The 57671-nt window shown below is 51.8% G+C and carries 52 protein-coding genes (2 of these 52 cut by a window edge); 38 read left to right on the top strand and 14 right to left on the bottom strand.

Annotation, left to right across the window (positions count from 1 at the left end):
- The 17 genes from dnaE to ACQ0MK_RS07895 all read left to right on the top strand — a co-directional run.
- On the top strand, positions 1 to 3127 hold the 3' portion of the coding sequence (dnaE, locus tag ACQ0MK_RS07975) for a DNA polymerase III subunit alpha (RefSeq protein WP_430475562.1). Its footprint begins 359 nt before the window's first position; 3127 of the gene's 3486 nt are visible here — the last part of the coding sequence; its start codon lies beyond the left edge, outside the window; it ends in the stop codon at positions 3125 to 3127.
- A gap of 231 nt (positions 3128 to 3358) precedes the next feature.
- Positions 3359 to 4141: a 30S ribosomal protein S2 gene (gene rpsB, locus ACQ0MK_RS07970; protein ID WP_430475561.1), complete on the top strand. Its 783-nt coding sequence runs from the start codon at positions 3359 to 3361 to the stop codon at positions 4139 to 4141.
- An 86-nt stretch (positions 4142 to 4227) separates the two neighbouring features.
- Positions 4228 to 5151: a translation elongation factor Ts gene (gene tsf, locus ACQ0MK_RS07965; RefSeq protein ID WP_430475560.1), complete on the top strand. Its 924-nt coding sequence runs from the start codon at positions 4228 to 4230 to the stop codon at positions 5149 to 5151.
- A 165-nt stretch (positions 5152 to 5316) separates the two neighbouring features.
- Positions 5317 to 6048, top strand: coding sequence for a UMP kinase (pyrH, locus tag ACQ0MK_RS07960; RefSeq protein ID WP_350045979.1), 732 nt, complete (start codon positions 5317 to 5319; stop codon positions 6046 to 6048).
- Positions 6049 to 6050: 2 nt separating this feature from the next.
- Positions 6051 to 6614, top strand: coding sequence for a ribosome recycling factor (gene frr / locus ACQ0MK_RS07955; RefSeq protein WP_350044215.1), 564 nt, complete (start codon positions 6051 to 6053; stop codon positions 6612 to 6614).
- Between the two features lie 2 nt (positions 6615 to 6616).
- The gene (locus ACQ0MK_RS07950; protein WP_430475559.1) at positions 6617 to 7357 is read left to right on the top strand and encodes an isoprenyl transferase; all 741 of its coding nucleotides are present in this window, start codon (positions 6617 to 6619) and stop codon (positions 7355 to 7357) included.
- Positions 7344 to 8162, top strand: a complete 819-nt coding sequence (locus tag ACQ0MK_RS07945) for a phosphatidate cytidylyltransferase (protein WP_430475558.1) — start codon at positions 7344 to 7346, stop codon at positions 8160 to 8162. The genes ACQ0MK_RS07950 and ACQ0MK_RS07945 overlap by 14 nt, the downstream gene beginning before the upstream one ends.
- A 38-nt stretch (positions 8163 to 8200) precedes the next feature.
- Positions 8201 to 9361, top strand: a complete 1161-nt coding sequence (locus ACQ0MK_RS07940; RefSeq protein ID WP_430475557.1) for a 1-deoxy-D-xylulose-5-phosphate reductoisomerase — start codon at positions 8201 to 8203, stop codon at positions 9359 to 9361.
- Between the two features lie 38 nt (positions 9362 to 9399).
- Positions 9400 to 10503, top strand: a complete 1104-nt coding sequence (rseP, locus tag ACQ0MK_RS07935) for an RIP metalloprotease RseP (protein WP_430475556.1) — start codon at positions 9400 to 9402, stop codon at positions 10501 to 10503.
- 26 nt (positions 10504 to 10529) lie between these two features.
- On the top strand, positions 10530 to 12830 hold the full coding sequence (gene bamA, locus ACQ0MK_RS07930) for an outer membrane protein assembly factor BamA (protein WP_430475555.1): 2301 nt from the start codon (positions 10530 to 10532) through the stop codon (positions 12828 to 12830).
- Positions 12831 to 13412: an OmpH family outer membrane protein gene (locus ACQ0MK_RS07925; protein ID WP_430475554.1), complete on the top strand. Its 582-nt coding sequence runs from the start codon at positions 12831 to 12833 to the stop codon at positions 13410 to 13412. It abuts the gene before it with no gap.
- The gene (gene lpxD, locus ACQ0MK_RS07920) at positions 13412 to 14431 is read left to right on the top strand and encodes a UDP-3-O-(3-hydroxymyristoyl)glucosamine N-acyltransferase (RefSeq protein ID WP_430475553.1); all 1020 of its coding nucleotides are present in this window, start codon (positions 13412 to 13414) and stop codon (positions 14429 to 14431) included. Before ACQ0MK_RS07925 ends, lpxD begins: the two co-directional genes overlap by 1 nt.
- Positions 14432 to 14442: 11 nt before the next feature.
- Positions 14443 to 14892 (top strand): 3-hydroxyacyl-ACP dehydratase FabZ, encoded by a 450-nt coding sequence (fabZ, locus tag ACQ0MK_RS07915; protein ID WP_350043935.1) that lies wholly within the window; start codon positions 14443 to 14445, stop codon positions 14890 to 14892.
- A gap of 2 nt (positions 14893 to 14894) precedes the next feature.
- The gene (gene lpxA, locus ACQ0MK_RS07910) at positions 14895 to 15698 is read left to right on the top strand and encodes an acyl-ACP--UDP-N-acetylglucosamine O-acyltransferase (RefSeq protein ID WP_430475552.1); all 804 of its coding nucleotides are present in this window, start codon (positions 14895 to 14897) and stop codon (positions 15696 to 15698) included.
- On the top strand, positions 15679 to 16536 hold the full coding sequence (locus ACQ0MK_RS07905; RefSeq protein WP_430475551.1) for an LpxI family protein: 858 nt from the start codon (positions 15679 to 15681) through the stop codon (positions 16534 to 16536). Before lpxA ends, ACQ0MK_RS07905 begins: the two co-directional genes overlap by 20 nt.
- Entirely contained in the window at positions 16533 to 17699 is a 1167-nt protein-coding gene (lpxB, locus tag ACQ0MK_RS07900) for a lipid-A-disaccharide synthase (RefSeq protein WP_430475550.1), read from the top strand. Before ACQ0MK_RS07905 ends, lpxB begins: the two co-directional genes overlap by 4 nt.
- A 75-nt stretch (positions 17700 to 17774) precedes the next feature.
- Positions 17775 to 18215 (top strand): VOC family protein, encoded by a 441-nt coding sequence (locus ACQ0MK_RS07895; protein ID WP_430475549.1) that lies wholly within the window; start codon positions 17775 to 17777, stop codon positions 18213 to 18215.
- A 135-nt stretch (positions 18216 to 18350) separates the two neighbouring features.
- On the opposite strand, the gene ACQ0MK_RS07890 is transcribed toward ACQ0MK_RS07895, so the two are convergent.
- Together ACQ0MK_RS07890 and gltX are read right to left on the bottom strand one after the other, a co-directional pair.
- Positions 18351 to 19658 (bottom strand): citrate synthase, encoded by a 1308-nt coding sequence (locus ACQ0MK_RS07890; protein WP_350045970.1) that lies wholly within the window; start codon positions 19656 to 19658, stop codon positions 18351 to 18353.
- Between the two features lie 111 nt (positions 19659 to 19769).
- On the bottom strand, positions 19770 to 21176 hold the full coding sequence (gene gltX, locus ACQ0MK_RS07885) for a glutamate--tRNA ligase (RefSeq protein ID WP_430475548.1): 1407 nt from the start codon (positions 21174 to 21176) through the stop codon (positions 19770 to 19772).
- A gap of 234 nt (positions 21177 to 21410) precedes the next feature.
- Between gltX and ACQ0MK_RS07880 the strand changes: the two genes are divergently transcribed.
- Positions 21411 to 23459 carry a ComEC/Rec2 family competence protein gene (locus ACQ0MK_RS07880; RefSeq protein ID WP_430475547.1) on the top strand — a complete coding sequence of 683 codons (2049 nt, stop codon included), beginning with the start codon at positions 21411 to 21413 and terminating at the stop codon, positions 23457 to 23459.
- Between the two features lie 96 nt (positions 23460 to 23555).
- Here the strand turns inward: ACQ0MK_RS07880 and lexA are convergent, their stop codons facing one another.
- The 5 genes from lexA to ACQ0MK_RS07855 all read right to left on the bottom strand — a co-directional run bounded on the left by lexA (position 23556) and on the right by ACQ0MK_RS07855 (position 27357).
- Positions 23556 to 24263: a transcriptional repressor LexA gene (gene lexA / locus ACQ0MK_RS07875; RefSeq protein ID WP_430475546.1), complete on the bottom strand. Its 708-nt coding sequence runs from the start codon at positions 24261 to 24263 to the stop codon at positions 23556 to 23558.
- 161 nt (positions 24264 to 24424) lie between these two features.
- A complete protein-coding gene (moaC, locus tag ACQ0MK_RS07870) occupies positions 24425 to 24904 on the bottom strand; it encodes a cyclic pyranopterin monophosphate synthase MoaC (RefSeq protein WP_430475545.1) in 480 nt (159 codons plus the stop codon).
- Between the two features lie 18 nt (positions 24905 to 24922).
- Positions 24923 to 25720, bottom strand: coding sequence for an indole-3-glycerol phosphate synthase TrpC (gene trpC, locus ACQ0MK_RS07865; RefSeq protein WP_430475544.1), 798 nt, complete (start codon positions 25718 to 25720; stop codon positions 24923 to 24925).
- A complete protein-coding gene (trpD, locus tag ACQ0MK_RS07860; RefSeq protein ID WP_430475543.1) occupies positions 25717 to 26751 on the bottom strand; it encodes an anthranilate phosphoribosyltransferase in 1035 nt (344 codons plus the stop codon). Before trpD ends, trpC begins: the two co-directional genes overlap by 4 nt.
- A 33-nt stretch (positions 26752 to 26784) precedes the next feature.
- Positions 26785 to 27357 (bottom strand): anthranilate synthase component II, encoded by a 573-nt coding sequence (locus ACQ0MK_RS07855; protein WP_430475542.1) that lies wholly within the window; start codon positions 27355 to 27357, stop codon positions 26785 to 26787.
- A 526-nt stretch (positions 27358 to 27883) separates the two neighbouring features.
- Between ACQ0MK_RS07855 and ACQ0MK_RS07850 the strand changes: the two genes are divergently transcribed.
- Positions 27884 to 29104, top strand: coding sequence for a divergent polysaccharide deacetylase family protein (locus ACQ0MK_RS07850; RefSeq protein ID WP_430475541.1), 1221 nt, complete (start codon positions 27884 to 27886; stop codon positions 29102 to 29104).
- An 87-nt stretch (positions 29105 to 29191) separates the two neighbouring features.
- Positions 29192 to 29974, top strand: coding sequence for an SDR family NAD(P)-dependent oxidoreductase (locus ACQ0MK_RS07845; protein WP_430475540.1), 783 nt, complete (start codon positions 29192 to 29194; stop codon positions 29972 to 29974).
- A gap of 19 nt (positions 29975 to 29993) precedes the next feature.
- On the opposite strand, the gene trpE is transcribed toward ACQ0MK_RS07845, so the two are convergent.
- Together trpE and ACQ0MK_RS07835 are read right to left on the bottom strand one after the other, a co-directional pair.
- On the bottom strand, positions 29994 to 31490 hold the full coding sequence (gene trpE, locus ACQ0MK_RS07840) for an anthranilate synthase component I (RefSeq protein ID WP_430475539.1): 1497 nt from the start codon (positions 31488 to 31490) through the stop codon (positions 29994 to 29996).
- A gap of 87 nt (positions 31491 to 31577) precedes the next feature.
- Positions 31578 to 33470: a SurA N-terminal domain-containing protein gene (locus ACQ0MK_RS07835; protein ID WP_430475538.1), complete on the bottom strand. Its 1893-nt coding sequence runs from the start codon at positions 33468 to 33470 to the stop codon at positions 31578 to 31580.
- Between the two features lie 333 nt (positions 33471 to 33803).
- Between ACQ0MK_RS07835 and tpiA the strand changes: the two genes are divergently transcribed.
- The 12 genes from tpiA (at position 33804) to ACQ0MK_RS07775 (ending at position 47411) form a co-directional block, all read left to right on the top strand.
- The gene (tpiA, locus tag ACQ0MK_RS07830) at positions 33804 to 34559 is read left to right on the top strand and encodes a triose-phosphate isomerase (protein ID WP_430475537.1); all 756 of its coding nucleotides are present in this window, start codon (positions 33804 to 33806) and stop codon (positions 34557 to 34559) included.
- Positions 34560 to 34657: 98 nt separating this feature from the next.
- The gene (gene secG / locus ACQ0MK_RS07825; protein ID WP_350044508.1) at positions 34658 to 34999 is read left to right on the top strand and encodes a preprotein translocase subunit SecG; all 342 of its coding nucleotides are present in this window, start codon (positions 34658 to 34660) and stop codon (positions 34997 to 34999) included.
- Between the two features lie 125 nt (positions 35000 to 35124).
- On the top strand, positions 35125 to 36753 hold the full coding sequence (locus tag ACQ0MK_RS07820) for a CTP synthase (RefSeq protein WP_350044509.1): 1629 nt from the start codon (positions 35125 to 35127) through the stop codon (positions 36751 to 36753).
- A gap of 55 nt (positions 36754 to 36808) precedes the next feature.
- Positions 36809 to 37666, top strand: a complete 858-nt coding sequence (gene kdsA, locus ACQ0MK_RS07815) for a 3-deoxy-8-phosphooctulonate synthase (protein WP_430475536.1) — start codon at positions 36809 to 36811, stop codon at positions 37664 to 37666.
- 103 nt (positions 37667 to 37769) lie between these two features.
- Positions 37770 to 39041 (top strand): phosphopyruvate hydratase, encoded by a 1272-nt coding sequence (gene eno, locus ACQ0MK_RS07810; RefSeq protein ID WP_430475535.1) that lies wholly within the window; start codon positions 37770 to 37772, stop codon positions 39039 to 39041.
- A 357-nt stretch (positions 39042 to 39398) separates the two neighbouring features.
- Positions 39399 to 39752, top strand: a complete 354-nt coding sequence (locus ACQ0MK_RS07805; RefSeq protein WP_430475534.1) for an FtsB family cell division protein — start codon at positions 39399 to 39401, stop codon at positions 39750 to 39752.
- A 644-nt stretch (positions 39753 to 40396) separates the two neighbouring features.
- Positions 40397 to 41407 carry a pyruvate dehydrogenase (acetyl-transferring) E1 component subunit alpha gene (gene pdhA / locus ACQ0MK_RS07800; protein ID WP_350044513.1) on the top strand — a complete coding sequence of 337 codons (1011 nt, stop codon included), beginning with the start codon at positions 40397 to 40399 and terminating at the stop codon, positions 41405 to 41407.
- A 54-nt stretch (positions 41408 to 41461) separates the two neighbouring features.
- Positions 41462 to 42907: a pyruvate dehydrogenase complex E1 component subunit beta gene (locus ACQ0MK_RS07795; protein WP_350045955.1), complete on the top strand. Its 1446-nt coding sequence runs from the start codon at positions 41462 to 41464 to the stop codon at positions 42905 to 42907.
- Between the two features lie 64 nt (positions 42908 to 42971).
- Complete coding sequence (locus ACQ0MK_RS07790) at positions 42972 to 44300, top strand: pyruvate dehydrogenase complex dihydrolipoamide acetyltransferase (protein WP_350162700.1); 1329 nt, start codon at positions 42972 to 42974, stop codon at positions 44298 to 44300.
- Positions 44301 to 44395: 95 nt separating this feature from the next.
- The gene (lpdA, locus tag ACQ0MK_RS07785; RefSeq protein WP_430475533.1) at positions 44396 to 45793 is read left to right on the top strand and encodes a dihydrolipoyl dehydrogenase; all 1398 of its coding nucleotides are present in this window, start codon (positions 44396 to 44398) and stop codon (positions 45791 to 45793) included.
- A 118-nt stretch (positions 45794 to 45911) separates the two neighbouring features.
- Positions 45912 to 46910: a lipoyl synthase gene (lipA, locus tag ACQ0MK_RS07780; RefSeq protein ID WP_430475532.1), complete on the top strand. Its 999-nt coding sequence runs from the start codon at positions 45912 to 45914 to the stop codon at positions 46908 to 46910.
- 42 nt (positions 46911 to 46952) lie between these two features.
- Positions 46953 to 47411 (top strand): type II toxin-antitoxin system RatA family toxin, encoded by a 459-nt coding sequence (locus ACQ0MK_RS07775; RefSeq protein ID WP_430475531.1) that lies wholly within the window; start codon positions 46953 to 46955, stop codon positions 47409 to 47411.
- A gap of 59 nt (positions 47412 to 47470) precedes the next feature.
- Here the strand turns inward: ACQ0MK_RS07775 and ACQ0MK_RS07770 are convergent, their stop codons facing one another.
- On the bottom strand, positions 47471 to 47971 hold the full coding sequence (locus ACQ0MK_RS07770; protein ID WP_430475530.1) for a CinA family protein: 501 nt from the start codon (positions 47969 to 47971) through the stop codon (positions 47471 to 47473).
- A gap of 5 nt (positions 47972 to 47976) precedes the next feature.
- Positions 47977 to 48459: a phosphatidylglycerophosphatase A family protein gene (locus ACQ0MK_RS07765; protein WP_430475529.1), complete on the bottom strand. Its 483-nt coding sequence runs from the start codon at positions 48457 to 48459 to the stop codon at positions 47977 to 47979.
- Between the two features lie 227 nt (positions 48460 to 48686).
- Here ACQ0MK_RS07765 and ACQ0MK_RS07760 point away from each other — a divergent pair, with 227 nt between their 5' ends.
- Together ACQ0MK_RS07760 and ACQ0MK_RS07755 are read left to right on the top strand one after the other, a co-directional pair.
- Positions 48687 to 50012: a peptidoglycan DD-metalloendopeptidase family protein gene (locus ACQ0MK_RS07760; RefSeq protein ID WP_430475528.1), complete on the top strand. Its 1326-nt coding sequence runs from the start codon at positions 48687 to 48689 to the stop codon at positions 50010 to 50012.
- Complete coding sequence (locus ACQ0MK_RS07755) at positions 49972 to 50427, top strand: bactofilin family protein (RefSeq protein WP_350041897.1); 456 nt, start codon at positions 49972 to 49974, stop codon at positions 50425 to 50427. The genes ACQ0MK_RS07760 and ACQ0MK_RS07755 overlap by 41 nt, the downstream gene beginning before the upstream one ends.
- Before the next feature lie 141 nt (positions 50428 to 50568).
- Here the strand turns inward: ACQ0MK_RS07755 and ACQ0MK_RS07750 are convergent, their stop codons facing one another.
- Positions 50569 to 51267: a haloacid dehalogenase type II gene (locus ACQ0MK_RS07750; protein WP_430475527.1), complete on the bottom strand. Its 699-nt coding sequence runs from the start codon at positions 51265 to 51267 to the stop codon at positions 50569 to 50571.
- 80 nt (positions 51268 to 51347) lie between these two features.
- Entirely contained in the window at positions 51348 to 53381 is a 2034-nt protein-coding gene (locus ACQ0MK_RS07745) for a lytic transglycosylase domain-containing protein (RefSeq protein WP_430475526.1), read from the bottom strand.
- 209 nt (positions 53382 to 53590) lie between these two features.
- Between ACQ0MK_RS07745 and dapA the strand changes: the two genes are divergently transcribed.
- The 4 genes from dapA (at position 53591) to ACQ0MK_RS07725 (ending at position 56350) form a co-directional block, all read left to right on the top strand.
- On the top strand, positions 53591 to 54472 hold the full coding sequence (gene dapA / locus ACQ0MK_RS07740; RefSeq protein WP_430475525.1) for a 4-hydroxy-tetrahydrodipicolinate synthase: 882 nt from the start codon (positions 53591 to 53593) through the stop codon (positions 54470 to 54472).
- A 17-nt stretch (positions 54473 to 54489) separates the two neighbouring features.
- On the top strand, positions 54490 to 54966 hold the full coding sequence (gene smpB, locus ACQ0MK_RS07735; RefSeq protein ID WP_350041893.1) for an SsrA-binding protein SmpB: 477 nt from the start codon (positions 54490 to 54492) through the stop codon (positions 54964 to 54966).
- A 135-nt stretch (positions 54967 to 55101) separates the two neighbouring features.
- A complete protein-coding gene (locus ACQ0MK_RS07730; protein WP_430475524.1) occupies positions 55102 to 55761 on the top strand; it encodes a sulfite oxidase-like oxidoreductase in 660 nt (219 codons plus the stop codon).
- An 88-nt stretch (positions 55762 to 55849) separates the two neighbouring features.
- Complete coding sequence (locus ACQ0MK_RS07725; RefSeq protein WP_430475523.1) at positions 55850 to 56350, top strand: glutathione peroxidase; 501 nt, start codon at positions 55850 to 55852, stop codon at positions 56348 to 56350.
- A gap of 42 nt (positions 56351 to 56392) precedes the next feature.
- Here ACQ0MK_RS07725 and recQ read toward each other — a convergent pair whose 3' ends face one another.
- A protein-coding gene (gene recQ / locus ACQ0MK_RS07720) for a DNA helicase RecQ (RefSeq protein ID WP_430475522.1) crosses the window boundary here: on the bottom strand, positions 56393 to 57671 show its 3' portion. Its footprint extends 554 nt past the window's final position; only the last 1279 of its 1833 coding nucleotides appear in the window; its start codon lies off the right edge, out of view; its stop codon occupies positions 56393 to 56395.

The following is a 57671-nucleotide window of genomic DNA, read 5'->3' as shown; positions in this document are numbered from 1 at the left end:
TGAGCCAAAGGCGCTTTATGAACATATCCGCACCTATGCCGATCATGTCATTTGCCTGACAGGTGGTCCGACCGGGCCGCTTGCGCGGTTACTCGCCGAAGAGCAGCTTGATAAGGCAGAAGGCTGCCTGGCCCAGCTAAAAGACATTTTTGGTGACCGGCTTTATATTGAATTGCAGCGTCACGGGGCAGAACTTGAAGATCAGGTTGAACCGGGGCTGATCAAGCTTGCCTATGATCATAATGTGCCGCTGGTGGCGACCAATAACTGTTATTTCCCGTCCGTTGATATGTATGAAGCCCATGATGTTTTCATCTGCATCGGGCAGGGGGCGGTTGTTGGTCAGGATGAACGCTGGAAACTGACACCGGACCATCGGTTTAAGACGTCTGCTGAAATGCGCGATCTGTTCGCAGACATTCCGGAAGCCTGCGACAACACAATCGCAATTGCCAAACGCTGCTCCTGGCATGTCGAGAAAATTGACCCGATCCTGCCGCCCTTTGATTGTGGCGAAGGCCGAACCGAGGTGGACGAACTGCGCCATATGTCGGAAGAAGGCCTGAAACATCGTCTGGAAAAGTATGTCTATACCGAAGACATGTCCGATGCCGATAAGGAAGAGACCGCCAAACCGTATCGGGAACGGCTGGACTATGAACTTGGCATCATTAATCAGATGGGTTTTCCGGGTTACTTCCTGATCGTTGCGGATTTCATCCAATGGGCAAAGGATCATGAAATTCCGGTCGGTCCGGGCCGTGGTTCCGGTGCGGGGTCGCTTGTTGCCTATGCGCTTTTGATTACCGACCTTGATCCGTTGCGCTTTTCGCTTCTGTTCGAACGTTTCCTTAATCCGGAACGTGTGTCCATGCCTGACTTTGACGTCGATTTCTGTCAGGATCGGCGCGGTGAAGTGATTGAGTATGTGCAGAAAAAATACGGTCACGACCGTGTCGCACAGATCATCACATTCGGTAAGCTACAGGCAAAGGCCGCTGTGCGTGATGTTGGCCGTGTTCTCAGCATCCCGTATGGTTATGTCGATAAAATCTGTAAAATGATTCCGGGCGATCCGGCCAAACCGATCCCGCTTAAAGAAGCGATCGACATGGAACCGGACCTGCGCCGGATTGCACGCGAAGATCCCGATATCGACCGCTTGCTGTCGATCGCCATGCAGATCGAAGGTCTTTATCGTAACTCGTCGACCCACGCGGCCGGTGTGGTGATCGGGGACCGTGATCTCGATGAGCTGGTCCCGATTTATCGCGATCCGCGTTCGGATATGCCAGTCACGCAGTTCAACATGAAATATGTTGAGAATGCCGGCCTGGTGAAGTTTGACTTCCTTGGTCTTAAAACGCTGACGGTGATTATCGAGGCCATCAAGTTGATGCGTCAGCGCAAAGACGTTCCGCAAGACTTTGATATTAGCGCGATTGAACTTGATGACAGGCCATCCTTCAAGCTGTTGTCGGCTGCAGAAACAGTCGGAGTGTTTCAGCTTGAATCCCAAGGGATGCAGGATGTGCTGCGCGGTCTGAAACCCGATACGTTAGAAGATATTATCGCTGTCGTGGCGCTGTATCGTCCGGGGCCGATGGATAATATTCCGCATTACATCGCGCGTAAGCATGGTCAGGAAGAACCTGACTACATGCACCCGATGCTGCAGCCGATCCTCGAAGAAACCTATGGCATCATGATCTATCAGGAACAGGTCATGGAGCTGGCCCAGATCATGGCTGGCTATTCACTTGGTGGTGCAGATTTGCTGCGTCGTGCCATGGGTAAGAAAATCGCCGAGGAGATGGAAAAACAGCGTGGGCTGTTTGTTGACGGTTCTGCAAAAAACGGTGTGGAGCGCGGACAGGCATCTGACATCTTTGATCAGGTTGCAAAGTTCGCATCCTACGGCTTTAACAAATCGCACGCAGCGGCCTATGCGCTGGTGGCGTATCAAACGGCGTTTCTGAAGGCCAACTACCCGGTCGAATTCATGGCCGCCTTGATGACGCTTGATATGCACAACACTGAAAAACTTGCGGTGTTCAAGCAGGAAGTCGAACGGCTTGAGATCGAAATACTGCCGCCCTGCATTAACAACTCGCAAGTGACGTTCTCGGTTGAAAACCACGATGGTGTAGGCAAAATTCGCTATGCCTTGGCGGCAATCCGCAATGTTGGCGATGCGGCAATGGAAAGTCTGGTGGCGGAACGCGAAGCAAACGGACCGTTTCGCGATATTACGGATTTTGCATCGCGGATCGATAGCCGTGCGGTCAATAAACGGCTTCTGGAAAATCTAGTGCGGGCAGGAGGACTTGATTGTCTTACTTCGAACCGCAAAGTCATGTTTGAAAATGTCGATAAAGTCATCGGCGTTGCCCAGCGCGAAATGCAGGCACGCAACGACGATCAGATTTCGATGTTTGGCGAAAGCAGCGGTTTTGGCAAAGACAAGATCCGCCTGCCCGAAGACCGTGACTGGGTGCCGATGGAAAAACTGACCGAAGAATTCTCGGCAATCGGTTTTTATCTTTCGGCCCATCCCCTTGATACCTTTGGCAAAAGCATCCAGCGCATCGGGATTGCCCCGATCAAAGAATTGCCGGCCCGTATGAGGGCACAAAACAAAGGTGCAATTCGTCTTGCCGGAACATTGATCAATGCGCGTGAAATGATTTCCAAAAAGAACGGATCAAAGTTCGCCTTTGTGATGTTCTCTGACCCGACGGGAAGCTTTGAAGTTGCCTTTTGGGCCGAAGCCTGGGCCGCGTATAAGGAAATCATCAATGCGGGCCGCCCGGTTCTGTTGGTTGTTGCGGCTGAAATGCGCGAAGGGCAGCTGCGTATTCAAGGTCAGCGGGTTGAAGACCTTGAACAAGCCGTTACCGGTGCCGCCGAAGGTATTCGTATTCGGCTGAATAAACCCGATCCGGTGGCGGAAATCCGCCAGTTGCTTGAAAGTGCAGGCAAGGGACGGGGGCTTGTGACGCTGTCATCTATGTGTGATGACGGCCGAATGGCTGAAATCGAACTTGAAGATAACTACAAAGTCGGCCCATCTCTTATCGGGGCGATTGGCGCTATTCCCGGTGTGGAATTTGCCGAAGAAATCTGATGATTTCATCTGCTTGGCAGGTTTGTGAAGGCCAAAGGTTCACAAACCGCGCATTTGTAGATACTTTAAGGCTTGCATTCTTTGCGGGACGGGATTAAAAACCGCCCCGAACATCGCACGCGAAAGAGCGGCGACTGCCGTCATATGGCAACTCGTCCATCCGGTGTTTCATGCATGAGGCATGAAATTCCCTTTCGCGGAGGTATTAACCGGAAAAAGGTAGGAATTATCATGGCTTTGCCAACCTTTACCATGCGCCAGCTCATGGAAGCTGGTGTCCACTTTGGTCACCACACCCGCCGTTGGAATCCGAAGATGAAACAGTACATCTTCGGTGCACGTAACGACATCCACATCCTGAACCTGCAGGAAACCGTCCCGATGCTGCATCGTGCGATGCAAGCTGTTCGCGACGTAACTGCTTCGGGTGGTCGTGTCCTCTTTGTCGGTACCAAGCGTCAAGCTTCGCCGATCATTGCTGAAGCAGCAAAACGTTGCGGCCAGTATTACGTGAACCATCGTTGGCTCGGCGGTATGCTGACCAACTGGAACACTGTTTCCAACTCGATCAAACGCCTCAAAGAGCAGGAAGAAATCCTGTCCAATGGTGCTGAAGGTCTGACCAAAAAAGAAATCCTGAATCTGACCCGTTCGCGCGATAAACTTGAGCGCGCGCTTGGCGGTATTAAGGACATGGGTGGTCTGCCGGACATTATTGTCGTGGTTGACACCAACAAAGAAGCACTTGCTATTCAAGATGCAAAAAACCTGAAGATTCCGGTCGTTGCGATCCTCGACACCAACTCTGATCCGGCACACGTTCAGTTCCCGATTCCGGGCAACGATGACGCGATCCGTGCGATCCAGCTTTATTGCGATCTGTTCGTTGGTTCTGTTCTGGACGGTATCCAGGAAGAAATGACCGCATCTGGCGCAGATCTCGGTGAAGCGGAAGAAGTTCCGGCTGAAGCGAGCGCGACTGAAGAAGCAGCTGCAGAAGCAGCTTCCGCATAACTTTCATTTTGTACCCGATTAAACGGCGGCTAGCATGCCGCCGTTTTCTTAGGTGTTAACTTGATTGCGTAATAGGGGCTTAAAAAATGGCTATTACCGCTGCTCTCGTGAAAGAGCTTCGCGAAACCACCGGCGCTGGCATGATGGATTGCAAAAAGGCGCTGTCTGAAACCGATGGTAATGTTGATGCAGCTGTTGATTGGCTGCGTACCAAAGGTCTGGCAAATGCAGCCAAGAAAGCAGGCCGTGTTGCTGCTGAAGGTCTGGTTGCTGTTGCCGTTAACGGTACCAAAGGTGCAGTTGTCGAGCTGAACGCTGAAACCGATTTTGTTTCGCGTAATGAAGACTTCCAGAAATTCGTTCGTGAAATTGCAGTTCAGGCTGTCGGTGTAAACGGCGATGTCGACGCACTGAAAGCTGCTGCTTTCCCGGGTACGCCCCGTAACGTCGAAGAACAGGTCACGCACATGATCGCCACCATCGGCGAAAACATGTCCCTGCGTCGTTCGACTGGTTTGTCGGTCGAAAAAGGTGTTGTTGCTTCTTACATCCACTCCGCTGTTGCGACCGATCTCGGTAAAATTGGCGTTCTGGTGGCTCTGGAATCCGAAGCAGACGCTGCTGTTCTTGACGGTCTTGGTAAACAGATCGCTATGCACATTGCAGCAACCAACCCGGCTTCGGCAACGGTTGACGATCTGGACCCGGAATTGGTCGAGCGTGAAAAAGCAGTTCTGACCGATCAGGCTAAAGAATCAGGCCGTCCGGTAGAGATCATCGAAAAAATGATCGAAGGCCGTATCCGTAAATATTACGAGCAGGTTGTTCTGGTTGAACAGACCTTCGTTATTGACGGTGAAAACAAAGTCAAAACCGTGATCGAAAACACTGCCAAAGAAGCTGGCAAGCCGATTACCCTTAAAGGTTTTGTACGCTTCGAACTCGGTGAAGGCATCGAGAAAGAAGAAAAAGACTTTGCGGCAGAAGTTGCTGAGCAGCTGAGCAAATAAACATCTGTTCGGAATGGTGCTTTGATCACCATTTCGTGTATGATCCAGACCGGCGAGGTCGGCAGTGCAAGTCCGCCCTGTTACTCGCCGGTCTTTTTATATCTGAATTTTGCATTTCCCGTGTTTGGGCAATGCGCTACATCGGCATTTAAGAGGCATTAAGACATGGCAGAAAACGACCAACTGAAATTTCGCCGCGTCCTTCTTAAGCTCTCGGGTGAGGGGCTTTTAGGAAAACAGCAATATGGTATTGATCCTGAAACGGTTGACCGGATTGCCAGCGAAATCAAAGTCGTTCATGACATGGGTGCTGAAGTTTGCATGGTTATTGGCGGCGGGAACATCTTCCGCGGCGTCAAAGGTGCTTCTCAGGGGATGGAACGCGCCACAGCCGACTATATGGGCATGCTGGCAACCATTATGAATGCGCTGGCGGTTCAAAACGCGCTTGAGCGCCACGGGATTCAAACCCGTGTGCAGTCTGCCATCCCGATGTCTTCTGTTTGCGAACCCTATATTCGCCGTCGTGCTGTACGCCACATGGAAAAAGGTCGCGTTGTGATCTTTGCGGCGGGGACGGGTAATCCGTTCTTTACCACGGATACTGCTGCTGCTTTGCGCGCGGTTGAAATGGGCTGTGATGCGTTGCTTAAGGGGACTCAGGTTGACGGCGTTTATACGGCTGATCCGAAAACCGACCCGACAGCGAAACGTTATGATTCCCTGACTTATATGGATGTTTTGTCCAAAGATTTGCGTGTTATGGATGCATCGGCTATTTCTTTGGCACGCGAAAATGATATTCCGGTTATTGTGTTTTCTTTGCATAATCCGGGTGCCTTTGCAGACGTTGTCTCTGCGAAGGGGACGTTTACGATTATTTCGAATGGAGACTGACCGTGTCTGACGTTGCTGGCCTAAAAAAGGACCTGTCCCGCCGTATGGAAGGGGCTGTAGAAGTGTTGCACAAGGAATTTACCGGTCTGCGTACCGGTCGCGCCAGTGTGAGCCTTCTTGAGCCGGTCATGGTTGAAGCTTATGGCGTTCCGACCCCGCTTAATCAGGTGGCATCAGTTAGTGTTCCAGAGGCACGTATGCTTTCGGTTCAGGTCTGGGATAAAACCATGGTCAAGTCGGTTGAAAAGGCCATCCGCGATGCGGGTCTTGGTCTGAACCCGGCTGCTGATGGAACCCTTGTTCGCGTGCCGATTCCGGCATTGAACGAAGAACGTCGCGCGGAACTGTCCAAAGTCGCTGGTAAATATGCCGAACAGGCTAAAATTTCCGTGCGTAACGTCCGCCGCGATGGCATGGATCAGTTGAAGAAATGGGAAAAAGACAGCGACATTTCCAAAGACGAAATGCATGACGAAGAAAAAGAGATTCAGAAGCTGACCGATAAGGTCATCGGCGAGATCGACGAGTCGCTATCGCATAAAGAACAGGAAATCATGCAAGTCTGATTATGGCTGTACTTTCTTCTCAATCTCATCCGTCAGAACCGCTATCTGTTCCGCGTCACGTTGCCATCATCATGGATGGCAACGGACGCTGGGCACGTGGTCGTGGACGCCCGCGTACGATGGGACATCGTGCGGGCGTGGAGGCTGTGCGCCGAACGATCGAAGCATCTGTTGAACTTGGTATCGAGTATCTCACGCTTTACGGGTTTTCGACGGAAAACTGGAAGCGCCCGGAAAGCGAAGTCAATGATTTGATGGGGCTTTTACGGTTGTTCCTAAAGCGTGAGCTGGCCAATTTGCATAAAAACGGCATAAAGATCCGGATTATTGGCGACCGTTCGCGGTTCGCCGAGGACATCCGCGAACTTTTGAGCAAAGCCGAACAACAAACGTCTGAAAATACCCGTCTTAATCTGACGATTGCGCTGAGTTACGGGGCGCGCGCCGAAATCACCGATGCCATGCGCGAAATTGCGAAAAAGGTGGCGTCTGGTGAACTTTCGGTCGATGCGGTGACGGAAGATTTGATCGAACAGAATTTGTCGACCGTGGGTATTCCTGATCCGGATCTTTTGATCAGAACTAGTGGAGAACAACGGATTAGCAACTTCTTGCTGTGGCAGTCGGCCTATACTGAGTTCGTCTTTGAGGATGTTCTGTGGCCTGATTTTGATCGTAGCCATCTGGAAAAAGCCATTGACAACTTTGCCGGACGGGAGCGGCGTTTTGGTGCAGTCATCTGAAGCCGAACGTCAAAAAGATAACAATTCCGGACTGATGCCGCGCGTTCTTTCTGCGCTGGTTATGACACCTGTCGCAATAGCAGCGGTCTGGTTCGGCTCTCCCTATTTTGATGTTCTTCTATTCTTGTTTTCCGCTGGAATGATGTGGGAATGGTCGCGAATGTGCGCACCGGGGCACTATAACGGTGTTTCTGTTGTTGCGGCTGTCGCACTTGGCGTTGCCATGCTGATGCAAGTAACCGGGCAGGAAGAATATATTGTCATGCCGATTGCTATTAGCGTGATCATTGCAGCAGCGCGCTCAGGACGAAACTGGCTGATCGCAGGCTTTGGGGTGCTTTATGTCTCGCTTGCGGGATTGACGGCCTTGTGGCTTCGCAGTCAGGATGGTGATGGTCTATTGATCATTATGTGGTTGTTCTTCCTTGTTTGGGCTACCGATACAGGTGGCTATGCCTTTGGCAAGGCGATTGGCGGACCCAAGCTTGCCCCACGTTTCAGCCCAAAGAAAACCTGGGCAGGGCTGGTTGGCGGGATGGTCTGCGCTGGCCTGATCGGCGGACTTGTGACTTACTTCAGTGCCGATGCTATAAACTGGACGATTGTTGTTGTGAGTATGGCTTTGGCGATCGTAGCGCAGATCGGTGATCTTGGTGAATCCGCGCTCAAACGTCATTTCAAGGTGAAAGACAGCAGCAACCTGATCCCGGGGCATGGTGGATTACTTGATCGCGCTGACGGGATGTTGTCGGTGTTTCCGATTGCATTTGTTATGATCTGTTTCGCAGGGCTGGCTCTGCGATAAGGCGGTCATGTAACCGACCGTTTGCACACAGGTGTTTAATGACTTTGAAGAAATCGGTCAGTGTTTTTGGTGTTACCGGGTCGATTGGGACCAGTACGGTCGATATTCTTAAAACCCACGCTGACAAATACAGCGTTGATGCCGTTACGGCACATAGCAATGTCGACGCGTTGGCCGCTATTGCCAAAGATGTCGGTGCAAAATGCGCGGTAATTGGCGACCCTGCTTATTTTAATCAGCTTCGCGACGCATTGGCGGGCACGGACATTGAAGTTGGTGCAGGTGAAAGTGCGTTGATTGAGGCGGCTGAACGCCCGTCTGATATTGTCATCGCGGCAATCGTCGGTGCAGCGGGGTTAAAGCCAACATTGGCAGCCATTCGCCGTGGAGCGCGTGTCGGGCTTGCCAATAAAGAAACCTTGGTGTGTGCCGGTGCGCTGATGACAGCCGAAGTCGTGAAGCACAATGCGACCCTTATCCCGGTTGATTCTGAACATAGTGCAATTTTTCAGGTTCTCGAAGATCGGCCAGAAGACCGGGTTGACCGGATATTGTTAACGGCTTCGGGTGGTCCATTTCGGGAATGGTCGTTGGCAGATATGAAGTCTGTGACCCGTGTACAGGCATTGGCTCACCCGAATTGGGAAATGGGCGCAAAAATTTCAATCGATTCGGCGACAATGATGAATAAGGGCCTTGAGCTTATCGAAGCTTGGCACTTATTTCCTGTATCCGAAGAGCGCATTGAAATTGTTGTTCATCCACAATCCGTCGTGCATAGCATGGTTGAATATTCTGATGGTTCTGTGCTGGCGCAGCTTGGTTCGCCTGATATGCGAACCCCCATTGCCTATGCGCTTTCATGGCCTGATCGGATCCGGGTCGATGTGAAGCGTCTTGATTTTGCCACGATCGGCAGCTTGAACTTCCAGAGACCAGATACAAAACGCTTCCCGGCACTTCGGTTGGCACGAGAAGCCTTGCAGGAAGGTGGGACACTGCCTACTGTCCTGAACGGTGCGAATGAAGTCGCTGTCGACGCCTTTTTGAAAGACAAAATCGGTTTCCTTGAGATTGCCGGGATTGTCGAAGAGGTTATGGGTAAGGTCGGCAGTGAGAAGCTGACGAATCTGGATCAGGTATTTGAAACAGATGCGCGGGTACGCCGTGAAACCGCTGCGATGATTGCAGCTGTTTGAGTTAAAATCTCCGGTCTGACCGGACAAGGGACGTCTTGATGGAAACCTTACTTGCCTTTCTTTTTGTGCTGTCTGTTCTCGTATTCGTTCATGAATATGGACACTATTGGGTTGCGATCAAAAACGGCGTCAAAGTCGAAGCATTTTCAATTGGTTTTGGGCCTGAACTGTTTGGCTGGCAGGATAAAAAAGGCACCCGCTGGAAAGTTAGCCTTATCCCGCTTGGCGGCTATGTGAAGATGTTTGGCGACATGAACCCCGCCAGTGCCGGGCACCGTGATGACATCGACGCGGAAGAAGCAAAATACGCATTCCATCACAAAGGGGTTGGTGCGCGGGCGGCGATTGTCTTTGCGGGTCCACTTGCAAACTTCATTTTTGCCATTGTGGTTTTTACCGTCTTGTTCGCAGCCGTTGGTCAACAGCGTGCATTGCCGGTTGTTGGCAAGGTGCTTGTAAACAGCCCGGCCGCTGCTGCGGGTCTTATGACCGATGACCGTATCACCGGGATTGATGGCCAAACCGTCGAATGGTTCTCTGAACTTTCTGAAATCGTTCGGGCACATCCGGCGGAAGTGCTTGCACTATCTGTTTTGCGTGAAGGTGACACTCTTGCGCTTTCAGTCACGCCTGAGGCCGTTGAGGCAGAAGAGGGCGGTAGCAATCAAACATTTGGGCGCCTTGGCATAACAGCCGGCGCATTTGAAACCAGCCGTGATGGCGTTATTGATTCCGTAAGGCGGGCGTTTGAAACATCCTATACGCTGACCAGTCAGACCTTCGCTGCAATTGGCGAAATGATCAGTGGCGATCGTGACAGTTCCGAGTTGGGTGGTCCGATCCGGATTGCACAAATGTCTGGTGAGGTTGCCGAAGGCGGATTGGGGCCGCTATTGTTCTTCATGGGCTATTTGTCCATCAGCTTGGGTTTGATCAATCTGATGCCTGTTCCGGTTCTGGATGGGGGACATCTTGTGTTTTACGCGGTTGAGGCAATTCGCGGTAAGCCATTGGGGGCAAAAGCACAAGAATATGGTTTCCGTATTGGCGCGGGTTTGGTATTCAGCTTAATAATTTTTGCAACGTGGAACGATTTGACGCAATTGGGTGTCTTTAGTTTCCTCAAAGGACTTGCTGGCTAATGCGTGACAGCAACAGGGGGGTTAACTTGCTGCGTAAGGTAAAAGCGGTTGCAGTTCTTGCAGCCTTGCTTGGCGTAATTGCGCCAACGATTGTTCCAGTGGCAGCATATGCCCAACAGAGTTCCGGGCTGATCCGTGATATACGGGTGGAAGGCAATAACCGCATTGAAAGTGGTACCGTCAACGCATATCTGACGGTGGCACCGGGCGATACTTACGACGCGCAAAAGGTCAACGAATCCCTCAAGGCATTGTTTTCCACTGGTTTGTTTGCCGATGTGTCCTTTTCCTTCAATCAGGGCGTCTTGCAGGTCAATGTCGTCGAAAACCCGATCATCAACCGTATTGCGTTTGAAGGTAACCAACGTTTGAAGGACGATGCGCTGAGCTCCGAGCTGCAGCTTCGTCCGCGCGTTGTTTATACCAGAACGAAAGTTCAGGCAGACGTTCAGCGCGTGCTTGAGCTTTATCGCCGGAGTGGCCGCTTTGCTGCGACCGTTGATCCCAAAGTCATCCAACTTGAACAAAACCGTGTCGATCTTGTTTTTGAGATTGATGAGGGCGAAGCGACCGGCATCCGCAAGATCAATTTCGTTGGGAATAAGGCGTTTGATGACGGTGAACTTTCAGAGGTTGTTCGCACCACCGAAAGTGCTTGGTGGAAGATTCTGACGTCAGATGACAATTACGATCCGGATCGCGTCACATTTGACCGCGAACTTCTTCGCCGGTTTTACCTTGCTGCTGGTTATGCGGATTTCCAGGTTCTTTCATCTGTTGCAGAGTTAACGCCAGATCGGTCTGATTTTTTCATCACCTACACCGTAAGTGAAGGAAAACGCTATCAGTTTGGGGATATCAAGGTTGTTTCTCAGATCGACAAGATTGATCCGAATGCCTTGATGCCTTTGATCGAAATCGAAACGGGTGAATGGTATAACGCAAATTTGGTGGATGACGCCGTTGAGGCGTTGACCACCAGCGTTGGCGATCAAGGGTACGCGTTTATCGATATTCGACCGAATGTGCAGCGTAATCGCGATGCAAGTACGATTGATTTGACCTTTACGATTGCCGAAGGGCCCAAGGTTTATGTCGAGCGTATCAATGTCGTGGGGAACGTCCGGACACTTGATGACGTTATCCGTCGTGAATTCCGTTTGGTTGAAGGGGATGCGTTTAGCAGCTCCAAGATGAAGCGATCCAAGCAGCGTATTGAAAACTTGAACTTCTTTAAATCAGTCGACGTTAAAACGCTGCCGGGGCAATCGCCGGATCAAACCGTTATTGAAGTTGATGTTGAAGAAAAATCCACGGGTGAGTTTTCAATCGGTGCTGGCTACGGAACAGATGACGGTGCCTTTGGTCAACTTGGTATCCGTGAACGTAACCTGCTTGGCAAAGGCCAGGATCTTCGATTGAACTTCACGCTGGGATCTTCAGATCAACAGATTGATCTGTCCTTTACCGAGCCATACTTCCTGGACCGTGAGATTGCCGCCGGGTTTGATTTGTATCGTCGTGAAGAAGACAATCAGGATGAAAGTTCTTATGACGAAGAACAAACTGGTGGTCGTCTGCGCGCCGGGTTCAAATATAGCGAAGAACTGTCGCATTCCTTGCGCTACACGCTTGAGCAGAACAGTTATTCGAATATTGATGACGATGATGCGTCCCGCCTTTTGTTGGCTGAGGAGACAGAATTTGTTGAATCAGTTGTCGGTCATACGCTTACCTATGACAAGCGGGATAGTTCGATTTCACCAACTGAGGGGTACTTTGCCCGTCTGTCGAATGATTTGGCCGGTTTAGGGGGCGACGAGAGCTATTTGCGTACTCGGGTTGAAGGCGGTTATTATTATCCGCTGGACCGTGAACATGAGTGGATCCTTTCGACACGCGGTACAACGGGTTATATCTTTGGGATCGGCGAGGATACCCGTATTTCTCAACGTTTCCTTGTGGGCGGTTCGAACCTTCGTGGTTTTGAGTCCGCTGGTGTTGGTCCGCGTGATATCGCAACTGGCGATGCATTGGGTGGCAAAACGTTCTATACCGGATCTGTGCAAATGGACTTCCCGCTTGGGCTGCCATCAGAATTTGCTTTGACGGGACGTGTATTTAGTGACTTTGGTTCGTCACAAGGTGTCGACGGTGCTCGTGCAGGCGAAATCTATGACACCGGATCTATACGTAGTTCTGTTGGTGTCGGGGTAGGTTGGGAGTCTCCGTTTGGCCCGATTGGTGTTGACCTGTCGCAGGCCATCTTGAAAGAAGATCACGATAAAGAGGAAGTGTTCCGACTTAACTTCGGAACCAGATTCTAAATGAGTATGATGAAATCTATACGCAAATTGATCGTTGCTTCTGCATTAGTCTGCGGTGTCGCAGTGATGCCGCAGGCCTATGCCCAAGATGCCCCGGATCCGGAAACTGTAGCATCTGTCATGATCGTTGATTATGCTGGAATTATGCGTGAAGCATCCGCAATGCAGGATGCCAAAAAACAGATCCGCGAACGCCAGGTCGCATATCAACAGGATATTGAAACCAGACAGCAAGGCTTGCGCGAAGAGGAAAAGAAACTTGCGCAGCAACGTACTTTGCTGGCAGCAGACGTGTTTCAGGAAAAACAAAAAGAATTTCAGCAAAAAGTTGCTGAATTCCAGAAGTTTGCCCAAGGTCGTAGCCGTGTTCTGGACCAGGCACTCGCTGAAGTACAAGCAGAGTTCACCAAGTCGCTTAATGACGTGATTGCGCAGCTTGCAGAAGAACGTCGGGCAACGCTGGTTCTTCATCAGGCACAGGTAATTATTTTTGCCAATGCTATGAACGTCACCAAGGAAGTTTTCGACCGGATCAACAAGAAAGTTCCGACGGTCAAGGTTGAATTCAAGGAAGGCGCCTAATGGCCGATACGCGTTTCTTTAAGCGGAAAGGACCGTTCAGCGTCGCAGAAATTGCGAAGATGACGGGTGCTGATTTGCAAAATGCGCCCGATGAAACGCGGGTTTTTGAAGATGTCTCGCCACTGCAGAATGCGGATGGCACGATCCTGAGCTTTTTTGATAATCGCAAATATATTGATGCCTTTATCAACAGCAAGGCAGGTGCGTGTTTCGTCCGCCCTGAATTTGCAGATCGCGCGCCGGGTGGCATGGTTCTTTTCACCACGGATGATCCTTATCGCGCATATGCGAAGGCAGCGACGGCCTTTTACCCGTTTGAAACGGGAAATGGGACTGTTTCTGAGCATGCCGCAATCGATCCAAGTGCGAAACTTGGCAACGGTGTCCAGGTTGATGCTGGTGCTGTGATCGGTGCCAATTGTGAAATTGGTGATGGAACGATCATTGCGTCGAACGCGGTTATTGGTGAAGGCGTCGTGATCGGTGCAGGCTGTAAGGTCGGCGCCAACGCATCGATCAGCCATAGTCTGATCGGCAATCTGTGCCTGATCTATCCGGGGGCTCGTATCGGGCAGGATGGATTTGGGTTTGCCATGGGCCCGCAGGGACATGCAAAGGTCCCGCAACTTGGTCGTGTTGTTATCGGCAACGATGTTGAAGTTGGGTCAAACAGCACAATTGACCGCGGGGCAGGGCCAGATACCGTTATTGGCAATGGTTGCCGTATCGACAATCTGGTGCAAATCGGCCATAACGTCGAACTTGGTATGGGCTGCGTTATTGTCTCGCAAGTCGGGATATCCGGATCTACCAAACTTGGCAATTTTGTCGTTCTTGCCGGACAAGTAGGGGTTACAGGGCATCTTGAAATTGGTGATGGCGCGAAAGTCGCCGCCCAGTCAGGTGTGATGAAAAATATTGGACCGGGGCAAACTGTGGGCGGAAGCCCTGCGGTGCCGGTTATGGAATATCATAAACAGACGGTGGCCTTGTCCCGTCTGATACGAAAAAAGAAATAAGGGCTATACACATGACCGAACTGGTAAGTGTTGATATTCAGCGCATTCTCGAAATGATTCCGCATCGTTATCCGTTTTTGTTGATCGACAAAGTCGTTGATATCGCGACGGGTGAATCTGCTACTGGCATCAAAAATGTTACGATGAATGAGCCGCAATTTACCGGCCATTTCCCGCAGCAGCCAATCATGCCGGGCGTTCTGATCATTGAAAGTATGGCGCAGACTGCCGCGATTTTGGTTGTGCACACCTTGGGCGGGGACGCCGAAGGTAAACTGGTCTACTTCATGAGCATCGATAATGCCCGTTTCCGTAAACCGGTCGTCCCGGGTGATGTCATGCATATCCATGTGGTCAAAAAACAAAGCCGCGGACCGGTCTGGAAGTTTGAAAGCCAAGTCAAAGTGGACGGCCAGGTTGTTGCCGAAGCCACGATTGCCGCGATGATCCGGGATAACTGATAATGTCAAAAGTGCATCCAACCGCCGTTGTCGAAGATGGCGCGCAGATTGGTCAGGATGTCGAAATCGGCCCCTACAGCGTTGTAGGGCCGAATGTTGTTTTGGGTGATCGTGTGAAACTGCACAGCCACGTTGCTGTTGCAGGCCACACGACGCTTGGCTATGAATGCGAAGTTTATCCCTTTGCCTCTGTTGGCCATGCACCACAGGATCTGAAATTCAAGGGCGAAGAAAGCCGTTTGATTGTTGGTAAACGTACCAAGATCCGCGAAGGCGCCACCCTTAATCCCGGCACTGAAGGTGGCGGGATGGAAACAACCATTGGCGATGATTGCCTTTTGATGACCGGGGCCCATGTCGGCCATGATTGTCATGTCGGAAACCATTGTATTCTGGTCAATAATGGCACTTTGGCTGGGCACGTTCTGGTCGAAGATTTCGCAATTGTTGGCGGGTTGTCGGCCGTTCATCAGTTCGTGCGTATCGGCAAGCACGCCATGATTGGCGGCATGACCGGTGTGGAAAGCGATGTGATCCCTTACGGTTCTGTCATTGGTAACCGCGCATATCTGTCGGGGTTGAACATTGTTGGTCTGAAACGTCGTGGTTTTGATCGCGAAACCATTCATTCCCTGCGTAAGGCGTATCGCCTGTTATTCGCACAGGAAGGAACCCTTGCCGAACGCGTTGCAGAAGTCGCCAAAGATTTCGAAGACGTTGGACCGGTCATGGAAATTATCAATTTCCTCAAAGCGGAAAGCATGCGTTCCGTATGTACGCCAAGATATGACAGCTCCGCAGGATAATCCGCAGCCTAAATTGGGGATTATTGCTGGGGGTGGTGAACTTCCCGCCCGCTTGGCGTCTGCTGCGCAGATGGCTGGGCGGGCTGTTTTCGTTGTAAAGCTTGATGGCCATGCCAACGATGCAGAACTTGACCAATATCCGCACGTTGTCTTGCGATTGGGTGCTGCGGCCAAAATCCTTGATGCCATGAAGGCAAACGCATGTCAGGACGTGGTTCTGGCAGGTAAAGTCGCCCGGCCAAGTTTTTCCGCCATGCGTCCAGATTGGCGTGCAGCCAAACTTCTGATGAAGGTTGGCATGAAAGCCCTTGGCGATGACGGTTTGCTGCGTCTGGTTGGCCAAGAGCTTGAACGCGAAGGGTTTCGGCTTGTCGGTGCGCACGATATCCTGACCGACCTGACCGTAACCGAAGGCGCTTTGGGGGCCATCACACCCGACGATCAAGCAATGAGCGATGCCATGCACGGTCTTCGTGTGGCGAGGATCCTCGGTCAAGCCGATGTCGGGCAGGGCTGTGTCGTCCAGCAAGGACTTGTTCTTGCACTTGAGGCGATTGAAGGGACCGATGAAATGGTCCGCCGTTCGGCTCTTTATTGCCGAGAAGGCGTTGGCGGTGTATTGGTCAAATCCTCCAAACCGCAGCAAGACAAGCGTCTTGATTTGCCTGCGATTGGTTTAACAACCATCGAAGAAGCCCACAAAGCCGGTTTGCGCGGTATCGCTTTATTGGCCGGGGGCACAATGATCATTGACCGTAAGGCTGTTATAGCCCGGTCTGATGCGCTTGGCATGTTTCTGGTTGGGTTGCCTGATCAAGACGAAGGCCGCCTGTCATGACGTCTGAAAACCTGCCTAACGGCCCGAAAATCATGCTGGTTGCCGGCGAAGCATCGGGAGATCAGCTTGGCGGACGTCTGATGGCGGCGATTAAGGTACAGGAACCTAACGCGCAGTTCATCGGTGTTGGTGGCCCGCGCATGGAGCGTGAAGGCCTAAAAAGCCTGTTTCCGATGAACGAAATGTCGGTGATGGGCCTGACCGAAGTCATTCCACACATCCCGCATTTGTTAAAGCGCATTTCCCAGGCTGCGGATTTTGCAAAGAAGCAAAAACCAGATGCCGTTGTTACGATTGATGCGCCTGATTTCAGCTTTCGGGTTGGCAAGAAGCTTAAGGGCAAGGGGATCCCCCTGATCCACTTTGTTGCGCCGTCTGTTTGGGCATGGCGTGAAGGGCGGGCAAAGAAAATCGCCGGCTTTCTGGATCATCTTCTGGCGCTGCTGCCGTTTGAGCCGCCATATTTCGAAAAAGAAGGCCTTCCAACCACCTTTATTGGCCACTCAGCCGTCGAAGAACGTCATGATGGGGACGGACAAAGGTTTCGTGCCCAACACGGCCTGGGCGACGATCAAAAGCTTCTGGCGGTATTGCCCGGAAGCCGAAACTCTGAAGTCAAACGCTTGTTGCCGGTGTTTCGTCAGGTGATTGACGCCCTTGCGGCAAAATATCCCGATGCCCGCATTGTTGTCCCGACTGTGAGCAAAGTTGCTGATACGGTAGCTACAGCAATGAAAGACTGGCCGTTGGACCCCATCGTGGTCGCGACGGATCAGGAACGTCACGATGCCTTTGCGGCAGCGAACTGTGCCTTGGCCGCATCGGGGACTGTATCGCTGGAACTTGCAATCGCAGGTGTCCCGCACGTGATTGCCTATCAGGTCAATGCCGTGACAGGCTGGATTGCCAAACGTCTGATCAAGATTGATACGGTCACGATTGTTAATCTGGTTCTGGGACGAAAACTGATCCCGGAATTCCTGCAGGAAAACTGTCAGGCAAAAAATATTATCCCGGTTCTTGATGGATTGCTTGGCGATGAACCTGCACGGGCTGAGCAGGAAGCCGGGTTTGACGAAGCATGTTCAATGCTTGGCTTTGGTGATCGTGCACCAAGCGAAAAAGCCGCTGAACAAATTTTAAAGATCATCACCAAAAAATAACCGTCAACGGGTGGCGTTAAGTCCGGAATGCATTTAGTTTCAGCTCATTGATCAATTCATGACGGAGACAGTGTTATGCGCTATCTGCACACGATGGTTCGTGTCGAAAATGTTGATGAGTCGCTGAAATTCTATTGCGACTTGCTTGGCATGTCAGAAACACGCCGCATCGAGAGCGAGCAGGGCCGCTTTACCCTGATTTATCTTGCACCAGCGAAAGATGTTGAAAGTGCCAAATCGACCAAGGCGCCGGAACTTGAACTGACTTATAACTGGGATCCGGAAAGCTATGACGGTGGTCGTAACTTTGGCCACCTGGCATATGAAGTCGATGATATTTATGCGACCTGTCAGAAGCTGATGGATGCCGGTGTCACCATCAACCGTCCGCCGCGTGATGGCCGCATGGCATTTGTGCGTTCACCTGACGGGATCTCCATCGAGTTTCTGCAAAAGGGTGCCAACCTTCAATCTGCCGAACCATGGGCAAGCATGGAAAATACTGGCAGCTGGTAATAAGTTACTGCTTCAGAGTTCAGTGTGCCGTCCTAAAACCGTCAACGTATTTCAGGACGAGACACAGATACAAGAAAGGCCCGGAATTTTCCGGGCCTTTCTTTTTACTCAGATCGTTTAGTGCCGCGTGACAAATTAACGTTTGTCGACCGGAACGAATGAACGTTCTGCGACGCCGGTAAACAGCTGACGCGGACGACCGATTTTCTGCGACGGATCTTCGATCATTTCTTTCCACTGGGCGATCCAGCCGACGGTACGTGCAACAGCGAACAGCACGGTAAACATGCTGACCGGGATGCCCATCGCCTTGAAGATGATGCCCGAATAGAAATCGACGTTCGGATAGAGTTTCTTCTCGATGAAGTACTCGTCTTCACGTGCAATGCGTTCAAGTTCCTGCGCAACGTCAAGCAGGGGATCGCTGACATTCAGTTCCTTGAGAACTTCGTGGCAGGTTTCCTGCATCACTTTGGCGCGCGGATCGTAGTTTTTGTAAACGCGATGACCAAAGCCCATCAGACGGAACGGATCGTTCTTGTCTTTTGCTTTTGCAACGAATTCCGGAATGTTTTTCACATCGCCGATTTCATTGAGCATGTTCAGAACGGCTTCGTTTGCCCCACCATGTGCCGGACCCCAAAGGGATGCGATACCAGCAGCAATACATGCAAACGGATTTGCACCCGAAGAACCGGCAAGACGAACGGTCGAGGTCGATGCGTTCTGTTCGTGGTCAGCATGCAAGATCAAGATGCGGTCCATTGCCTTGGCCAGAACCGGATTGACAACATAATCTTCGCACGGGTTGCCAAACATCATCTGCAGGAAGTTTTCTGCATAACCGAGTTTGTTGTTCGGATAGCGGAACGGCTGACCGATCGAATATTTGTATGCCATAGCAGCGATGGTCGGCATTTTGGCGATCAGGCGATAAGCCGAAATCAGGCGCTGCTGCGGATCGTTGATGTCTGTGCTGTCATGATAGAAAGCGGACATTGCACCAACGACACCACACATGATGGCCATCGGATGCGCGTCACGGCGGAAACCGTTATAGAAATTGCGCATCTGCTCATGAACCATGGTGTGCAGAGTAATGTCGTTTTCAAATTTGGCTTTATCAGCTGCATTTGGCAGCTCGCCGTAAATCAGCAGGTAGCAAACTTCGAGGAAGTCTGAACTTTCTGCAAGATCGTCAATAGCATAACCACGGTGACGCAGGATGCCCACATCGCCATCAATATAGGTTAGCTCGGACTGGCAGGAGCCGGTCGACGTAAAGCCCGGATCATATGTGAAGAATCCAGTTTCAGCATAAAGCTTGCGAATGTCGATGACAGACGGGCCTACGCTACCTTCAAGCACCGGCATCTCGATCGACTTGCCAGTGGCATTATCGGTCAATGTAAAGGTGTGGGAGGTCTTGGAATTCTGAGCCATGACTTATTTTTCCTTCCCTGTTTGAACGAACACGGTTTCAAGTTGGGTGCAGCATAATGCTGCGGCGCATCAAGCGCAAACAGACTATTAGCTTTTCATTATTCGCTGTTGTTATGCATCGAAATGTCGAATGCGTTTCAGCGTTTGGTCTTTGCCAAGCACGATCATTACTTCGAAGATGCCTGGTGAAGAATTGGAGCCGGTAAGCACCGCCCGCAAGGGCTGCGCAACTTTTCCGAGTTTGAGATCAAGTTTCTCGGCAGTCGCACGAACACTTGCGTCAACGTTCTCTTCGGTCCAGCTATCAAGCGCTTCGAGACTGTTGGCCAGTTCTGCGAACAGACCTCCAGGTGCGCTATCAATCAGGGACTGAGCTTTCTCGTTAACGGACGTTACGCCATCGGTAACATAGAAAGCCGAAGATTCGGCGAGCTCGATAAGTGTCTTGGCCCTTTCTTTAAGGCCTGCCATGCCATTGATCAAGATTTCTTTTTGCGCTGCATCAATTGCATCGCTTCCAATCAGGGCCGCAACCCGTTGGGAAATATCGTCTACAAGCCTTTTATCATCAGCCTGACGCATATAGATGCCGTTCAGGTTTGTCAGCTTTGCAAAGTCAAAACGTGCCGCACCTTTACCGACATCCTTGATGTCAAACCACTCGATTGCCTGATTCTGAGAGATGATTTCGTCATCGCCATGACCCCATCCCAAGCGCAGCAGATAGTTGTTCACGGCTTCTGGCAGGAAACCCATCTCGTCGCGATAGGAATCAACCCCCAGCGCCCCATGGCGTTTGGACAGCTTTGCGCCGTCCGGACCGTGGATCAATGGAATATGGGCGAAGGTCGGTACATCCCAACCCATTGCGTCATAAAGTGCCTTTTGGCGAAACGCATTGGTCAGGTGGTCATCGCCGCGAATAACGTTGGTAACGCCCATGTCATGGTCATCGACAACAACCGAAAGCATATAGGTCGGGGTGCCGTCGCCACGCAGAATGACGTAATCGTCAAGCTGTTCGTTGCCAACGCGGACTTCGCCCTGAACCTGATCATTGATAACGCCGTCGCCTTCCTGTGGTGCTTTTAGGCGCACAACAGGCTTAACCCCTTCGGGGGCTTCGGCGGCATCGCGATCACGCCATGTGCCGTCATATTTCATCGGGCGACCCTCTGCGCGGGCTTTTTCGCGCATGGTCTGAAGTTCTTCTTGCGAGCAATAGCAATAATAGGCCTTGCCAGCGTCAAGCAGCTGTTGGGCAACCTCGGCATGGCGGTCGCGACGGGCGAACTGGAAAGTCGGTTCTTCGTCAGCGGTCAGGCCAAGCCAGTTCAACCCGTCAAAAATGGCCTCGACGGCCTCAGGCGTTGAACGTTCGCGATCAGTATCTTCGATGCGCAGCAAAAACTTGCCGCCAGTATGTTTGGCATAAAGCCAGTTATAAAGAGCGGTGCGTGCGCCGCCGATATGTAAAAACCCGGTCGGAGACGGGGCAAAACGGGTAACAACCGTCATTCAATCTATCCGTTATTTGGATGTTGTCGCTTGTCGTAATGACTTTTGGCGTGCAGGCTATAGCACAAATGACACGCTGTTGCACCACAGCCGATGTTAGATAGAAACTAAGTGCCGGGCGGGCTATTGGACATTCGTCGTACATTTTTTAGTAAAATTTATAAAAAACAAATTCTTACGAGTGTTTTCTCGCAAGTAACATTTGTTGTTACAAGCCAAAGAAATAAGTGGTTCTTGTCATCGGCCCTCTTCTTTGGGTTGGGCTGTGCGCTGTTCTTTTTGCTTCCTGCGCGTGTATCGGTCAGTCAAGCTGCCCCTGCTTTGATTCTTTTGATCTGCGGGTTTTGGATTTCGCGTCGGGTTGCGATGCTGGCATTCGCGTTGCAGTTGGCCGCAAGCATGATGGCGGGGGTCCTGTCCGGGGCCATTCATACTGAATTGGGCCCGAAAAACATTCCGGTCAAAACGCTTTATTCAACTGAAATCTCTGGCACGATTATCGGACTTGAACCACGGGGTAAGCGTATTCGTGCAACACTGCAGCCAAGTGCGATCACCGGATTAGAAGACGATCAGATTGATTGGAATATCCGGCTCAGTTTTCTGGGCGACAGCGATTTGGCCATCGGTGATCGGGTGACGGTCAAGGCACGTCTCTTTCCGCTTAAGCCGCCATCTGTGCCCGGTGATCCTGATTTTGCCCGCAATCTGTATTTTAGCGGTATCGGTGCAACCGGTTTTGTCTTTGGTCGCCAGCTTGATGTTCAACGTGGTGATAAAGATATTTATATCAAGGATATATGGCAAGTTATTGAGGTGTTGCGTCAGTCTGTATCTGCCACGATCAGTAATCATATCAGCACGCCAGAGGCCGGAATTGCCAAGGCACTGATTATTGGCGAGCGCGGAGAGGTTGAATTCGAGATCGCCGAGGATTTGCGCAAATCCGGTCTTGCGCATCTTTTGGCAATTTCCGGACTGCATATGGGGTTGCTATGTGGAACGGTGTTTTTCCTGATCCGGTTTGGCTTGGCGGCAATACCAAATATCGCTTTGAAATATCCGATCAAGAAATGGTCAGCGATGGCCGCGATGTTTGCAGGCCTCATTTACCTTGGGCTTTCAGGTGCGACCATTCCAACCCAGCGGGCATTTGTGATGTTGCTTGTGGTCTGGCTGGCGTTGCTTTTGGATCGACGCGCAATATCGCTGCGTCTGGTCGGGGTCGCAGCCATTGTTGTCTTGGTGCTGCGTCCGGACGCTGTTTTGGGGGCAAGTTTTCAGCTGTCTTTTGCCGCCGTCGGGGCGTTGGTGGCGTTTTATGATGGGCCGGGTCGAACATGGCTTGATCGACAAGGGATGCGTCCTTGGTATGAACGGGCGGTGTTTTATCTTGGCGGGTTACTGATCACGGGCTTGATCGTAACGGCGGTGACAGCACCGATCATTAGCTTTCATTTCGGGCGGATTTCCATGTTGGGGATCATCGCCAATCTGGTTGCCATACCTGTCATGGCATTTTGGGTCATGCCGTTGATCGTTGCATCACTTGCCCTGATGCCATTTGGTCTTGCGGGGTTATCTCTTGTCGCAATGGCACCGGGCTTGACGGTTTTGTTGAAAACCGCGTCGTTGATTGCCGATCAGGACTGGGGGCTTTGGTATGTGTCGGGACTGGATGGGGTCGCGGTCGGGGGTCTTTTGAGCGTGATCGCATGGTGCCTTATCTGGCGGGACAGATGGGCAATGGTGCCAATCGTACCTGTTCTGATCGCTGTGATGCTCATTCAGCTTAATCACCAAAATGCAGATATGTTGGTTGCAGGGGACCGGGAAAGTTGGGCCGTGTTTGATGATCATACCGGAACCTTGCATGTCTCAACCGGGTTGAGCGGGTTTCAAAAATCAATCTGGATGAGCCGTTTTGGCATTCGCCCCGAAGAAATGGATCGTCGTGTGCTGAGCTGTAAGGATGATCCATGTTTTTTGAATGTCGGGCAGGGAAACGGTCAAAAGACGATTGTCATTGCAAGCCAACTTGATAACCCGTTCTACGCCTGTCGCAATATCGATATCGTCGCCAATTTGCAGGCAGATCTGCCGACAACATTGTGCGAAACATTTGGTGCCGAAGTCTTGATTGATGATGACGTCTTATGGTGGCAAGGCGGCGTTGCCCTTAGGGTGCGCGACCTGAAAGAAGGCAATTCATTCTTCCAGACCGTCCGTTCCGATGCAGGTGGCTGGCCATGGATTGTGATTGGCGGTAAGGCCGGGCGTTGATCACAACCCTCCACAACGAAAAATCGCCCGGGCATGTGGCACCGGGCGATTGGTCTTTGACTTGTTTTGATCTTGATATCTGAACTCGTATTCGTATCAGTATTGGCGCAGCAGCCCAACCAAACGCCCCTGAATGCGAACACGATCAGGTGACAGCGAACGCGTTTCATAGCGTGCATTTGCCGGTTCAAGCATCACTTCCCCACGACCACGTTTCAGGCGCTTCAGAGTAGCTTCACTGTCGTCAACAAGGGCAACGACGATGGTGCCATCATGGGCCTGTTCACAGCGTTGGATCAGAACCGTGTCGCCATCAAGAATTCCGGCATCGATCATGGAATCACCGGATACTTCCAGTGCATAATGGTCACCCGCACCAAGCAGGGCCGCAGGTACCTGAACCATTGTGCTTTGATCACGCAGGGCTTCAATCGGTGTACCTGCTGCAATTCGACCATAAAGCGGCAAAGAGATTGCTTCATTGGCGTCTGAAAAGGCAGTGGGCACGGTGGTTGGCCGATGCGGTGCTTTGCGGGCACTGGCGATGGACGTCACATTGTTTGGTTTTTCAGGCGCGTCATCATCGCTGTTTTCAGGCAGGCGGATGACTTCAAGTGCACGGGCACGATGGGCGAGGCGGCGGATAAAACCACGTTCTTCAAGCCCGGTAATAAGACGGTGAATGCCTGATTTTGATTTCAGGGTCAGGGCTTCTTTCATTTCATCGAAAGAAGGCGAGATACCGTGATCGCGAAGGTAATTGTCAATATAGACCAGCAACTCATATTGCTTGCGCGTCAGCATGATATTTCCCGAACCTGTAACAAGAACAAAAAGGATACATAAATGTTCTACTTTAGTTCTTTTCGCAGGTCAAGTATGTCAATATGACCTTTCAGAGAAACTGAATAATCAGGATGATTGATCAAAAAAGGTGAATAATCGCAAAGCCGGAGAAGGCAGGATCAGTCCGCGACAAAGGTCCCCGACTTGCCGCCTTCTTTGCGTGTCACGCGCAGATCGGTAATCCTCATACTTTTATCAACGGCCTTGCACATATCAAACACCGTCAATGCTGCAACAGAGGCTGCTGTCAGTGCCTCCATCTCGACCCCGGTCTTTCCGGTGGTTTTGCAGGTTGCGGTTATATCGACTGCATCAACGCCATCAGCCAGTTCAAGATCAACTGTCACCGACGTCAGGGGCAGGGGATGACATAGCGGGATCAGATCAGGGGTCTTTTTTGCCCCCATAATCCCGGCAAGCTGGGCAATGCCAAGAACATCGCCCTTTTTATGCCCGCGTTTTGCAATCAGTGTCGCTGTTTCGCCAGACATCAACACACGCGCCTTGGCAATGGCAATGCGTGTGGTATCGGCCTTGGCCGAGATATCGACCATGACGGCATTCCCACCAGCGTCAATATGCGAAAGCTTGTCTGCCATTACTTTGTCCGATACCAATTAGGCCGCAAGGCCAAGAAGATTACGGGTCGCGGCGGTAACGTCGTCCTGACGCATCAGGCTTTCGCCAATCAGGAAGCACTGCGCACCAACTTTTGCCATGCGGGTCAAGTCATCGGGTGTGAACAGGCCACTTTCGGCAACAAGCAAACGGTCCTTATCAACCATGCCGGCCAGTTCTTCGGTGGTGGTCAGGGAAATTTCCATTGTCTTGAGGTTACGGTTATTCACCCCGATCAGACGTGATTTCAATTTCAATGCGCGTTCAAGTTCCGGCGCATTATGAACTTCGATCAGGACATCCATGCCAAGTGCGTGGGCTGCAGCTTCAAGTTCGGCTGCCTGTGCGTCTTTAAGGGCGGCCATAATCAGCAAAATGCAATCGGCCCCCAATGCGCGTGCTTCGGTCACCTGATAAGGATCAATCATGAAATCCTTGCGCAGTGCGGGAAGAGTGACCGCAGCACGGGCTGCGACAAGATAGCTGTCATCGCCCTGAAAATACGGAATATCGGTTAGAACCGAAAGGCAGCTTGCCCCACCGGCCTGATAGGCCTTTGCCAGTTCAGGCGGATTGAAATCCGGGCGAATAAGGCCCTTGGACGGGGATGCCTTTTTGATTTCGGCAATCAACCCATAACGCCCATCGGCAACACTGGTTTCAAGGGCGTTGATAAAACCGCGCGGCGCGGATTGTGCCTTGGCTTTTTCTTCCAGAGTGGCAAGTGACGTGCGCGCCTTGCAGGCTGCGACATGGTCACGTTTGTCATCACAGATTTTCTGGAGTACGTCGCTCACGCTGCGTTTCCTTCGTTGGTAATCGTCACAAGACCCTGCAGCGTTTCTGCGGCCTTGCCTGTATCGATTGCTTCTGCTGCTTTGGCGATGCCATCGGCAAGATCATTGGCGATGCCGGTCACGACAAGGGCGGCACCGGCATTCATCAGAACGATATCACGATAAGCACTTTTCTTTGCCGCAAGCAGATCAAGAATGGCCTTGGCATTCATATCCGCATCGCCCCCCTGAAGGTCATCGAGCGTTGCGGTTTCAAACCCAAAATCACTTGGCGTGATCTCGAACGTTGTGACGGCACCGTCTTTGACCTCGGCCACAAATGTTGGTCCGGTGGTCGATATTTCGTCAAGTCCGCTATGGCCATGAACAACCCACGCATGAACGGATCCAAGACGGTTCAGAACATTGGCAATCGGTTCAACCCATTCTTTGGCAAAAACACCCAAAACCTGCCGTCTGGTTTTTGCCGGATTGGCAAGTGGCCCAAGCAGGTTAAAGATCGTGCGTGTGCCCATTTCAACACGGGTCGGCATAACGTGGCGCATGGCGGAATGGTGGCGGGTGGCCATCATAAAGCACAGATTGATATCGCGAAGGGCCTTTTCCAGAAGCTTCATATCCGCATCCAGATTAACGCCAAGCGCCATCAAAACATCCGCAGACCCCGATTTTGACGAAGCCGCCCGGTTACCATGTTTGGCAACGGTGGCCCCGGCTGCCGCGGCAACGATGGCCGCCCCGGTGGAGATGTTGAACGTTCCGCTGCCATCACCGCCCGTACCACAGGTATCAACCGCGTTTTCAGGGGCAATAATGCCGGTTGCCTTTTCGCGCATGACACGTGCGGCACCGGTAATCTCGTCAACTGTTTCCCCGCGAAGACGCAACCCCATCAGGAATGCCCCCATCTGGGATGGCGTCGCTTGACCAGACATCAGAACATTAAAGGCCTGTTCAGCCATGTTTTCGGTCAGTTTTTCACCATCTGCGACTTTGGCCAAAATTGCCTTGAGATCGTTTTCAGTCGACATGCGGGGTTCCTCGGTTTGCAGTCCGGCGCGGGTTTACGCGCCGGTATAGTCGATAAAATTCTTTAACAGTGCGTGGCCATGTTCCGACGCGATGCTTTCGGGATGGAACTGAACGCCATGAATTTGATGGGTTTTGTGGCGCACACCCATAATCAGACCATCTTCGCTTTCGGCCGTGATTTCAAGGCTGTCGGGCAATGTTTTGCGTTCAATCACCAATGAATGATAGCGTGTTGCTTCAAACGGGCTGGGCAGGCCGGTAAAAACGCTGCTGCCGGAATGCTTCATCGCATCGGTTTTACCATGCATGCAGTGCGGGGCACGAATGACCTTGCCGCCAAATGCCTGGCCAATGGATTGATGACCCAGACAAACCCCGAGAAGCTTGACCTTGCCTGCCGCAGCCTTGATCAGATCAAGGCAAATACCTGCACGTTCCGGGTCACAGGGGCCGGGCGAAATGACAATACCTTGCGGGTTCAGTGCCAATGCCTGTTCGACTGTGATCTCATCATTACGACGAACTTCAACCTCGGGGCCGAGTTCACGCAAGTAATGCCACAAATTGAATGTGAAGCTGTCGTAATTATCGATGAGGAGATACATCGGAGGAAAGGCCTATACATATTAGGGTCAAAACTTATTCACATAATCGCCCCGGTCACCCGGATTTGTAAGGATATGTGGAGAAAAATCGCAGGAAGATATGCATCTTTCAAGGTTTTACGACTAAATAGCCCGTGCAAATCCGGGCGATCCGAAGGACAACCGATATGAGAGAAATCCTCGGCGTCAAATACCTTGACCGGGGATCGCCCCGCTCTGCGGTCTTTTCCTAGTGTTTTTCTCCCATATCGGTTGCCGGGTCGGTCATGTGAATAAGTTCTGACCCTAAGGTCGGCAGAGAATAAACGCACCTGCCGCTACGTCAAGCGGAAGCAGGGCCGTATCGGCAGGAAGTTGTTATGGAAGCAGTGATAACGATCTCTTAACCGGGCGCTAACCAGAAACGATTTAAAAACATCAAAACAACGCCGACCAGATCGGTATATAATCACCATATGGGAAGGGGCTGCATTTAAAAAGCGCAGCACCACGAGCACCCCAGCCAAACGAGACTGGAGACCACAGCGTGGCACGCCGGGCAACGACCGCTAAACGCAAAAAAGCGGCACCCAAGAAATCCAACCGTAAAAAGACTGCCCCGAAGAAGAAATCGGGCGGTATTGGTCGCCTTATGCTGGGCGGCGCTTTTGTCGCGGGCACGCTTTCTGCCATCATTGCGGTTGGCAGCATGCTTGAACTTGATCGGGCCTCAGATGAATTTGGCCGGTCGGCGGATCAAATCGCACCTGATTATTTCTTGGCCGAACCTGAACCAACCCCGATGTTGCGCAAGTATTATCAGCTTGCTGAAAATGCACCTGCGCGCGGGCGTACGGGTTACCTCGTCGGCGGAAATAGCAACAATCAAGGGGATGTGGCGCAAGGGTCGACCGACAAGATTACAACGCCGCAGTCCAAGCCACCGGTGACGGGCAGTGATATCTTGCCAGGAGACAGCGGTAGTGACAGGGACGCGGGCGTGAATGTTTCACCGGGCAACATATCGCCTGTGGATCAGAACGTGCCATGGCGCAAGTTTGCCGCCCTGACACCCGATACAGGCAATAAGCCGGTTATTGCGATCGTGATTGATGATGCCGGTCTTGATCAGCCGCGCACGGCCCGCACGTTAAAACTTCCCGGTCCGATTACCATTGCCTATCTGCCCTATGCCCGCGATTTGCAGCCACAAGTCAATGCCGCACGCGCAGCTGGCCACGAAGTCATGCTGCATATGCCGATGGAACCGTCATCAGCATCTGTTGATCCCGGGCCGCATGCCTTGTTGTCATCTTATGATCGGCAAACGATCCTGAACGAGATGACCTGGATGCTGGATCGGTTTGATGGCTATGTCGGGGTGAACAATCATATGGGCAGCAAATTCACATCCGACCCTGAACGCATGCGGATTGTGATGGAAGTTATGAAGTCACGGGGCCTGATGTTCCTTGATTCACGCACCAGTTCTGCCTCGGTCGGGTATTCGACGGCCAACCAGCTTGGCGTTCCTGCTATCACGCGTGATATCTTTATCGATGATGCCGATGATGCAGAAAAGATCGCTGATATGCTGAGCCGAACGGAACGGGTGGCAGCCAAACAAGGCTTTGCCATCGCGATTGGCCATCCGCGTGATTTGACCCTTGCGGCGTTACATAAATGGATACCTGAAATTCTGGCAAAGGGCTTTGTTTTGGTGCCGATTACAGATGTCTTACGCCGAAATGCCAAGATGACCGGTTGAGGCTGTCGCATTTCAGGCTAAATAGTGTGAACACAATAATTCAAAGCAGTCAGTTTTTGCTTTGAAACATTTCATTGTGAGGAAGCCATGAGAAAGACAATTCTTATTACCGGTTCGACGGATGGCATTGGTCTGGCGACGGCCCAAAATCTCGCCTCGGCCGGACATAATATTTTGCTGCATGGCCGTAACGCGGACAAGCTTGAAGCAACCAAAACAAAAATTGAAGGTCAGGTAGAGACATATTTGGCAGATTTATCAGATATGGGCGAAGTCGAGAAATTAGCGAGCGCTGTGCTGTCTGCACATGAGAAACTTGATATTCTGATCAATAATGCCGGTGTGTATAAAACCAGCGTGACGAAAATTGGTGGAAAGGATGTTCGTTTTTTGGTGAATACCTTTGCACCGCTTATACTCACGCGTCGGTTACTTCCGATCATTCCGGGTGATGGCCGGGTGGTAAACCTGTCTTCGGCTGCCCAAGCTGAAGTTGAGCCCGATGTTCTGCGAGGGTTGCGTGATACGAATGATTTTAATGCCTATGCGCAAAGCAAACTGGCTTTGATTATCTGGACACAGGAGCTCGCCCGAAATTTGCCTGAAGGTCCGGTCGTCGTTGCGGTAAATCCCGGTTCTCTTTTGGCGTCTAAAATGGTGAAGGAAGGCTTTGGTCTCGCGGGGAATGACCTGAGTATCGGTGCTGATATACTTTGCTCAGCAGCGCTTGACGCTGCGTTTTCAGCAGTCTCCGGAAAGTATTTCGATAATGATGTCGGCCAATTCATTGCGCCACATGCGTCATTGCTCACACCAGGGTATGCCCAAGATATCATGCGTGTCATGGACAATATCCTGACGGACCTTTGATCGTTGGATAATGTTGGCGCTAGGCAAAACGATGCGCTTCGCGGGCAGCGGCCATTAGCGCACCTGCCTTGTTGCGGCATTCTTTGTGTTCAAGTTCCGGTTTGCTGTCGACGACAATACCTGCACCGGCCTGAATATGGATTTTCTCATCCTTGATCACGGCGGTACGGAGCGCAATGCAGGTATCCATTGATCCGTCGGCCGAGATGTAGCCGATACATCCGGCATAAATGCCGCGACGAACCGATTCGAGTTCATCAATGATTTCCATCGCACGGACTTTCGGGGCACCCGAAACGGTTCCGGCCGGGAAGCCGGCCTTTAGTGCGTCCATCGCGTCATATTTTTCGTCAATCTGACCGACCACGTTCGAAACGATATGCATGACGTGGGAATAATATTCGATTTTTTCACGATCCGTGACGCGGACTGTACCGGGTTTGGAAACGCGCCCGACGTCATTGCGCCCAAGATCAAGCAACATCAGATGTTCTGAGCGTTCCTTTGGATCATCCAGAAGGTCCTGGGCCATGACCTTGTCGTCTTCGGGGGTATGGCCACGACGGCGCGTACCGGCAATCGGGCGAATGGTGACTTCACCATCACGCAGGCGGACCAGAATTTCCGGGCTGGCACCGACCACCTGAAAACCACCGATATCAAGATAGAACATGAAAGGGGATGGATTGATCCGGCGCAGCGCACGATAGAAGGCAAAAGGTGGCAACTGATATGGCAGGGTATAGCGTTGTGACAGGACGACCTGAAAAATGTCACCCGCACGGATGTAATCCTTGGCCTTTTCGACCATCTCGTAATATCCGGCCTCATCCACGCTGACTTTTGGGTCGGGCAGGGTGTCGGGAACAGATTTTGACCGGCGGTCGATAAACAGATTGCGCTGGAACTGTTGAACAACGTCATTCAAACGCGCACAGGCCAGATCATAGGCCGCATCGGCACTCATGCCTTCTTCCGGGCGTACGGGGGCGACGACGGTGACGGTGTCTTCAATGGTGTCAAAACTGGCGGTGACAGTCGGGCGGATAAAGATGCCATCGGGCACGCCAAGTTCGTCGGTGTTGCTATCAGGTAGCTTTTCCATCAGACGCACTGTGTCATAGCCCATATAACCGACAAGACCAGCACTCATTGGTGGCAGATTGTCGGGAAGGGCAATGTAGCTTTCAGCAATCAGCTTTTTCAGGCTTTCAAGCGGCACGTCTTGTTCGGGTGCAAAGGCATCTGCATCGGCCAAGGCGCGACGGTTAAGTTCGGCCTTGTTGCCAAAACACCGCCAGATCAGATCAGGTTTCAAACCAAGGAACGAATAACGCCCGCGGACAGCACCACCTTCAACAGATTCAAGCAAATAGGTGTTGGGCATGCCTTCGGCGATTTTAAGAAAGGCCGAGACCGGTGTATCAAGATCAGCGGTCAGGGACGTCCACAAAACCTGTGAAATGCCGTTATCGTAATTTTGCTTGAAAATGGTGAAATCCGGTTTGATTTCCATAAGGGTGTCCGATTGTTGGTCTTGTAAGCAGGTATCTATAAAAAGAAAAAGGGCGACCGGTTGATCCGGTCGCCCTTTGATTTGGTATCAGTTTGCCGCGACGGGGGCATAAAGCTCTGTAATCACGGAGTTGTTTACAGTGACCGAGATTTCCTCGTTCAGGTAATCAAGATACTGCGCAAGGATGTCTTCATCGATGGCCGATTTCAGCTCGTCCGTTACCGGGGTTGCATCTGCGGTTTCGATGTTGGCAGCTTTGATATCGTCAAGCTTGACGACAATAACGCTGTCACCGGTCTGGACTGCTTTGGCTTTGCCGTTTTCAAGGGTGAAAAGGGCAGCAGCAACCGACGGGTTCACATCATCGCCAAGCCCCTGACCCGTACGCTTGGTCATGCCAGTTGTTTGAACGGTGGCATTGTCCTGATCGGCAAGGGTGTTGATATCTGCACCCGTGGTGTTGATGTTGCCTGCAAGTTGTTCGGCCTTGGCAAGCATCTGTTTCTGACGCTCGTCAGCTGTCCATAATGCAATGACATCTTCACGCACATCTTCGAACGGGCGCAGGGCCGACGGGGTCACGTTTTCAACGCGAACCACAAAACGGGTCCCTGTTGCGGTTTCTTCAAGGAAGCTTTCCTCGCCGTTTTCCAGCTCGAAAATCTTGGCGTTGATTTCATCCGCACCATCAACGGTTTCGCCTGCCAGACCTTCGCCGCGAACAATGCCGCTGAGCTTATAGGTCTTTGCACCAACATCGCGGGCTGCCTCTTCGATCGGGGTGCCTGCACCAAGTTCTTCGTCAAAGTTTGCCGCAAGATCGTAGATGGCGTCTTCTGCTTTGAACTGTTTCAGGCCGTCGACAATAACATCGCGGACTTCTTCAAGGGTTTGCGTCGATCCTTCGGTGATCGAAGGAACGCGCAGGATATGCCAACCAAGTGCGGTTTCAACCGGCTCGGATACGCCGCCTTCTGGCAGGGCAAAGGTCGCCTCGCTCAGATCGGGGAGAATGTCATTTGCGGTGAATTCACCAAGTTTGACCATCGATTCATCCATGCCTGCTTCCTTGGAAACGGCCATGAAGTCAGCACCTTCTTGAAGTTTTTTGTAAGCTTCGTGTGCGGACTGCTCAGCCCCCGGTGCAAACAGGATTTGCTCAACACTGCGTTTTTCCGGGGTCTGGAATTCTGCTTCACGCTGTTTATAGGATTCAGCAATTTCTTCTTCGGTGACAGTGACCGTGTTGATCAGATCAGCCGCACTTAAAGTCGCCAGCGTTACGTCGCGGCTTTCCGGTGCGGTGAACTGCGGTGCGTTATCTTCGTGATATTTGCGAAGGGTCGCGTCATCAGCCAGGGCAATGTTTTCAAATTCTGCATCATTCAGGGTAAAGAACGAACCACTGCGCTGTTCATTGCGATAGGCAACAATCTGCTTTGCCATCAAATCAGGAACGCTTGCCGTACCGGTCAGGCTGCCAACAATCTGCTGGCTCATCATGTCACCACGGACGCCTTCGATGAATTCCTGTTCGGTGTAGCCCGCCTGATAAAGCGACTGAAGGAAGCGATCACGGCTGAACTGGCCGGTGGTCGAGTCCTTGAAATTGTCAGACGCAAAGATCGTGTCGCGTACTTTGTCGTCGCTGATGCCGATACCCATATTCTTGGCATCTTCACGCAGAACTTTCTGAGATACGAGCGACTGCACCGTATTGTTCAGAAGGCCCATCTGCACGGCCTGCTGCTGGTTGAAGTTGGGACCGAATACATTTCGCATATTCTGCACGCTGCGCTGAAAAGCGCGGTCCAGTTCGACCGGGGTAAGTTTTTGGCTGCCGATTTCGGCAACTTCGCGTGACGTGCCAAGGTTCAGCATCGACGCGTTCAGGCCCCAGATCACGAAGCTCAGTGCAATCACGCCAAAGATGATTTTGGCAAAGATTGATTTCGAAAATGTGCGAATGCCAGCAAGCATATGATAAGCCTAACAATTCGTGGTTTGGTGTCGATATAATGTATCGACAGCTTTTAATTATGTTCGTCCAAAGCCAATAAAGCCCGACGAAATTGCGACGCATCTTAATGGCGAGTGGTAACAGCGGCAACAGCCGATTGCATCGAAGATCATTACAAGGTTACAGGAAATGCATGTGCGCGTGATTTCCGGTACTTGGCCCAAGGGTTCTGGCGTGCTAAAACCCGCGTCGAACCTGATCTTGTAACAATTCGTAACCGGCATTCATCTGTGGTTATGATATTGTTATAAAGGAAGAAATATCTGAACCTGACCAGCACGAGGTATCCTTCAATGACCCAACGCCGTCCCCTGATTGCCGGAAACTGGAAAATGAACTGTTTGCGTGCAGACGGTCTTGAATTGGTATCCGCCCTTGTTGCAAAGGCAGCGGAAAAAGGGTCGCTGGGCTGTGATGTGCTGGTTTGTCCACCGGCAACGTTGCTTTCCGATGTCGTTAATGCTGCTCAAAACAGTGCTGTCGGGGTTGGGGGGCAAGATTGCCACGCTGAGACGTCTGGCGCGCATACCGGTGATGTTGCTGCGGCAATGTTGGCGGATATCGGGGCCGGTTACGTTTTGGTTGGTCATTCCGAACGCCGCGCGGATCATGATGAAAGCTCGACCGTTATCCGTCGGAAGGCGATTGCCGCCCATGATGCCGGTTTGATTGCGGTTGTCTGTGTTGGCGAAACCGAACAGGAACGTGATCTTGGCGCGACACTTTCGGTGGTGAACGGGCAGGTGGCAGTTTCGGTTCCGGATGGGGCAACGGCAAAGAACACCGTGATTGCCTATGAACCGGTCTGGGCAATTGGCACGGGCCGTACAGCAAGTGTCGCGGAGGTTGCCGAAGTTCATGCGGCGATCCGCGCTGAACTTGTTGAACGTTTTGAAGACGGTGACGAATTCCGGATTCTTTATGGTGGTTCGGTCAAGCCGTCGAACGCGGCAGAATTGCTTGCTGTTGCCGATGTTGATGGTGCGCTTGTCGGCGGGGCCAGCCTCAAGGTTGATGATTTTTGGAAAATTATTGAAACTTGCGCCTAGCCAACAGCCATAAAACGCGTTAAATACGCATCAAATTTATGCCCGATCCGGGGCGAATTGCGTTCGGATCGGAAGATTAGGACAAGAGTTTCGACACCATGCAAACAGTCATTCTGGTAATCCACCTTCTTCTCGCGCTTGGCTTGATCGCCGTCATTCTCGTACAGCGCAGCGAGGGCGGTGGGCTTGGTATCGGCGGCAATAGTGGCGGCGGAGGCGGCGGCGGTGGTTTCGGCGTGATGAGTTCACGCGGCGCTGCAAACCTGCTGACCCGTACTACTGCGATTCTGGCCGGTGCATTTATGATCACCAGCATCATTCTTGCACTGCAGTCGAACAGTCACACCAAGCCAACTTCCATCTTGGATCAGGCTCCGGCTTCAGCCCCGGCGGTTACAGAACCCGCTGAGGACACTGGGCCCGCGGCTCCGACCCGCTAAACAAAATAACCGATGACCAGAGGCGGCAAACGAGCCGCCTCAATTTTTGATTGTTGTATTTCCCGGTTCGTGATGCACTAAATGGCATTGAACCGAGGCTTTGTGCTTTGAAATGAGGCAAAGAAATGACTCGTTATATCTTTATCACCGGTGGCGTTGTTTCTTCGTTGGGCAAAGGCCTGGCGTCTGCTGCTTTGGGTGCTTCGTTACAGGCACGCGGCTTTACCGTTCGTCTGCGCAAGCTTGATCCGTATATCAACGTCGATCCAGGCACCATGAGCCCGTATCAGCATGGCGAATGCTATGTCACCGAAGACGGTGCGGAAACCGACCTTGATCTTGGTCACTATGAACGTTTCACCGGTGTGTCTTCACGCCGTTCTGACAACGTGACGACGGGTCGCATTTATTCCAACGTGATTGCGCGTGAACGCCGCGGGGATTACCTGGGCGGGACCGTTCAGGTTATTCCGCACATCACCGATGCGATTAAAGAATTTGTTCAGTCCGATGCGACCGAGGACTTTGTTCTTGTCGAAATCGGCGGCACGGTTGGCGATATCGAAAGCCTGCCGTTCCTTGAAGCCATCCGCCAGATGGGCAATGACCTTGGCGATGGCCGGACGCTGTTTATGCATCTGACATTGGTGCCCTATATTTCATCGGCCGGTGAACTTAAAACCAAACCAACACAGCATTCTGTCAAAGAACTGCAAAGTGTTGGTATTCAGCCTGACATTCTTCTTTGCCGTTGCGATCGTGAAATTCCGATCAATGAACGCCGCAAGATTGCGCGTTTCTGTAACGTCCGCGAAGCGGCTGTTATTCCGGCCTATGATGTCGATAACATCTATCAGGTGCCGATCAGCTATCATCAGTATGGTCTGGACAACGAAGTCCTTCATCACTTTGGCCTGCAGGCACAGGACCCGGATTTGGGTCCGTGGGAAGAAATTTGCTCTACCATCCGCAACCCGGAAGGTGAAGTTACCATCGGTATCGTTGGCAAATACATCCAGCTGCCCGATGCTTATAAATCCCTGACCGAAGCACTGACCCATGGTGGGATCGCCAATAAGGTTCGTGTCAAACTGGAATGGATTGCATCTGACGCGCTTGAAAAAGAAGGCAACGTCAATGAAATCCTGTCCAAGCTTGATGCGATCATGGTTCCGGGCGGATTTGGCGAACGTGGTGCAGAAGGCAAGATTGCCGCTGCGCGCTATGCCCGTGAAAACAAGGTTCCGTATTTCGGTATTTGCTTTGGTATGCAGATGGCTGTTCTTGAAGCCGCACGTAACCTTGCGGGTCTTAAAGATGCATCTTCGTCCGAATTTGGTCCGACCAAGACCCCCCTTGTTGGTCTGATGACGGAATGGGCCAAGGATGGCGGTTCGGTTGAACGTCGTTCGGGTGAAGACGATCTTGGTGGCACCATGCGCCTGGGCAATTATGAGTGCAAGCTGGTTGACGGAACGCGTGCGCGTGACATCTATGGCAGTGAGACGGTTCTTGAGCGTCACCGCCATCGTTACGAAGTTAACGTAAACTTCATGGCGCAGCTTGAAGAAAAAGGGCTTAAATTCTCAGGTCTGTCTCCGGATGGTCGTTTGCCGGAAATCGTCGAGTATCCGAACCATCCGTGGTTCATCGGCGTTCAGTTCCACCCGGAATTGCGTTCGCGCCCGCTTGATCCGCATCCGCTGTTCGTGTCTTACATCAAGGCTGCCAAAGAACGCAGCCGTCTGGTGTAATTGACCGGCTGCTAAGCTGCTTGTGTGCCCGAATGCCTGAGTGAAAGTCATTAAAATGACCAAAATTAAAACCGTCAAAGTCGGCAATATCGAAATCGCCAATGACAAGCCTTTTGCCGTTTTGGCCGGACCTTGTGCGATCGAAAGCCGTCAGCATGCACTTGAAATGGCTGCTGCCCTGAAAGAACTTTCCGAAGGGCTCGGCATTGGTCTGGTATATAAAAGCTCGTTTGACAAAGCCAACCGCACCAGCACGACATCCAAGCGCGGTGTTGGTCTGGTCGAAGGTCTTGATATTCTTGCTGAAGTCAAAGCCAAGACCGGTCTTCCGATTGTGACCGACGTGCATTTGCCTGATCAGTGTGCTGCTGTTGCCGAAGTTGCCGATATCCTGCAGATCCCGGCATTCCTGTGCCGTCAGGCGGATTTGTTGCAGGCGGCTGGCAAAACCGGCCGTGTGGTCAATGTGAAAAAGGGTCAGTTCCTGGCTCCTTGGGACATGGCCAATGTTGCTGACAATCTGGCAGCAACCGGTAATGACAATATTATGCTCTGTGACCGTGGAACCAGCTTTGGCTACAACACGCTTGTCACGGACTTCCGCGGACTTCCCACCATGGCCCGTCAGGGCTATCCAGTTGTCTTTGATGCAACCCATTCGGTTCAACAGCCGGGCGGACAGGGCACCTCATCAGGTGGTCAGCGCGAATTCGCGCCTGTTCTGGCCCGTGCAGCCGTATCGGTTGGTATCGCAGCACTGTTTATCGAAACCCACGATAACCCGGCAACGGCCATCAGCGATGGCCCGAACCAAATTCCGTTGAACAAGTTACCCGAAGTTCTTTCGGTCCTGATGGAGCTGGATAAAGTGGCGAAAGCCAATCCGGTCCGTCTGGATATGTTCGACGAATAATAATCAAATGCCGCCAGTCAGTGATTGGCGGCATTCTTTTTTGCTGTAACCCGCATGCCTGAAAAAAGGCATGATCCCTACCAGTGAGGAGAACGTTTCTGTCATGACCGCTATTATCGATATTCGCGGCCGCGAAATCCTTGACAGCCGTGGTAACCCGACGGTCGAAGTTGATGTAACCTTGGAGAATGGCGCCTTTGGTCGTGCTGCCGTTCCGTCAGGCGCATCTACCGGTGCGCACGAAGCTGTTGAACTCCGCGACAAGGAAGACCGTTATCTTGGCAAAGGTGTGACCAAGGCTGTTGCCTCGGTCAATGGTGAGATTTTCGAAGCCCTGGCAGGCATGGATGCCGAAGACCAGGTTGCTGTCGATAACATCATGATCGATCTTGATGGCACATCGAACAAAGCCCGCCTTGGTGCAAATGCGATCCTTGGTGTTTCTCTTGCGGTTGCCAAGGCTGCTGCTGAAGACGCTGGTCTTCCGCTGTACCGTTATGTTGGTGGCTCTTTTGCCCGTACGCTTCCGGTTCCGATGATGAACATCATCAATGGCGGCGAGCATGCTGATAACGCCATCGATGTTCAGGAATTCATGGTTGTGCCTGTTTCGGCAGAAACCGGATCGGACGCCATCCGTATGGGTGCTGAAATCTTCCACAACCTCAAAAAGGCGTTGTCGGCAGATGGTCTGAGCACCTCGGTTGGTGATGAAGGTGGCTTTGCCCCGAACATTGCATCGACCGAAGCTGCAATCAGCTATGTCATGAAGTCCATCGAGGCTGCTGGCTACCGCCCGGAAGAAGACGTTGTTCTGGCCCTTGATGCCGCATCAACCGAATTCTACAAAGACGGTAAATATGTTCTGGCAGGTGAGGGTAAGACCCTTGATGCTGGTGGCATGGTGAAATACTGGGCCGATCTTGTTGGCAAATATCCGATCTTCTCGATCGAAGATGGTATGGCTGAAGACGATTGGGACGGTTGGGCAGAATTGACTGCGGCCATCGGTTCCACGACCCAGCTGGTCGGTGACGATCTGTTTGTCACCAACCCGAAGCGCCTTGCTGACGGTATCAAGAAGGGTGTTGCGAACTCGATCTTGGTCAAAGTTAACCAGATCGGCACGCTGTCGGAGACCCTTGAAGCGGTCGAAATGGCGCATCGCGCGGGTTACACTGCCGTGATGTCACACCGTTCTGGTGAAACCGAAGATTCGACCATTGCCGACCTTGCGGTTGCAACCAACTGCGGTCAGATCAAAACCGGTTCATTGTCGCGTTCTGATCGTCTGGCGAAATACAACCAGCTGATCCGCATCGAAGAGATGCTTGACGCCGGTGCGTATTATCCGGGTCGTGCGATCCTGAAATAATCTGATTTCGCGCAGATCTGTTCCGCAGTGTGTCGTGTCGTCTTTCGGGCCCTGCTGGTTAATTCCGGCAGGGCCCGTTTTGATTCTGCAACCACGAAGTCATCTAAAGAAATTGCTTATAAAAGACGCGATCAGGGTTAGCCCTTTGAGCGTAAATCATGCGCTTTGTGCCGGTGGTTTAACTCTATTTTTACCGATCTGTGCGCTACTTGGCTGGTAGTTTTGCCGGGGTTGTGGCTTTGCTTGGTGGTATCTACCTGAAAAGCAAAGGAAATCACGTATGTTGTTTTCATGTTAACAACCCGGAATGATTAATTGCGTCTGCAAATCTGCTTGAACGCGCATGGGACAGGGTAAATGTCGTCAAACTCGCCGGTCTTTCGCCGCCTGAAACAGGCTGTTGCGCCGGTAATCGCATTTACAGTGATGGCTTATTTCATCTTCCACAGCGTGGAAGGTGAGCGCGGCTTGCTGACCTATTGGTCGATGCAGGACCGGGTGACCGACATCGCCAAGGTTCTTGAGGACACCACAGAAAGCCGTAAGGACCTTGAACAACATGTTCTGTCTTTGCGCGCCAGCCATCTTGACCCCGATCTATTAGATGAACGCGCGCGGGCAATGCTAAATGCGGCCCATCCAGATGACGTGATCCTTTTTCATCACGATGGATATCAGGATATGGCAACCATCGTTGCGGCGAGCCAATAGCATCTGTTTGCACAGTGCGGCGATCATTGTTTGATCTCGACAAAACATCCCACATAGCCATTTAAACCCAGCCAAGATGCTTGCCGTGTTTCGATGTTTCGGACAGGGCGATGTTTGCACCGAGAGAATCCGGGTTGCCAAGAGCCACAAGGTTTGCGGTAAATTCCCCTGAAAAGGGTTAGGGCAGGGTGTCTTGTGATAAAATTTATAGTTGTGAAGTTTGTTCAGCAATGAACGCTGTGGGGTAAGTCATTGTTTGAACTGACTTCTGGTTTAAATCGCGTTGTGAGCCTTCATTAGTTGAGGGCGTTGATAACGAATGCGTTCTTTGGGTTGAAATCGGCTGACAACGGCTATGCGGTATTATCGTCATGAAAGCATAGCATTTGTGACATATGGGAATGAACGAAATTCAAAGCATTCTCTCAAGTGGCTGAAAACTCTGCATCTATGCATATCTGCGGAATTTTGCATTTTAACCATTATATGGTTTATTTGTGATTGTGCGTTGCAAAACAACAGTTTACTCGGACTTTGATTGCTTGCCCTATGCGGTCGTTTTAGGTAGTCATTTCGGTGGTCCAGTACCGAATTAAGCACTCTATACATGATGCTTATGCGATAGCCATCCACCGGGAGGAAACATGGCGACCACAAAACGCAAACGCGCCACTACGCGCGCCGACAATCAGGCGAGCAGTGACGATCTCCTCAAATATTACCGTGAAATGCTGCTGATTCGCCGCTTTGAAGAAAAAGCCGGTCAGTTGTACGGCATGGGTCTTATCGGTGGCTTCTGTCACCTTTACATCGGGCAGGAAGCTGTCGTTGTTGGTATGCAAGCTGCTATTACCGGCGATGATGGTGTCATCACCAGTTACCGTGATCACGGCCATATGCTTGCATGTGGCATGGATGCCGGTGGCGTTATGGCCGAACTGACGGGGCGCGAAGGCGGTTATTCCCGCGGTAAAGGCGGCTCGATGCATATGTTCTCCAAGGAAAAGAATTTCTATGGTGGACACGGCATCGTTGGTGGTCAGGTTCCGTTGGGAACCGGGATTGCCTTTAATTACAAATATCGCGGTGAAAATCGCGTTTGCCTGACATATCTTGGTGACGGCGCTGTCAACCAGGGGCAGGTATATGAAGCCTTCAATATGGCCGCTCTCTGGCAGCTTCCGGTGATCTATTGCATCGAGAACAACCAGTACGCCATGGGCACCTCGACCCAACGACATTCGTCCAGTCCTGATCTTTATCAACGCGGTGTGGCTTATGGCATTCCCGGTGAACAGGTTGATGGCATGGATGTTTTGGCTGTCAAAGAAGCAGGTGAACGTGCCGTCGAGCATTGCCGTGCAGGCAAGGGGCCTTACATCCTTGAGCTGAAAACGTATCGCTATCGTGGTCATTCGATGTCCGACCCTGCGAAATACCGGACCAAAGATGAACTCGACAAGATGCGTAAGGAACACGACCCGATCGATATGGTCAAAAAGCTTCTGATTGATGGCAACATCATCGATGAAGCCGGCCTTAAAGATATCGACAAGGAAGTAAAATCCGAAGTCGCAAAAGCGGCCGAGTTCGCGCAGAACAGCCCGGAACCGGATGTTTCTGAACTGTTCACCGACATTCTGATCGACGCGTGATCGCGATATTTCGCGAACCGCTTTTGACCGAATTTTCCCGGGAGAGAGGGAACAATGCCGATTGAAGTTTTGATGCCGGCCCTGTCGCCGACCATGACCGAAGGCACGCTTGCCAAATGGGTCGTCAAGGAAGGCGACACAGTCGCATCCGGTGACGTCCTTGCAGAAATCGAAACCGACAAAGCAACGATGGAAGTCGAAGCTGTCGATGAAGGTACTGTGGGCAAGATCGTTATCGCTGAAGGTACTGAAAACGTCGCTGTGAATGCAGTCATCGCTTACATCCTTGAAGAAGACGAGGATGCGTCTGCGTTGGATAATGTATCTGCATCATCGTCCGCACCTGCAAGTGCGCCGGCGGCTGAGGATGCTCCGGCACCTGCAGCGTCCGAAGCACCGGCACCAACCACGGCACGCGCCGCACCGGTTGCTGCCAGCGGTACGATTGAGCGTTCCGAGACCGAACCACGTGCCATGAGCGTGATTAACGCGACCATGGACGAAAAAACCTACACCAGCTTTAAAACCCAGACCGTTCGTGAAGCCCTGCGTGACGCAATGGCCGAAGAAATGCGTGGCGATGAAAACGTCTATGTCATGGGCGAAGAAGTTGCACAGTATCAGGGGGCTTATAAAGTAACCCAGGGTCTGTTGGATGAGTTTGGCGAACGCCGCGTCGTTGATACACCGATTACTGAAATCGGTTTCACCGGCATGGCAACCGGTGCTGCCTTCATGGGCTTGAAGCCGATCGTCGAATTCATGACGTTCAACTTTGCCATGCAGGCGATTGATCACATCATCAACTCTGCCGCCAAGACGCTTTATATGTCTGGTGGGCAGCTTGGGTGCCCGATTGTTTTCCGTGGTCCGAACGGTGCCGCATCGCGCGTCGGTGCACAGCACTCGCAGTGCTATGCATCCTGGTATGCACATTGCCCGGGGCTTAAGGTTGTCTCACCGTATTCGGCTGCAGACGCCAAAGGTCTTCTTAAGGCTGCAATCCGCGATCCGAACCCGGTTGTCTTCCTTGAAAACGAACTTTTGTATGGTCAGAGCTTTGAAGTTCCTGACGACGAAGATTTCGTTCTGCCGATTGGTCAGGCCAAGATCGAACGCGAAGGGACCGATGTGACCATCGTTGCTTTCTCGATCATGGTTGGCAAAGCACTGAAAGCTGCCGAGCAACTGGCAGAGCAGGGCATCTCGGCCGAGGTTATCAACCTGCGTACGATCCGTCCGCTTGATACGAACACCATTATTCGCTCTGTGATGAAGACCAATCGTCTTGTCACCTGTGAAGAAGGTTGGCACTTCGCCGGTATCGGTTCGGAAATCGCATCGGTGGTCATGGAGCATGCCTTTGATTATCTCGATGCGCCGGTGGCGCGTGTGAGCGGTGAAGATGTTCCGATGCCTTATGCTGCAAATCTTGAAGTGCTCGCACTTCCGCAAGAACAGCATATCGTCGATGCGGCCAAGGCCGTTTGCTATCGCTAAGTGATACGGACAGGGGCAGGTGCGCTTTGAAAGCGTACCGCCCCGTTACCGGGAGAATGTGTTCATGCCTGTAAAAATATTGATGCCGGCTCTGTCGCCGACCATGACTGAAGGCACCTTGGCAAAATGGCACGTCAAGGAAGGTGATACCGTTGAATCGGGCGATGTCATCGCAGAAATCGAAACCGATAAAGCCACGATGGAAGTCGAAGCCGTCGACGAAGGCAAAATCGGTAAAATCCTTGTTGCCGAAGGCAGCGAGGGTGTTGCTGTAAACGAAGTTATCGCACTTCTGCTTGAAGAAGACGAAGACGCGAGTGCGCTTGAAGGTGCGGATACCTCGGCGGCAAGCACGGGCGGCGGTGAAAACGCGCCGGCCAAGGACGATGCCAAAGAGGAAAAAGCACCTGCGGCAGCCGAAAAATCGGCTTCTGGTGGTGACAAGCCAGCACCGGCCGCACCGGTTTCCGGTGGTGAACGCGTTAAGGCAAGCCCGCTTGCCCGTCGCATTGCTGCGAACGAAGGCGTTGATCTTGCCGCAGTAAGCGGTTCCGGCCCGCGTGGTCGTATCGTCAAGCGTGATGTCGAAGCAGCGATGACTGCCAAACCGGCAGCAAGTGCTTCGGAAGAAAAAGCGGCTCCTTCGGCTCCTGCCGCGGCGGCTGCACCAGCTGCATCTGGCTGGAACCCGGATTTGACCGGTCTTCCGGAATACGAAGAAATCCCGAACAGCGGCATGCGCAAAACCATCGCGCGTCGTTTGACGGAATCCAAACAGCAGGTCCCGCATTTCTATCTGACGGTGGATTGCCAGCTCGACAACCTTCTTGCCACCCGTAAACAGCTGAATGAAAAAGCTGGTGACGGTGTCAAAATCTCGGTCAATGACTTTGTCATCCGGGCGGTTTCGTTGGCCCTTAAACGGGTTCCTGCTGCGAACTCGATCTGGACGGACAAGGCGACCTTGCAGTGCAAGAAACAGGACATCTCGGTGGCAGTTGCCATTGAGGGTGGCCTGATCACGCCGGTTGTTCGCGATGCCGGTTCCAAAGGTCTTGCTGAAATCTCTAGCGAGATGAAAGCACTTGCAGGCAAAGCCCGTGATGGCAAATTGATGCCTTCTGATTATCAGGGTGGGACATTCTCTGTTTCCAACCTTGGCATGTTCGGCATCAAGGAATTTTCGGCCATCATTAACCCGCCGCAAGGTTGCATCCTTGCCGTTGGTGCAGGCGAACAGCGCCCGGTCGTTAAAGACGGTGCACTTGCCATTGCAACTGTCATGAGCTGTACCCTGTCTGTTGACCACCGTGCGGTCGATGGCGCAGTTGGTGCTGAGTTCATGGCTGAATTCAAAAAGCTGATTGAAGACCCACTGAGCATGTTGCTCTAGGGGTCCCAGGTTGCGCGGGGGCTTTAAATAGCCCCCGCAAGCATTTGAATTTCAAGACCTGCGACCGATAACGGGCAGGCGAAGGAGATCCTACGATGGCGGATAGCAATTTCGACGTAATCGTGATTGGTGCAGGTCCGGGTGGTTATGTAACCGCAATCCGTTCTGCCCAGCTTGGCCTGAAAACGGCTGTTGTTGAACGTGAACATGTTGGTGGCATTTGCCTGAACTGGGGCTGTATCCCGACCAAGGCGTTGCTGCGTTCGGCGGAAGTTTATCGCAATATGAACCATGCCAAGGAATATGGCCTGTCATGCGATAACCCGTCCTTTGACATCGATGCCGTTATTCAACGTTCGCGGGGTGTTTCCAAACAGCTTTCCGGCGGTGTCGGCCATCTTCTGAAAAAGAACAAGGTCACCGTGATCACCGGCGAAGCCAAATTCGATGGCCCGAAAAAAATCGTGGTCACCGGTAAGGACGCAGGTACCTACACCGCAAAGCATTACATCATCGCAACCGGCGCACGGGCACGTTCGCTGCCGGGCCTTGAAGCTGATGGCAAAGTGGTTTGGGATTACAAAAAGGCGATGACGCCAGACAAAATGCCAAAAAGCATTGTTGTCGTTGGCTCCGGTGCCATCGGTATCGAATTTGCCAGTTTCTATCACACCATGGGTGCTGATGTGACGGTGGTCGAAATCATGTCGCAGATCATGCCGGTTGAAGACAAGGAAGTTGCCGCCCTTGCACAGAAGATGATGACCAAGGACGGGATGAAAATCCTGACCGAAGCAAAGGTCGCCAATCTTAAGCGCAATGCGGACAATGTCGTTGTTACGGTTGAAACCAAAGACGGCAAGAAACAGGAAATTACTGTTGATCGTGTGATTTCTGCTGTTGGTGTTATTGGCAATACCGAAAATCTGGGCCTTGAAACGACCAAGGTTAAAGTTGATCGCAACGTGATCGATGCAGATGAATATTCACGCACGGCAGAACCGGGCATTTATGCCATCGGTGATGTTGCTGGTCCTCCGATGCTGGCCCATAAGGCCGAGCATGAAGGCGTTATCTGCATCGAGAAAATTGCAGGTGTCAAAAACGTCCATCCGCTTGATCCGCGCAAGATTCCGGGTTGTACCTATTGTCATCCGCAGGTTGCCAGTGTTGGCCTGACCGAAGCCAAGGCCAAAGATGCGGGCTATGACGTCAAGGTCGGCAAGTTCCCGTTCATTGGCAATGGCAAGGCCGTTGCATTGGGCGAGGCCGAAGGCCTTGTGAAAACCGTGTTTGATGCCAAGACTGGTGAATTGCTTGGCGCGCATATGGTTGGCACCGAGGTGACAGAGCTTATCCAGGGCTTTGTTGTTGCGATGGGGCTTGAGACGACGGAAGAAGATCTTATGCATACGGTCTTCCCGCATCCGACTCTTTCAGAAATGATGCATGAGTTGGTCCTTGACGCCTATGGTCGTGCGATCCACTTCTAAAATATCGCGTTTTATCGGGTAAGCATGCCCGCTATGACGAAATTTGACGAATGTCGGTTTGACAAATACGTGGCGTGGCGGCACATTGCCGCCCGTCAAATCCTTCGGAGGTCACTCTATGTCGACGGCGCATAACGAAGCCAAAGCACTTCGTCACCCGGAAAAGCAAAAACGGCCTGATCGTCCATCTGGACGCAAGCCGTCCTGGATTCGTGTGAAAGCGCCAACCTCCAAGGGGTATCAGGAAACCCGCGAACTTGCGCGTGGTCTGAACCTGCATACTGTTTGCGAAGAAGCAGCATGCCCGAATATCGGTGAATGCTGGCAGAAGAAACACGCATCCTTCATGATTATGGGCGATACCTGCACACGTGCATGTTCGTTCTGTAACGTGAAAACCGGTATGCCAAACGCGCTTGACCCGTTCGAGCCGCAAAATTTGGCAATGGCAGTTGCCGATATGCAGCTTAAGCATGTCGTGATCACCTCGGTTGACCGTGATGACTTGGCAGACGGTGGCGCCACGCATTTTGCCCGCGTGATTGAAGCAATCCGTCACAAGGCGCCAGAAACCACGATTGAAATCCTCACACCGGATTTCCGTGATAAACCGGGTGCGGTTGAAATCGTCGCCAAGGCCCGTCCTGACGTGTTCAACCACAATCTGGAAACGGTTCCGCGTCTTTACACGCACATCCGTCCGGGCGCGCGCTATTATCAGTCGCTGCGCATTTTGGACCGGGTGAAACAGATTGATCCGACGATCTTTACCAAATCCGGCCTGATGGTCGGTCTGGGTGAAGAACGCAAAGAACTTTCACAGGTCATGGATGATCTGCGTGTTGCCGATGTTGATTTCCTTACCATCGGTCAATATCTGCAGCCGACGCTTAAGCACGAACCGGTCGATCGTTTTGTGACCCCGGACGAGTTTGATGAATATGCATCCATGGCACGCGGTAAGGGGTTCTTGATGGTGTCGGCAACGCCGTTGACCCGTTCAAGCTACCACGCTGACCGTGATTTCGAGCAGCTGCGTGAAGCCCGCGAGAAAAAACTGGTCGCTGCTGACGAAGCCAAAGCAAAGGCCGCTGCCCGCGAAGCAGCTGCTGTCTAACAAGCCTGAAACGATAGACGCGACGATAAGGGGAGATATCGAGTGCCGACGCATGCAGAGCGCAGGAAACTGCCCTATACGCCGGAACAGCTCTTTGAACTCGTCGCGGATATCGATTCCTATTCCGAGTTTCTCCCGTGGTGTGTCGCATCGCGCGTCCGTAAACGCGAAGGTGATGTTCTTAAGGCCGATCTGGTGATTGGCTTTAAGATGTTCCGCGAGAAATACACATCCCAAGTCACATTGGTGCGTCCGCACCGTGTTGATGTCGAATACTTGCAGGGGCCGTTTAAATATCTCAATAATCATTGGGTGTTTGAAGAGGACGAAGACGGCGGTACGTGGCTCGACTTCTTTGTTGATTTTGAGTTCCGCTCAGCCTTGCTGCAGAAAATGATTGGTGTCGTGTTTAACGAGGCTGTCAAATTGATGGTCGGCGCGTTTGAAACCCGCGCACATGAAGTTTATGGCGAACCTGTTTCGCCGACTTCCGAAAGCTGAATTTTCAAAACCTGAAATCGAATAACCTGTGGGACATGACTGAAATGTCGTGCAGCAAGTTACGTGCGATCAATCATCTGTGTGATGAGATCAAAGGCCTTCAGCACCGTTGCCTTACGTACAGCGTGACGATCACCTGAGAAAACTTCGTTATACGTGATTGTCGTACGACCTTTGCCCGCACAGCCAAAATGAACCAGTCCAACCGGTTTATTGGGGCTGCCACCACCCGGACCGGCAATGCCGGTCACAGAAATCGCGATGGTCGCGTTGGGCGAACGTTCCAAGGCACCTTCACACATGGCGCGTGCAACTGGTTCGGAAACCGCCCCAAATTGCTCCAGAAGGTCATTGTCCACGCCGATCAGTTGATGTTTGGCTTCGTTTGAATAAGTTACGAAACCACAATCAACCACGGATGAACTGCCATCAACTCCGGTCAGGCTGCCGGTGATCAGGCCGCCCGTACAGGATTCGGCCGTGGCGATCATTTCACCGTTTGCAGTGCATTTGGCGATCAGATCGCTTGCAGCTATCAGAATGTCATTTTCAATCTGCATTGGGTTTATCCGCCAATCAGGTGAACCAGAACTGCTAAGACAATCATGGCAAATGCACCGGCCAAAACATCATCAAACATGATGCCAAAGCCACCACCAACCCGGCGGTCCACCCAGCGTATCGGCCATGGCTTTAGAATGTCAAAAAAGCGAAATGCGATAAATGCTGCCAACAGCCAGACGATGTCGATCCATCCCGCGCCAAGCGGGATGACCATCAAGCACATCCATTGGCCGACGACCTCATCAATGACGATTTCGCCAGCATCATGAATGCCAAGCAAATGACTATATTGATGTGCCGCCCATACGCCGATGCCAAAAATAATTATGCTGGCGATGATAAGCGCACTGTTCCCGCCATAAGCCCAAATCAACCAACCAAAGGGTAGGGCGGCCAATGAACCGGCCGTGCCGGGGGCCTTGGGACTTTTGCCGCTATAAAACCATGTGGCGCTACAGGTGATCATGAAACGGGAAAAAGACATTTAAGATTTACATGTTAGCTATGGAAGATGGGCATTGGTAGCACGGCAAAGACCAGGGGCGGTGAAAATTTTGCAATTAAGAATGTGTTAACATGCTTGATTGAGGCCCGACTTACAGGTAGCGTAAAGAAAAAGACGTATAAGTCGCAGGCGGGGCCGAAAAAGAAACTCTGCGTAACCGGGCAATCCGGGCGTAGTTACGAGCAACTAGGGGTTAAACACTGAATATGTCGGCGTTTGAAGGCATGCGTCGCTTGGTGAATAAGTGGTTTCCGGACCGGCAGGTCCTTGTCCGGTCCAATGATTCCGTTTACCAACTTCGTCTTGGAAAATATGCGCAGCTTACGTTGGCTTCGTTCGGGGCCGCCGCGATTACGTGGTCGGTCGGGGTTACTGGCTATAGCTGGTATCTGGATCAACGTCTTGCGGTGCGCGAAGAGCAGCTTTTCCGCAGCGAGCTGTCCTATAACCGTCTGATCGCACGTGTGACCGAAAGTCAAAGACGTTTCGGGGAAATTACGTCTCAGATGGAAGATACCCATCGCAATCTTTTGTCGATGGCGGAAAAGAACCTGCAGCTTCAAGCGCGGGTACAGGATTACACCTCGAAACTTGAGAGTAGCGAGAAAGAAAAAGTCCATATTTCGTCTCTTCGGACGTCGATGGATAACCAGATGAATGCGCTTCAAGGGCAAATTGACGGGATCACGAACCGTAATCTTGCTTTGCGCGATGAACTTGAAACCGTTGAAACGGTCATGTCGCGTGTCATGCGCGAACGCGATCAGGCATTACAGCGGTCAAAAAAGCTACAGGGTGAACTAAGCGATGCCCGCCAACGCATTGCGGATCTACATACCGTGCAGCAACAGGCCATGCAGCGTGTCGCCGAAACGGCAGACAGCACCATTCTTGAACTTGAAAACGTTCTGGAAATGACAGGCCTGCAGCCGGGAACCTTTGTTCTGCCACCAATGAAACCGCAAGAACCTGGGGTTGGTGGACCGTTTGTGGCCTTTGAGCCAGGACACCCGCAAGATGAAGAATTTTTAAGTGTCGCCGTGGCACTGAGCGATCGTATGGATCTTCTTGCCAGTCTGCATGACAGATTGAAGAAGACGCCCCTTGGGGAGCCAGCGGCGTCTTACTACTTATCAAGTTCGTTCGGTAAACGAAAAGACCCGATCAATGGTCGCTGGGCTTTTCATTCCGGTGTTGATCTCGCCGGACCGATCAAGACACCAATTCTGGCAACTGCACCCGGTAAAGTGGTGCATGCAGGATGGAGTGGCAAATACGGGAAGATGGTCGAAGTGGACCATGGGAATGGTGTTCGAACCCGTTTTGGCCATTTATTTAAGGTCCTCGTTAAGAAGGGCGATGAAGTGCGTTACCAAGACCAGATAGCGTTAATGGGAACGACTGGACGAAGCACGGGCAGCCACGTTCATTACGAGGTGTTGGTCAATGATAAGCCGGTCAATCCCCTAAAGTTCATTGAGGCGGGACGTTATGTTTTCAAAAACGAGCAAGACGACACAAACAACAACTAGAAACGGCCATTCAGCTGCTGACAAAAAAGGCGGCCTTTCGGTCATCAATGCAGATCTTCGTGTAACGGGTGATCTGATTTCTGAATCGGACGTTCAGGTCGATGGGACGGTTAACGGGGATATTCGCACCCGAAACCTGACAATCGGTCAAAGCGGTGAAGTTCGTGGCGAGATTATCGCCGATAAAATCCGCATTTGCGGTGCTGTCATCGGTCAGGTCCGGGCACGCGACGTTTCACTGGCTGAAACCGCCCGAATGATTGGTGATATTCTTCACGAGAGCCTCTCGATCGAGCCGGGCGCCCATATCGAAGGGCATTGCCGTCGCATCGAAGGCGTGGCTGAAGAAGGCGGCTTGACTGTCATTCAGGCAGGCCAAGTCGTTGCTTCGAACGTGAAGAAAGAAAACAAGTAATCATCAAAAGATGATTTCGGTCTGTGGCGATGACGGGTCCGGTCATTGGATGCAGAATCGATACACAAATACAAAAAGGCAGGCTCCAGATGGGCCTGCCTTTTTGACGTTTGGTTGTCTGTTTTAATCGTGAAACCGCAACTACGCTGTTTTGGGGGCTGTGATCAATGGCAGCAATTCATCAAGGGCACCTAGAACGACATCTGCTTCATGCGAAAGACGTTCTTTGGGCTGCTTGGTCCGATTGATCCACGCTGTTTTAAATCCAAAATGACCTGCACCGGCAATGTCCCAGCCATTTGATGACTGGAATGAAATTTCGGCAGGCTCAAGTTCAAGTTTGTCGACAGCCAATTGATATACATCGGGATGAGGTTTGTAGGTCTTCAGATCATCAACGCAAATGATCTGGTCAAACAGGGTCAAAATTCCCGATGATTTGGCAGCAGAAATCAGCATATGTCGGGCACCATTCGACAGGATGGCAAGCTTGTGCCCCTGTGCTTTTAAGGTGTTCAGCGTTTCAACAACTTCTGGAAAAGTATCAAGCGACAGATAGGTTTCCATCAGTTTGGCCCGCAGAACCGGATCTTTTTTGCCCGTTTGATCCAGGGCGTAATCAAGCGCATCGCCCGTTACGGTCCAGAAATCTGCGAACTCGCCCATCAGGCTGCGCAGCCAGGTATATTCAAGCTGCTTTTGCCGCCATGTCGCGGACAGCCGTTCTGCTTCGTCGCCAACGCTATCGCGCAGTTTTGCAACCGCAGAGCCAACGTCAAACAGAGTGCCATACGCATCGAAAACAAAAGCGCGGCAGGAAGATAGTGCATTATCGGACATATTACGGACCTTTTCTGACAAGCAGTATGGATCGAATATGGGCAATCTGGCCAAAAGCGCAAATCAGCACAGGACAGTTTTTAGTCTGTCGCAGGCGTATCGTTCTGGCCCATTGCAATCTCGTCGCGGGCAAAGCGCCGGCGATAGACATAGGTTCCCTCCATCACGCGCTGAACGTAATTTCGGGTCTCGCTATAGGGGATCATTTCGATCCAGTCGACAAGATCGACCTCCGGATCGCGCGGATCACCATATTCATTGATCCACTGACGAACGCGGGTTGGACCGGCGTTATAGCTGGCGATGGTCAGGACCTCCTGACCGTTCCAACGATCAAGCAACCGTTCAAGATAGGCGCGGCCAACGGCAATGTTAAATGATGGATCCGACGTCAGGCGGTCGGTGTCATATTCCAAGTCCAGCGATTGTGCCATGCGTTGTGCGGTCGCAGGCATCAACTGCATCAGGCCCCGCGCACCGGCCGACGATACGGCCAACGGGTTAAACAGGCTTTCCTGACGCATGATCGCATGAACAAGGGCAGGGTCAGGTGCCCGACCAAGCGGAACCTGTTCATGGATCGGGTAGGCGGCATCAAGATACCCACTGCCGGTTCGGATGCTGCGTTTTGCGGCAATGATCCCAAGGTCAGTACGGCCATATTCGCGGGCAAGATCCGTCGCCATTGCAAGATATTCCGGCTCATCATGTTCATAGACCAGCGCCATGATGAAAGGACGGATGATGTTGCCAAGACCCATTTCACCAAGTTTACGAACGACTTGGGTCAATTCCTGATCTTCAAAGGCAGCACGTTGTTCTGCTGTTGGAACCGGTTGTTCCACCGAATAGGTCGGTTTGGCACCAAGCGCATCAATTGCCAATTGCCCATAGAAGGTGTGGGCATGTTGGGCGGCAAGTTCAAACCACTCTTTTGCGCGTTTTTCATCACCAATGGCCGCATTCGCACGGCCCGCCCAATAGGCGCCGCGTGAAAGGCTAATGGGATATTGCACAACATCATAAAGGTTCTGGAAATGCGTCAGGGCAATTTCAGCATCACCCAAAAATTCAAGGGCAATCCAACCAGCATACCATTCGGCCTCGGCAATATCGCCCGCATCGGTTTGACCATGATTGGCGACCAAACGGTAGGCATCGGTAATATGACCCTTTTGCAGCGCGCGCCGGGCAAGGATGGCCTTTTCAAGCCACCAATATTGTGGCCGGATCGAAATATAAGCCAGATCATTGGCCTGCGATAACAAAAGATCACGGGCTTCTTGATCACGATCCTTGATACGGCGCCAACGCACGCGTTCATAGATCAGGCCGGGATCATTACGATATTTTTCCGGAACGCGGTTTAGCGCAGCATCAACACCACCCTCCATTGCGCGCAATGAAGCACGGGCGTCTGCCAGCAAGCGATAATCGTCGCTGACATATTTCATGGTGCGTGATGCCGTGCTCAGACGACCTTCCCACAACAAACGATCCAGACGTTGTTGGTGGGTTTCCTGATCAATATATTTGCCATAGCGGCTCAGGAAACGGCGTTCTTGACCATTGCCGAAATTCTCGTTGATCCAGCTTGACCGTACCAATGCAATGGCAGCAGATTCTTGACCCGCACCTAAAAGGGCTTTGACCTGACGGGTCGCACCATCGGCCGTAACCGGGGCAGAACGTTTGAACCATGCAAGGATTTCTTCATCTGGTACCGCATCGGTCATGGCTTCTTCGGCGCGCTGACGCAGTAGCGCCTGACTGGGCCATTTTGGATGGGCATCGATAAAGGTGGTGATCTCTTCAAAACTGCGACCCGAATTGGGGGATGCTAGCAACATCCATTCAGCAGCTTTTTGCAGCAGGGGATCGTCAAAATTGGGCAGCAGTTTCGTAAAGCTTTCGGTTTTCCCATCTTCAACAGCCTCAAGAAATGCATTCAATCTTGCGCGGCTGACAGCAGAATAGGTTGGCGAAGGCGGCTGCATTTGAAGAACGTTGTCTTCACTTACGGCGGCCTGTACCTGATTGCCATTTGGCATCAGTATCGAAAAGCCCAGTGCCAATGCGCAGACCGAAATCTTGCGGAAAGACGCGTGCGCCATGTGATTGTCCCCTTAGCCTTACGGCATCAAAAATGCACTTTAGACCCGCACATTATGGCAGCGAATTCAATAAAAGCCAAACAGTCCTGATGGGAAATTGCAACCCCGATCACTGTTCGTTTCGATTATTGTATACAGTGCTTGCGGGAATCACCAACAGCCGCTATTTTCGCGACCGCTTTCAAACCATCCTTCATTTGGAGATCTCTATGTTTAAGGGTTCAATCACAGCTTTGATCACGCCGTTCACGCAAGATGGCGCGATTGATGAAAAGGCGTTCCAGTCTTTTGTCGATTGGCAGCTTAAACAGGGCACGACAGGTGTTGTGCCTGTCGGAACCACTGGTGAATCACCAACATTGAGCCATGCCGAACACCATCGTGTGGTCGAATTGGCACTGGAAGTTGCCAAGGGCCGCGGTCCTGTGATTGCCGGTACGGGGTCAAACTCGACTGCAGAAGCGGTATCTTTGACCCGTCATGCGCAGAATGCTGGTGCGGATGCAGCACTTGTTGTGACACCTTATTACAACAAGCCGACCCAAAAAGGTCTTTATGCGCATTACAAAGCCATTCACGATGCGACCGATATCCCGATTATCATCTACAACATTCCGGGCCGTTCGATTGTCGATATGAATGTCGATACCATGGCACAGCTGGCAAAATTGCCGCGCATTGTTGGTGTCAAAGACGCGACCAGTGATCTTGAACGTCCGGCATTGACCCATCTGGCTGCTGGTGCTGATTTCTGTCAGCTTTCCGGTGAAGACGGGACAATTGTTCCGTTTCTCGCACAGGGTGGTCATGGCTGCATTTCTGTGACATCGAATATCGCACCGAAACTGTGCGCTGATTTGCATACAGCATGGGCTGCCGGGAACATTGCCAAGGTTCAGGAGTTGAACTATCGACTGATGCCGGTTCACAAGGCGATGTTCTGTGAATCAAGCCCGGGTCCGGTAAAATATGCAGCTGAGCTTCTTGGCCTTTGCGGCAGCCATATGCGCCTGCCGATGGTCGAGATCGAAGAAGAATCCAAACGCAAGGTCGAAGCAGCACTTAAGAACGCTGGTCTTCTTGGCCATTAAGCGATAACAAGCGACTTATGGCACCTAAAAAAGAAATAGATAACAACAAGGTCGTCGCGCAAAATCGGCGAGCCCGTTTTGACTTTTTCCTGACGGAAACTTTCGAAGCAGGGATCGCTTTGCGTGGCACCGAAGTTAAGTCGTTGCGTGATGGCAAAGGCAATATTCAGGAATCCTACGCCGAAGCCAAGAATGGCGAAGTGTGGTTGATCAATGCCTATATTCCTGAATATCAAAGTAAAATGCCGTTCGGTCACGAAGAACGCCGTCCGCGTAAGTTGCTGTTGCGTAAACGCGAAATTACCAGAATGCATGATGCGCTGAACAAAAAGGGTTTCACCCTTGTTCCGGTCAAATTGTATTTCAATGAACGCGGTATTGCGAAACTTGAAATGGCCATTGCCGAAGGTAAGAAAAAGGCAGACAAGCGCGAAGCGGTCAAAGAACGTGACTGGCAACGTGATAAAGCCCGTCTCATGCGTGATTTTGGCTAGTTTCCAAAAATATGAATTTAGCTGATCGCGTGCATGTGAATTGCATTTGTCAGCTGATTTAATGATTTAATGGCGTCGTCATGGTGAACATGTCGGCGCCATTTTTCGTATCAGCTTGGTAAGAAGGAGAAATCCGTGACGCAAAGTTTTTCAGGCAAGATCAAAGACAAGCTGATCGAAGCGAAACGCAAATGGGCGGCCGATGGTCGTCTTTTAACAGGTGCGACGGATCAGGCGCGCGAAAATCGCCTGCCGCCGGGGCAGCGACTTGTCAAAGACTGGCCGGTTCTTGATCTTGGTATTACACCGCATGTCAGTGCTGATGATTTCAAGCTTCAGATCAACGGGCTGGTGGAAAATCCACTGGTGCTGAATTTCATGGATTTGCTTGATCTGGCAAATGTTGTGGCAGTTAACGACATCCATTGCGTTACCAGTTGGTCGCGCTATGACAATGAGTGGCAGGGCGTGACAGCGCTAACATTGGCAGAAATGGTAAGGCCAAAGCCCGAAGCCAAACATGTTTTGTTCTCAGCCCATGATGGCTACACGACAAATGTACGGATTGATCAGTTCGTGGATGAGGACGTGTTGATTGCCCATCACTGGAATGGTGAACCATTATCCGAAGAACATGGTGGTCCTGTACGTGTGGTGATCCCAAAACTGTATTTTTGGAAAAGTGCCAAATGGGTACGCGAGATTACTTTTGCCAAGGATGATCAGCCAGGTTTCTGGGAAGAACGCGGTTATCATAACAATGCCGATCCCTGGACGGAGGAGCGATATGGTTAAAGCTCAGCCAAAAATTGAAAAAGGTAGGCAATTCATTGTATTATGTCTGCTATCAATGAGTGTCGTTACTTTTTTCTGGAGGGGTGCAATGGCATCGGGTGATACGCAAAGCGCGTATGACTTTTCATTCCCGTCAATTGTTGGCGGAGAACTACAACTTTCCGACTATCAGGGTAAAGTGATCCTGTTGGTCAATACCGCGTCAATGTGCGGCTACACACCGCAATATACCGGCCTGCAAAAACTGTGGGAAGATCATCAGGACGAGGGTCTTGTGGTGCTTGGCGTACCGTCGGGGGATTTTGGCGGGCAGGAATATGCTGATGATGCTGCCATTCAGGAATTTTGCGAGGTGAATTTTGATGTCGATTTCCCTATGACATCAAAAACCGAGGTAACCGGCGCAGATGCTCATCCGTTCTTTAAGTGGGCAGTGCAAGAGCTTGGTGCAGATAATGCACCGAACTGGAACTTCCACAAATATCTGATTGGACGAAACGGCAATCTGGTCACAAGTTTTGATACGCGGGTAAAGCCCGGTGATGATGAAGTCATTGCCGCAATACGCGCGGAACTTTCAGGCGGCTAACCACGGTTCCCGAAGATCAGATGAGTATGGTCGGGCAGGGCGTTAGCGCCGCCCGTCCATGACATCAAGAAATACCAAGCCATATTGATCAAGTTTTTTGACCCCGACACCATTGATGGATGCCATGTCCTGGAGGGTGCGGGGTTTAAAACGCACCATTTCCCAAAGGGTACGGTCGCTAAAGATCACATAAGGCGGGACGTTCTGGCTTGTGGCGAGTTCACGGCGCATGGTGCGCAAACGTTCCCACAAGTCACGGTCTTCTTCATTTTCAAATTCGGTGTCGAAATCGCGCAGGCGGCGTGTCATCGCGCGTTTGCTTTCGCCCGGATCTTTGCGCATTTCAACGACTTTTTCGCCGCGCAGAACCGGTCGGGCTTCCTCGGTCAGGTAAACCCCGCCATGCCCTTCGACATTGACCTGCAAATATCCCATCGCCAAGAGCTGTCGGAAGACTGATCGCCATTGCGGCTGGGCGATATCTTTACCGATCGCATAAACGGTCAGGTTGTCATGGCCGTTCTGTCGGATTTTCTCGGTCTTGCGGCCCATGAGAACTTCGATCACATGGGCGGGACCAAACCGTTGTCCCGTTCGGTAGACGGCAGACAGGGCTTTGCGCGATGCATCGGTTGCATCCCATGTCTCAACCGGCTCAAGGCAGGTGTCGCAATTACCACACGGTTTATGATCGTTTTCACCGAAATAGGAAAGAATGACCTGTCGGCGGCATTTGGTGGTTTCGGCAAGCCCGACCAAAGCATCAAGTTTTTGCGATTCAATGCGCTTTTGTGCTTCTGGTGCGTCGGATCCAACCACCATGCCCCGGATGGATACAATGTCAGACAGATCGTAATTCATCCACGCATTGGCAGGAAGGCCATCACGACCGGCACGGCCGGTTTCCTGATAATATGCTTCCATGCTTTTGGGCAGATTAAGATGGGCAACAAACCGGACATTGGGTTTGTCGATCCCCATGCCAAAGGCGACAGTCGCGCAAATGATCATGCCATCTTCGCGAAGGAACCGGTCCTGATGCCGTTGGCGCGTTTCCTGTGGCAGTCCAGCGTGATAGGGAAGCGCCGGGCGACCGTTTTCGGTCAGCCATTGGGCGACATCTTCGGTCTTGCGGCGCGACAGGCAATAGACAATCCCGGCATCTTCTTCATGTTCGCGGTTTAAGAACGATAGAAGGCGTTGCTTGGAATTACCCTTTGTTTCAATGCGGTAGGTAATGTTTGGCCGGTCAAACCCGGTGATGAAACATTGCGCATCGGTCAGGTGCAGATTTTCTGCAATATCCTTGCGCGTCGGCGTA

The sequence above is a fragment of the Thalassospira lucentensis genome, assembly GCF_050516545.1.
GTDB lineage: Bacteria > Pseudomonadota > Alphaproteobacteria > Rhodospirillales > Thalassospiraceae > Thalassospira > Thalassospira lucentensis_C.
Note: the sequence above shows the minus strand (reverse complement) of the source record. Positions and strands in the feature narration are given on the sequence as shown.

Excerpts from the sequence above, each read along its gene's own strand:
- trpE (WP_430475539.1), bottom strand. The coding sequence starts at position 31,490 with ATGGAAATCAAACCGGATTTCACCATTTTCAAGCAAAATTACGATAAC.
- ACQ0MK_RS07835 (WP_430475538.1), bottom strand. The coding sequence starts at position 33,470 with ATGCTTGCTGGCATTCGCACATTTTCGAAATCAATCTTTGCCAAAATC.
- ACQ0MK_RS07855 (WP_430475542.1), bottom strand. The coding sequence starts at position 27,357 with ATGTATCTCCTCATCGATAATTACGACAGCTTCACATTCAATTTGTGG.
- dapA (WP_430475525.1), top strand. The coding sequence starts at position 53,591 with ATGTTTAAGGGTTCAATCACAGCTTTGATCACGCCGTTCACGCAAGAT.
- secG (WP_350044508.1), top strand. The coding sequence starts at position 34,658 with ATGCAAACAGTCATTCTGGTAATCCACCTTCTTCTCGCGCTTGGCTTG.
- smpB (WP_350041893.1), top strand. The coding sequence starts at position 54,490 with ATGGCACCTAAAAAAGAAATAGATAACAACAAGGTCGTCGCGCAAAAT.
- ACQ0MK_RS07820 (WP_350044509.1), top strand. The coding sequence starts at position 35,125 with ATGACTCGTTATATCTTTATCACCGGTGGCGTTGTTTCTTCGTTGGGC.
- rseP (WP_430475556.1), top strand. The coding sequence starts at position 9,400 with ATGGAAACCTTACTTGCCTTTCTTTTTGTGCTGTCTGTTCTCGTATTC.
- ACQ0MK_RS07895 (WP_430475549.1), top strand. The coding sequence starts at position 17,775 with ATGCGCTATCTGCACACGATGGTTCGTGTCGAAAATGTTGATGAGTCG.
- moaC (WP_430475545.1), bottom strand. The coding sequence starts at position 24,904 with ATGGCAGACAAGCTTTCGCATATTGACGCTGGTGGGAATGCCGTCATG.
- lpxD (WP_430475553.1), top strand. The coding sequence starts at position 13,412 with ATGGCCGATACGCGTTTCTTTAAGCGGAAAGGACCGTTCAGCGTCGCA.
- ACQ0MK_RS07755 (WP_350041897.1), top strand. The coding sequence starts at position 49,972 with ATGTTTTCAAAAACGAGCAAGACGACACAAACAACAACTAGAAACGGC.
- ACQ0MK_RS07745 (WP_430475526.1), bottom strand. The coding sequence starts at position 53,381 with ATGGCGCACGCGTCTTTCCGCAAGATTTCGGTCTGCGCATTGGCACTG.
- trpD (WP_430475543.1), bottom strand. The coding sequence starts at position 26,751 with ATGTCGACTGAAAACGATCTCAAGGCAATTTTGGCCAAAGTCGCAGAT.
- kdsA (WP_430475536.1), top strand. The coding sequence starts at position 36,809 with ATGACCAAAATTAAAACCGTCAAAGTCGGCAATATCGAAATCGCCAAT.
- ACQ0MK_RS07845 (WP_430475540.1), top strand. The coding sequence starts at position 29,192 with ATGAGAAAGACAATTCTTATTACCGGTTCGACGGATGGCATTGGTCTG.
- ACQ0MK_RS07925 (WP_430475554.1), top strand. The coding sequence starts at position 12,831 with ATGAGTATGATGAAATCTATACGCAAATTGATCGTTGCTTCTGCATTA.
- pyrH (WP_350045979.1), top strand. The coding sequence starts at position 5,317 with ATGGCAGAAAACGACCAACTGAAATTTCGCCGCGTCCTTCTTAAGCTC.
- lpxB (WP_430475550.1), top strand. The coding sequence starts at position 16,533 with ATGACGTCTGAAAACCTGCCTAACGGCCCGAAAATCATGCTGGTTGCC.
- ACQ0MK_RS07770 (WP_430475530.1), bottom strand. The coding sequence starts at position 47,971 with ATGCAGATTGAAAATGACATTCTGATAGCTGCAAGCGATCTGATCGCC.
- gltX (WP_430475548.1), bottom strand. The coding sequence starts at position 21,176 with ATGACGGTTGTTACCCGTTTTGCCCCGTCTCCGACCGGGTTTTTACAT.
- lexA (WP_430475546.1), bottom strand. The coding sequence starts at position 24,263 with ATGCTGACGCGCAAGCAATATGAGTTGCTGGTCTATATTGACAATTAC.
- pdhA (WP_350044513.1), top strand. The coding sequence starts at position 40,397 with ATGGCGACCACAAAACGCAAACGCGCCACTACGCGCGCCGACAATCAG.
- tsf (WP_430475560.1), top strand. The coding sequence starts at position 4,228 with ATGGCTATTACCGCTGCTCTCGTGAAAGAGCTTCGCGAAACCACCGGC.
- lipA (WP_430475532.1), top strand. The coding sequence starts at position 45,912 with ATGTCGACGGCGCATAACGAAGCCAAAGCACTTCGTCACCCGGAAAAG.
- ACQ0MK_RS07765 (WP_430475529.1), bottom strand. The coding sequence starts at position 48,459 with ATGTCTTTTTCCCGTTTCATGATCACCTGTAGCGCCACATGGTTTTAT.
- ACQ0MK_RS07805 (WP_430475534.1), top strand. The coding sequence starts at position 39,399 with ATGTCGTCAAACTCGCCGGTCTTTCGCCGCCTGAAACAGGCTGTTGCG.
- ACQ0MK_RS07795 (WP_350045955.1), top strand. The coding sequence starts at position 41,462 with ATGCCGATTGAAGTTTTGATGCCGGCCCTGTCGCCGACCATGACCGAA.
- ACQ0MK_RS07950 (WP_430475559.1), top strand. The coding sequence starts at position 6,617 with ATGGCTGTACTTTCTTCTCAATCTCATCCGTCAGAACCGCTATCTGTT.
- ACQ0MK_RS07905 (WP_430475551.1), top strand. The coding sequence starts at position 15,679 with ATGACAGCTCCGCAGGATAATCCGCAGCCTAAATTGGGGATTATTGCT.
- rpsB (WP_430475561.1), top strand. The coding sequence starts at position 3,359 with ATGGCTTTGCCAACCTTTACCATGCGCCAGCTCATGGAAGCTGGTGTC.
- lpdA (WP_430475533.1), top strand. The coding sequence starts at position 44,396 with ATGGCGGATAGCAATTTCGACGTAATCGTGATTGGTGCAGGTCCGGGT.
- ACQ0MK_RS07750 (WP_430475527.1), bottom strand. The coding sequence starts at position 51,267 with ATGTCCGATAATGCACTATCTTCCTGCCGCGCTTTTGTTTTCGATGCG.
- lpxA (WP_430475552.1), top strand. The coding sequence starts at position 14,895 with ATGTCAAAAGTGCATCCAACCGCCGTTGTCGAAGATGGCGCGCAGATT.
- ACQ0MK_RS07940 (WP_430475557.1), top strand. The coding sequence starts at position 8,201 with ATGACTTTGAAGAAATCGGTCAGTGTTTTTGGTGTTACCGGGTCGATT.
- ACQ0MK_RS07760 (WP_430475528.1), top strand. The coding sequence starts at position 48,687 with ATGTCGGCGTTTGAAGGCATGCGTCGCTTGGTGAATAAGTGGTTTCCG.
- tpiA (WP_430475537.1), top strand. The coding sequence starts at position 33,804 with ATGACCCAACGCCGTCCCCTGATTGCCGGAAACTGGAAAATGAACTGT.
- ACQ0MK_RS07890 (WP_350045970.1), bottom strand. The coding sequence starts at position 19,658 with ATGGCTCAGAATTCCAAGACCTCCCACACCTTTACATTGACCGATAAT.
- ACQ0MK_RS07790 (WP_350162700.1), top strand. The coding sequence starts at position 42,972 with ATGCCTGTAAAAATATTGATGCCGGCTCTGTCGCCGACCATGACTGAA.
- fabZ (WP_350043935.1), top strand. The coding sequence starts at position 14,443 with ATGACCGAACTGGTAAGTGTTGATATTCAGCGCATTCTCGAAATGATT.
- ACQ0MK_RS07725 (WP_430475523.1), top strand. The coding sequence starts at position 55,850 with ATGGCATCGGGTGATACGCAAAGCGCGTATGACTTTTCATTCCCGTCA.
- eno (WP_430475535.1), top strand. The coding sequence starts at position 37,770 with ATGACCGCTATTATCGATATTCGCGGCCGCGAAATCCTTGACAGCCGT.